This window comes from Paenibacillus sp. FSL E2-0177 (genome assembly GCF_037992975.1).
GTDB classification, from domain to species: Bacteria; Bacillota; Bacilli; order Paenibacillales; family Paenibacillaceae; genus Paenibacillus_AQ; species Paenibacillus_AQ odorifer.
The window spans coordinates 4,498,378-4,556,048 of sequence record NZ_CP150307.1 but is presented as its reverse complement, the minus strand read 5'-3'; the positions used below and the strand labels follow the sequence as shown (position 1 = coordinate 4,556,048).

Here is a 57,671-nt window from a genome sequence, read left to right as displayed (position 1 = left end):
ATTTGCTGCAAGAGGATGCTGGAAATAGAGATGTGCAATGTTTAATTCTGGAATGTAAGATTGCATGTTCTCAAATTGAGGAAGCTCTTACACAAACGGAGACTAATGAGCCTAAAAAGGACGAGTTCATTCATTTTCGTTACCTTGCGAATAAGTTCATGTTGAAGAACAAAAAAATGTATCCACAACGTCTTCGTATCTCTTCGCTCGTAAGCATTGGAAAGAGCATTATAGGGTCTATATTATTCTATCTATTGGTTTTCCTGAAATTAAGCTGGTTCTATATTTTGGTATATACCATATATTATTTTTCAGTATCTGAGCTTCCCCCGCTTGTCAATGCGGTGTTCATTCTTATTTTTCTATGGAAAATCAGGAAGATTTGCAAAACAGCATACCTATTCTCGAACTAATATCAGGAGGCTCTACATGCTGAAGGAATACAATGTTAAGCAAAGAAAACGATTGGAAATGTATTTCCGCTGTCTTTCCTCTACCTGCATACGTGGTCTCTTAGGGAGATACTATGTGGTTTATGAGTTTGATTTCAGTAATGTCTTCTTCAAAAGAGGGTTAATCAAAAATGCTTGTGAAAGATGGAATATCGAGGATGCTAACTCCTTTCATCGCCAGATTCGCTGGCTTCTAGAAGATGGCAACCGTGCAGAATATAGATCTTTACATGCTCGATTAGCCACACTTTCCGAAACCTCACGCAGTAAATATCTTGAGGCACATAAGGATCATGAGGATTTTGTTAATCTGAAGGTTGTTGCACAAGGTATACATCAGTTGCCTTCTGGTGACATTTCAGCTTTTGGATTAGCTTGGGTAATTTATCTGAGCCGGATTGGTTATGTTGAGGATTATTTGAAGAAGGAAGAAGCCTGGGAATACAAAATAGAAGCCGCAAGGCAGCTACAAGAACGCTATAGTAGTTGGGCGGATTATTATATAGCCTATTCCTTGGGCAGCAAATTTTCATTAGTACAATCCGGCGGATTAGATAATCTATTTGAGACGGGATTGCAGAAGCTCATGCGAAATAGCAGCATTCTATACAGGGAAGCCGTTTGGGGGCAAAATCTCCAGCCGGAAGCCACTTAGTCCGAACTTAGGTAATTAATACCTATTGATTACCTATTGATTACCTATTGAATCCCTATCCCGTGTTGCTTAAGGACCCAGAGGACGCTATTTGCAAATTTATAGCCCTTTGAGCCGGTTTTCGGACTCCAGTGCAGCTATTCCTTGAGGAAGCGGTCTTTTGTGGTGTTTTTGATGCCAATAGGTGCTATGCGGTCCGTTAGGAATCCAAATGGGGGATAATGCAGCGTATAAGGTCAGCTGTGTCCGATAAGCTGCGTCGTAAGTGCAAATGTGATCCAAGCAAACGAAGTTTAGTAGTTTAGTGTTACAACGCGAGCAAAGGTATCTCCATGGATCAGATCAAAGAGCAAGCTAAAAGTAAAACGCAGCAGTAAGTCCAAACAGTAAACAATAAGACCAAACAGTAAACGATAAGACTAAACAGTAAATAGTAAGACTAAAACTCAACAGCAAGACCAAACAGTAAACAGTAAGAATAAAACCCAGCAGTTAAACCCAACAGTATATCCCAAAACGAGGGAGTTCCAGCTGCTATAACGTAGCTTTTGGAATTCTCTCTTTTTGTGATGCCGGATTAATCTTGACAGGATCTAATGTTTGTATATAATTGGAATAGACCGACGGTCGGTCGATAGAATGGAGGACGTTTCAGATGAGAATTTCCAAAGAAGCGGAAGAACGTAGAAATGAAATATTGGATACAGCAGAAATGCTGTTTTTTACGAAAGGGTATACCAAAACGACAGTGAATGATGTCTTGCAGGCTATAGGTATTGCGAAGGGAACCTTTTACTATTATTTTAAATCGAAGGAAGAGGTCATGGATGCTGTTGTGCTGCGATTTATTGATGCTGGTGTAGCAGCTGCTAAGCAAATTGCTGCAGATCCTAAGCTGACCGTTCATGAAAAGCTGCTGCAAATCATTATGGCACAAAAGCCGGATACGGACAGAAAAAGCCAAATGATTGAGCAGTTCCATCAGGCTGATAATGCACAGCTGCACCAGAAAAGCTTGGTGGAAACCATTTTGCGGCTAACTCCTGTTTTGACGGAGGTCATTGAGCAGGGTATAGAGGAGGGACTGTTTCACAATCCGTATCCCCGGGAGACGATGGAATTTCTATTGATCACCTCTCAATTTCTTTTTGATGAAGGGATATTCAAGTGGCAGCCTGAGGAAATCATCCAGAAGATAAGAGCTTTTATCTATACGATGGAAATTACGCTAGGGGCGGAGAAAGGTAGCTTCGACTATGTGTTTCAAATGTTTGAGTAGGGGAGAGGGAATATTCTGAACAACAAATCCTTCGGAAATTTTATGATCATTTGGATGGGGGAGTGGATATCCAGTATTGGCAGCGGGTTGACGGCTTTCACCTTAGGGGTCTATGTGTTCCAGATGACGCAGACCGCCTCTAGTGTGGCACTTTTAACCTTATGTGCTTTTCTCCCTTCCATTGTGCTCAGTCCTTTTGGCGGCGTGTTAGCGGATCGGTTTGATCGGCGATTGATGATGATAGCAGGGGATTTGTTGTCTGCTTTTGGACTTATATATGTTCTCATCATCATGCTGCTGGGTGAACCTCATTTATGGCAGATTTGTCTGGGCGTGACGTTTAGTTCGATTTTTGTATCCTTGCTTGAACCTGCCTACAAGGCTACCATTACAGATTTATTAACAGAGGAGCAATTTGCCAAGGCTAGTGGTTTAGTTCAGCTTGCTGCGTCCTCAAAATATCTTCTTTCCCCTATCCTTGCCGGGATTTTGCTTAGCTTTATGGATATAAAAACTATCCTGCTTATAGATATCTCAACCTTTCTAGTTACAGTTCTTGCAGTGATAGCTGTTCGCAGGAATCTACAGACTGAACACAGAGTTCCAACGAATCAGTCGTTTGTAAAAGATTTGAAGGAGGGCTGGGATGCTCTTATTTACACGAAAGGTGTACTGCAGCTTACGATCATTTTGTCTGTCGTTACTTTTTATGTGGGTTTTCTCCAAACCTTATATACGCCTATGCTTTTACCCTTTACGGATACGAAAACTCTAGGCACGGTATTATCTGTAAGTGCTATAGGGATGTTGCTCGGCAGTCTGATTATTGGAGTTTTTAGCATCGATCGTAAATATATCAAAGTATTAGCGCTCGGCCTAGGATTCGCCGGACTGTTTTTTTCTTTGGTGGGTCTGACCACGAATGTTGCTTTTATTACAGCTGCTGGCTTTTTATTTTTTGCAACGTTGCCTTTTGTTAATACCAGTGCTGACGTTATGATTCGCAACCATATCCCAAATGACACACAGGGGCGGGCATGGGGGATCATTGGCATTTTATCACAACTTGGTTATGTGGCTGCGTATGCTTTTGCTGGCATATTGGCTGATCAAGTGTTTAATCCTCTTTTACGAGAGGGAGGTCTGCTTGCTTCATCAGTAGGTAAGGTGATAGGCACAGGGGAAGGACGGGGAATCGGCTTATTATTTATCATCTCTGGTTTGCTCATCATTATTATGGCATTTGTGATCCCCAGAATGAAATCAATTCGCTGCCTTGAACGTGAATAATTGAATGAATTAGAGAGGAGAAGGCCCGTCAATGCTGCTACGAATTGTAAAAAGAGACCTTCAACGCAATAAAATCATTACCTTCGGATTATTTGTGTTTATCATGTTATCGGCTTTGCTTGTTGCTTCAGCGTCGCAAGTGATTATAGAATTGTCGGGGTCCTTGAATCAGCTATTGATTAAATCCAAAGCCCCTCATTTCGTGCAGATGCACGCAGGACAAATCGACAGCTCAGCAATCGAGAGCTTTACAGCCGCTAATCCACTGGTGAAAGATCAACAAACCGTAGAGATGCTTAACTTGGATGGATCTAACGTTTACCTAGGCAGTAACCAAGGCTCGGAAGCAAACAGCGTGATGGATATCGGCTTTGTAGAGCAGAACCCTTCGTTTGATTTGCTGCTGAATTTAGAGAACAAGGTGATTGAGGTATCGGCAGGAGAAATCGCTGTCCCCATTTATTATATGAAGCAAAAGAATCTGAAAATCGGCGACGTAGTTAGCGTTCTAGGTGAACAGTTCGATAAAAAGTTTGTGATTACTGATTTTGTAAGGGATGTCCAAATGAATCCAGCCATGGTCAGCTCCAAACGTTTTGTCGTAAATGCTGCTGACTTTACAGCGCTTAAACAAAAGCTCGGCGAACCTGAATACCTGATTGAATTTCAGCTTACAGATCTATCTAAGCTCAATGATTTCCGCAATGAGTATCAATCCTCAAATCTGCCCAATAAAGGCCCCTCCATTGACTATCCTTTATTTAAAACGCTGAATGCACTGACGGACGGGATTATCGCAGTTGTTATTATTTTGGTAAGTGTTCTGCTGATGCTGATTGCTATTTTATGTCTCAGATTTACGATGATCGCTACCTTGGAAGAGGATTACAGAGAGATAGGTGTCATGAAAGCGATTGGGATCACGCAGCAAGATATTCGCAGCATTTATTTAGCAAAATATATCGTGATGGCAGCAGTCTCCTCTGTATGTGGATATTTACTGTCTTTAGGTGTGGTGCGTTTGTTTACAGCCAATATTACTTTGTATTTGGGCGTTGCTCCTGCCAGTATCCTTCAATATTTTGTTCCTGTCCTGGCGGTAGGTTTAATCTTTGGAGTTGTTGTATTCTTTTGCCGGATGATTCTTAGACGCTTTAATCGCATCACGGTTGTAGAAGCTTTACGGTCAGGTACGAGGGGTGAAGCAAGGATGAACACAAGCGGATTTTCACTTAGCAAGCGTAAATTTGTTAACGTGAATGCTTTTCTCGGGGTAAAAGATGTTTACGGGCGCTTCACCATGTACGGATTATTGTTCTTCGTATTTGTGATCAGTTTGTTTATCGTTCTAGTGCCAGTGAATATATTGAATACCCTTCAGTCTCCCCGGTTTGTTTCTTATATGGGCGTCGGTCAGAGCGATATTCGCATTGATTTGCAGCAATCGAGCCAAATAGAGAAGCGTTTTAATGAGATGATAACCAAGCTTGAAAATGACCCGGACATCTCTAAATTTTCTCCACTGATTACTTCTAGATTTAAGGTATTAGGTAGTGATGGTGTATGGGAATCGCTAAATGTTGAAACCGGTGACTTTACTATTTTTCCGCTCTCGTATGTTCATGGAGGAACTCCTAGAAGTGCAAGTGAGATCGCTCTTTCTGACCTGAACGCCAAGGAACTGAATAAAAAGGTGGGGGATATCGTTCATTTAGAGGTTGCTGGGGTGGCAATAAAATTGACCGTTAGCGGGATCTATCAGGATATAACTAATGGTGGCCGAACCGCAAAAGCGCAATTGCCATATGATTCGAAGACGGTTCTCTGGTATGTAGTAGCTTTGGATGTGAATCCGGGAATTTCCGTCCAGGCAAAAATGGATCAGTACACCAAATTATTTTATCCAGCAAAAATCACTCATCTGCAAAGCTATTTAGCTCAGACATTAGGAAATACAATTCGCCAATTGAAGCTGGTTACAGGCTTATCAATCGTTATCGCATTTTCGATTTCGATATTGATTACCTCTTTATTTCTGAAAATGCTGCTTGCCAAGGATTCTTCGCAAACCGCTATTTTGAGAAGTGTTGGCTTTACGTTAGGAGATATTCGTAGGCAATACCTGGTAAGGATGCTGATAATATCAGGGCTGGGCGTCATTCTTGGTACTTTTGCGGCTAACACTCTTGGGCAAAAAATTGCTCAAATGCTAGGCTCTTTCATGGGGGCTTCTAAGATACAGTTTGTAGTCAATCCGGCGGTAGCCTATCTTATTCTTCCTCTACTTTTCATGCTGATTGTAGCGCTCACCACCGTAACAAGCACGATCTCAATCAGAAAATCCAGTATAGCCAAACTAATTGCCGAATGATAGGAGGTGGCAGAATGTTCATATTAGAGACGAAAGGGTTAAAAAAAAGTTATTCAACAGGGCAAGGAACTCCGCAGTCGATATTAAAGGATGTTCAGCTTCAGGTGTCTCAGGGGGAATTCATAGCTGTCATGGGACCTTCTGGTTCAGGAAAATCAACATTGCTGTATACGATCAGCGGGATGGATAAGTTGACAGAGGGAAGTGTTATTTTTAAAGGGCAGGAGATCAGCGGAGTTTCAGAGAACGAATTAGCCGGTCTGCGCTTAAAGCATATGGGCTTTATTTTTCAGCAAATGCATCTGTTAAAAAACTTGAATATCCGCGACAATATCATCCTGTCTGCTTATCGGGCGAGAACCAGCAGCCGTAGAACTATCAATAAAAGAGCAGCTGAGTTAATGAACAAAACAGGAATATCTGCGCTGGCTGAACGTGATATTACACAGGTGTCAGGAGGACAATTACAAAGAGCAGCAATCTGCAGAGCACTCATTAATCAGCCAGATATATTATTTGGCGATGAGCCAACCGGGGCGCTTAACTCAAAAGCAGCTAGTGAAATCATGGACATATTAGCAGATATTAATCAATCAGGAACAACGCTTATAATCGCCACACATGATGCTAAAGTCGCTGCTCAAGCTGAGCGTGTCTTGTATATGCTAGATGGCAGCATTGCAGCTGAGCAACGGCTTGGAAAATATAATCGCGTAGATGGGGAATTGAAAAGGCGGGAGGAGAAGCTTGCGGCCTGGCTATTAAAGCTGGGGTTCTGATTGGGGATCTAGCGCTGTACGAATGTCAAACAACGTTTTGCAGTTTAATATCTGCCCAGCACTAAAACCTATCCTATATGCAATAATAACCACTCAATGCGAAGGCATTAAACAATTAAAAAAACTATTAACGCACCTCGATCATTGCTGATGCTGGTATAAACCGAACAAAAAAGCAGTTGCCCCGGCACATCCGGATAACAGCAATTGCTTTTTTGTTCACTTACTGATTCTTTAGAAAGCTTACGGCACTACGTATATATTGGGTTTAGACACAGTGGCCATACCGTTGCCTAGGAAAAATCCTGTGTGCGGAGGTTGATTGTAAGCTGTATTCTGCCAGGCAATGCTTAACCGATATACTGGATCATGCATTAAGGTATATATTTTATTGGTGGTGATGTTCGTAGTTGTATAGATTCGTAGAGCCGAGTTATCGGACTTTCTCCAGATAGCCTCTTCGCGCCAGTCTCCAAGCAGGTCGGCCTGTAGGCTTGGCGTTGCTTTGGTACTATTGTTGGATGCTACGCTCGCTCCGGTTAATAAATTGGTAACGGAGTTGCTTGCAGGGTTCCATTTATCAATCTTGACACCATCCAGCAGTTCGCGGGACAAGTCGCCATCCCACCAGATCCCAAAATTCACAGAAGGCATTGAGCTGCTTATTTTGGTGCCTGTAATGGAGTATAGGCCAACGCCGTGAGCCCATACCTCTTCCCCGGGATAATTGGGATCAATATCGGCAGCCATCCCCCGGCCGGTATCTTTTCCCGTGTATACACCCCATAAGACCGTCCCGTTTGCGGCATCCCATACCGCAGCGCCATAGGGAGAACTAGTGTTTTCCATGACTTTAAAAACTTCGAGACCGGGGCGGTTCGGATTTAAATCGCCTACATGCAGCGCGTCTCCATGACCCAGCCCTGTATTGTATAAGGTCGCACCGTTATTATCAATGGTTAAGGCACCATAAATGATCTCATCCTTACCATCGTTATCCACATCGGCTACACTTAAGCTATGATTACCTTGACCGGCGGTTCCAGCATTGGTGGAGCTATTGCTATCAAAGGTCCATTTACGGGTCAAAGCACTGCCATTCCAGTCAAAAGCTACAACGACTGTGCGCGTATAATAACCACGTGCCATAATGATGCTTGGATGTACTCCATCCAGATAGGCTACACCTGCTAAAAAGCGGTCTACTCGATTGCCGTAATTGTCACCCCAACTGGATACGGTTCCTCTGGCAGGAACATAATCAATCGTGGTTAAGGCTTTCCCCGTTTGTCCGGAAAATACACTCAGATATTCAGGCCCGGTCAGGATATATCCACTGGAGTTGCGATAATCTGCACTTGTGTTTCCAAGGGTTACGCCAACTCCGTCAACTGTACCGTCTGCTGTTTTGCAGACTACTTCGGCTTTACCATCACCATTGAAATCATAGACTAGAAATTGAGTATAATGTGCGCCAGCCCGAATATTTTTACCCAGATCAATTCGCCATAGCCGAGTTCCATTCAGCTTATAGGCATCCAGATAGACGTTGCCTGTATAGCCACTTTGCGAGTTGTCTTTGGAATTGGAAGGATCCCACTTCAACACGATTTCATATTCCCCGTCACCGTCTAAGTCGCCCACGCTGGCATCATTGGCACTATAGGTATAACTTACGCCATCTGGCGTAGTGCCGCCAGCCGGAATTTGAATTGGAACGTCCAAATAGTTGTTGGCCCATACATTTGCTGCTGGGGAATCTGATTGCTCAATACCGCCGACGATTGCTCGAACTGTATAGCTAGACGAAGTTATGCCAGCGTTATCCTGATAATTCGTGCTGTCCGTGATTGGGGTAACGTTTACTTTTGTACCATTGCGGTATAAATTAAAAGAAACCGACAGTTCTTCTGTTCCGAGTAGCCGCCAGCTCACAAATACACCGCTGGATACCTTCACTGCTACTAGTCCCCGATTTAGCTTTTCCGCTTGCCGGGCAGATGCTGCCGACACAGAGGAAAGAGAGCCAAAAGCTGCCGTCCCTAAGGTAAAGACTAAAAACCAAATGATTACAAGATACCCTGATTGATGTAACCGCTTACTCATTAACGAAGCCTCCTTTTCATTTTTGGTTCACGAGGGTTACACAGGATGTCATAGTGAACAGTACATAATATTTCATAAAGATAAAAATATGTTTTAAATTTACTTGAACCATTTTAAATGAGTACGACTTTACTCACACAGAAAGGAATACATAACATGGAAAATATAAGCTATAATTTAAAATTCGCTACACTTTGTGCCAAATATAATCTGGGTCTGTTGATGAATGAACCTGAACCGATAACAGGCGGACTCTTGCACAGAATGTATCGCCTGCAAACGGATAAAGCGCAATACGCAGTAAAGGCCTTAAATCCTCAAATTATGCAACGAGATACAGCAATGTCCAATTATATTTTTTCTGAAATGGTTGCGAATCTGGCTTATCAAAAGGGAATCCATGCTGTTCCGGCAATCGTATCTAATGGCAGTAGTATGCATGAGGTTGAAGGGCAATTTTATTTATTGTTTCCATGGGTTCAGGGGAAGGCATTACCTTTAGATGAAATAGATTTAGATTGTTGTAAAAAGATTGGGGCAATTCTTGCGCAGCTCCACATCATCGATTTCTCACAGGGAACGGATGATCATCACTTTGAAACGCTTAAAGCGTCTAATGCTGCAGTTGCCAATTGGAAGGAGCTTGCTATCAAAGGAGAGCAGCAGGGTGCAGAATGGTCAAGCTTGCTAGCAGATCACCTGCATAAGATAGAGAATTGGGAGTCATTGATTCATTCTTCAGCGAGTCTATTGACGAATCATTATGTTATCAGCCATCGGGATTTAGACCCCAAAAATGTCTTGTGGGATGAGAAGAAAGTTCCGATAATAATCGATTGGGAAGCAGCAGGACCTATTCATCCTACGTTAGAGCTGATAGATGTAGCTTTATATTGGTCAGGTTCTGAATCGGGAGATTTAAGCAAAAAGGCATTCTCAAATTTGATTAACAGCTATCTGGAGCATGGCGGAGAGATTTATGCGGATTGGCAGGTTGTGCTCAACTATGGCTTTTTGGGAAAATTAGAATGGTTAGCTTACAATATCAGACGTTCACTAGGACTGGAGAGCTCGGATGATGCAGAACGGGAGCTGGGTACTCGTGAGGTAATCCGTACGATTAATGCATTACACGACTACGCTGATTTTATTCCACAATGTTTATTATGGTTGGGAGATTTAGAGGAAGGAAGTGCCTAATCTATTAAAGGAGAACTTATTTATGAATGTTGTTAACGCTACGATGGCAGATATAAATGGATGAGTGTGTTCCGATGGACTGGAAGGGGGTTCACGCCAAAAGTTTAAACTGACTGTACGTTAAAAAGGAGGACTTATGAAGAAGTTTATAGTTATATCTGGCGTCTCGCTATTTTTGTTGGCGATTTCTTTTAACCCATTGTTCAACTATATACGTGAGTACATAATCTCTGATCAAATTAATCAGCGTTATGAGATAAAGCATGCTGAAAAAGAATATAACCCAATAAACGTACAAGAGATAACGGTTGATGATAAGAATATTAAAATCAGGGAAGAAAAAACAGGCAGGAAAGCAGATTTGACCCCATGGGATGAAGAGGAGAAGGTCCCGCCTGGTGATATTGTCAAAGTTCAGTTCTTATTAAATGATCAAAAAATCTCCACCCCTGATGAAATATGGCTATCCAATCGGGACAGAGGCAGCCGGTATTTTTCGTGGATAGATATTCTCACAGTAAAGGACCGAAAGACTGGTGAGAAACAAATAAGTATAGTCCAAAGACTGACCGATGATAGTCAACCCATGGAAACAAGAAAATGGAAAATCATTACGATTGCCCAAGACGGAGAAGTAGACGAAGAGGTTCTCAGCTATGCGCAAAGAAGCAACAATCATTTAGGCGTCAGGCTAATCGAGTTCTCCGGTACCTCCCTTATGGGTATGGGCTATTATTCAGATGTTACTAAGGCCTATCCTAGTATTTTCTTCCCACTCCTTTTTCCGTTTCTAACTGGAATAGCGGGTCTCCTGTTATTGATTTTTCTGGTTGTTTTATTACTGTTTGAGCTTCATCTTAGACGCGTTATTAGAAAAAGAGGGCGATAAAGAACACAGGATACGTTCTGGAATTACTTGTAGTTTCGAATTACCTTTAATTTAGTGATAGTTGATAAGGCAAACAGCAGCAGTAAGACCCCGATTGAACCCATGACAGGACCAGGGCTGAAGAGATCAGACAAGGATGAGACAGCAGTAAGACCAATGGATGGGGCTACACTCATGATAGAACCTAATACACCGAACACCCTACCCTGGATGTCTTCTGAAACTTCCAGCCTAAGGATTGTATTAATCAGCAAAGTGCAGAATGAGAACATGAAGCCAATCACAAGAATGATAGGAATGGCAATCGCAGCGGAAGTGACGAATGATAACAGGAGGTACAGGGGACCGAGACATAGCAGTCCAGTCATAATAAGGAAACCTCTGTTTTTCAATTTGGAGCCGAGCAGTAAGATCAGACCGGATCCGATCATATAACCAAGTGGAATACAGGCTTCAATAAGTCCAAACTGAAAGGGAGTGGAATCCCACACGTTGACAGCCATAACCTGGGTCAACATCAGGGAGGGGACAAAAAATAAGGTTAAGGTAGGAAGCATAATCATAACGGCGCGTGCAAAAGGGTACCTCCAAATATAGCGAATTCCATCGATCAAATCCTGTGTGAATTTCCGTTCTTTCTTGGGCACGTTATTTAATTGAGTTGGCAAAGGAAGGGAACGGACCGCTAACACGAGCAGAAAGGAGAGGAAGAATGTAGCTCCATCAAATAAAATAGCGTCGGCTGCTCCAAAACTCGCTACGAAAATCCCACCGGCGGAATAACCAATAGTTCGGCAGATGTTTTCAGACAAGTTCAACAGTCCTACCGCTTTTTGTAGATGTTCTTTACCAACAACAGTAGTGATAGAAGCTTGGTATGCCGGGGACTGGAATAAAGCTGAAATGGTCGTAAGACCCGTCAGTATGACGACGATAATGAACGAAGTAGAGGGCAGGGAAATGGCTAAAGCTAGCGTCACTACGAGTCCGCAACTTATCAGATCTGTGATCAGCATGAGGGTTCGACGATTGACCCTATCCGCAAAAGTTCCCCCTATCGATCCGAGCAAAGAACTAAGCAATAAATTGATTATCGTGATGATGGCAATCATTTTGGCGCTGCCGGTCGTTTGCAGTACCCATAAACTTAAAGCAATACTATGAAAAGTGTTACCGAACAAGGAAATGGAGTACGAACTGAGTAGCAGCAGGAATCTCCGATTTCCCCAAAGAGAGGGATGAGCTTGAACAGCAGAGGGAACTTGTTTCACTAATACAGGACCAGGCATAAGTTATGCTCCTTTCAACTTAAACGCTTAAGTGAATAGCCAAAAAAATTATTCTACAAAATAACAATTATTTTCTTGTGCGGAGTAGTCAGAATGATGCAATAATTTGTCCATGAGTTCAAATGCAGTAGCCGCTTTATCCCCTGTGAAAATGAATTTATGAACGTCATCTCCTAATATTTCCGGACAATTGCAGGTGCAAAGAACAGAGAGTTGTTCGAACCTCCCGTTTTTTTCAACGTAACTTCCAATAAACTCATTAATGACAATGGCCTCTTTATAGCCCCCCTCCTGTAAGAATGTATTTAATTCCTCCAAATTGACAACGGTGAATATCGCTTCTTCAGGTAATGGAAGACTGTCCTGAATAAAGCGGGTGAGGAAAGAGTTATTGAAGCTCTCCATAATTAAACATACCTGTGAAAGGTCCTGTGGTTTTACCTTTTGCAGAGCTGCTCGATAGTTGAAAAAGACTTGCTTAAAGAGTTTATCTTCTATCATGCTGTCGATCAGAATCAAAGGAATTCCTTCTACAAAATGCTTGGAGATCGAATAAAAGGCTTCCTCGCGCACATCGATCAGAAATACAGCCTCCAGCTTTCTTTCTACGATAATATCCAAAGAAGGCTGGTCAACATCAAGTGAATATAGCAGCGTATGGTAACCAGCATTTGTTAACCGTTGTTCCAAGGCATGTATAAATGAGAACTGGGCATGGAGCTTCCAGTGTGGGGTATGGGCTGCTGTGTTAACAAGCACACCGACCAATCCTGTTTTCTGATTCGCAAGTGAACGTGCTGCCAGATTCGGTATGTAATGCAGTTCCTCGGCAAGCTGAAGAATCTGCTGGCGCGTTTTCTCAGGAATGGTTTGGTTGCCGACACGATTCAGAACATAGCTCACTGTTGCGACGGAGACATTGGCACGAAGTGCGATGTCCTTCATGGTTGTCTTTTTCACCAGTAAATAGCTCCCTTATCCTTGTGATATTTTCTAAAGATTAACATTCTGATTCTAAAGCGTCAATGGGGGGGAGTGAGCAGTCAGATGACCCTGTTAAGTTGCTAGAAATGGAAGAATGTAGCCCTTGAGATTCAACTCTGGGAAGATCTGCTTGATAATCGTCTTAAGCTAAATTATACGAAACAAGCTTTATGCAAAAGCTGAAAAAATGCTTATTAACCCAATGGTCATCCTTCCGCTGTATTATTTTTATGCTGGAGTTTTGCATAAACCTAACATTAAAAAAGTAAGTGTAGAGTATGATGGTTCCATATCTTTTTCAAGAGAATATCTAATCTAAAGATTTATAGTAATAAAGATTATGAGGATACTTCCGCAGTTATTGGGAGTGTCCTTTTTGTATGGAATTAAGCACCTTTGTGACCTTTCTTAAAATTTGGGTAAATAAGTATTAAGATCTATGAACTTAAAACGGGCAGCGAGATGAGGTGTTACTTATGGATACGATTCCGGATGGAGATTAGTGATCTTTGTGAAACCGCTTCAGATAACGACACAATATTGTGAAAATTTTCACCTGTTTATTAAAAATTTTAATATATAATTAATTTATAATCAAAAACAAGGGGGATTTAAAATGAAGTTATTTAAAATGATGTTAGTAGCAGGCGTCTCGGTTGCAGTCTTGTCTGGTTGTGGTGCGAATAATAATAATGCGACTAATTCGGCGGCTACTACGGCTCCAACTACAGAGCAAACGGATGCAGTTACTACAGCTTCAATCGTAAATCAAGCAGATGCGTTTACCAAGGCTGTAAGTAAAGATGGAAATTGGATTATTGCCATTCTAAATGATGTGACGATTGCCCAAGATGTTGTTGTTGAAGGCGAATTCCATGATAAAGGGGCCGCAGACGGCGACATCTACCGTAAGATTGCTCTTTATGCCCAAGACGCTGATCACAAAGTTACTGCCAATTACACACTCACTGTACCTAAGTTAACTGTACAAAGTGAAAATTTACGAGTTCAAGGCGGAACCATTAAAGGTGATGTTTATGTAGAAGCGAACGGATTTAATCTGCATGAAACCTCGACTATTGATGGAAATCTTTACTTCGCAAACGAAGATGTGAAAGCAACTGCAGGGATTGAAGGTAAAGTAACTGGGGCAACTGAAGTTAAATAAGTTAGTGATGTTTTCGATTAGTTAGATGTAGAAGTTGAAGGACTAAATAGATAGAATTATTCGGATAGGTTCAGGAAAAAGGAATCAGTATGAATGGGCAAACTCATAATGGACTACACCCCATCTAGTTACCATATGAGAGCCGACGGAAGCCTTGAAGTAACAAGTAATGGAGTATTGAAGTGTACAGTAGATGGGTTTAACTGTATTTTGTACAACTAAAATGCTCAAAACGCCCAGCCAATAAAAATAGCTGTATTTAGTACATCTATTTTCTTGATTTAATACTCTACAGGCTATTTCTCTAGTTTTTAATTGTATAGAATACACTTAAAGTTAGAATTAGCCCTTGTGGATATGGAATAAGTGTATAGAATGCAGTTATCTTACAAATTTCAACAAGATAGTGCGTTACAACGGAGTGGGTATCCGAAAGCTACGAATGATTAAGCTTAGCTCGTAACCTACTCAAGCAAACCACCGCAGACCCAAAACACCAGGCAGTGAACCTCCAACGGAGAATCGCTGCCTGGTTGTTTTTTGTGGATGAATATATGAACTATTGTTGATTTTCTTCATATTGACTTATAATATTACTACCACTACTAGGAGGAACACATATGTCTAAGGAGTATTCGCGCACATATATTGAGAGCGTAAAGCTTGAAATGTTAAATAGGTTGGGATTAAAGCAGGTGTTCTTCAAGGAGCAAATAGGGGATAGCCTAATTTTTGAAGCTGTGGGCTTTGATAAAGGGGCAAAACATCGCTTTTGCGTTAGACCAAAGACGAAAACGATTGATGAATTCATTTCAGGCAAATGGATGAAGGTCCGCAGTTTTATAATCAAAAGTGTGGATATTTAATGTTGAACCCTATAAAGGTAGCCCCGTTAATCGGAGTTACCTTTTTATTTTTTGACCCATAGTCATTGATAATGTGAAGTATCTCCATACAGATCGATGGTTGTATTGTTATCAGTTAGGGTTACTTTACATAATGCTGTAGAGAGAATATCCGGTAACTCTCCAATTTCCTGCAATGATTTATTGAGAAAATAAGCCATAATGACTTTTAAAGTCATCCGATGTGTGACGATGAGCACTTCTAGCCCTACGTTATCGTTTATGATACGCTCCATTGTCGGCACTACTCTTTGTTCAAGCTGCTTGTAAGTTTCACCTGAGGTTAGAGGAATATATAGATCCGGTCTGGTGAAAAAATGGGAATATTGTAAAGGGGATTCTAGTTGTATCTGATCCGTATTCATTCCTTCCCAGCTCCCCATGTTAATTTCCATTAAAGAAACTTGCTGATAAATAGGTAAACTCCGCTTTCCCCGTAAAATCTGCGCAGTATGCAATGCTCTTGGACTAGTACTAGAATAAATTGCGCCTAAGTTTTCTACTTCCAAACGATCTCTTAACCATTCCGCCTGCTGTTCGCCCAAGGCTGTAAGCGCAGAATTTTGATGCCCTTGCATTCGTTTTTGTAAATTCCATTCTGTTTGCCCGTGGCGGGTTAAGTATAATACTGTTTTTGTCATTAACGAGACCTCCCTTATGAATAGTTGTAAGTATAAGATAAATAAATATAAATAAACAATATATAATAGTTAACATCCATAATGTATAGTTATAGTAAAATGGCTGAGGATAAGCGGCGAATACAGATATTATTTTATGAAGTGAGGAAGAGTTGACGATGAACTATCATGTATTAAAATTGTTTTATTACGTTGCGATCACAGGTAGTGTGACCAAAGCCTCTGAACGTTTGCATATCAGTCAACCCGCTATATCAGCGCAAATCCGTAAGTTTGAACGGGAGAATCATATTTTATTATTTGAAATTAAAGGAAAGAGGATGGTGCTCACCCCTTTAGGAAAAAGGTTAATCGAACCTCTTGAGAAGTTTTTTGCCATGGGTGATCAAGTCCAGCAAATCATTGAAGACTATCACAAATTTCCTGAGGGGAATCTGCGGATTGCAGGTAATTATTTAGCGACAAGCATCCTCATTCCCCGGTGGGCGTCATTATTCAAACAATCTTTTCCGGAAGTTAACATTCAGATCACTACTACTAATTCTCATGGTGTCATGGAAAAATTAAATGATTTTGAAGCAGACGTGGCGATTTACAGTGATATGGAGTTTCCTTCGCATAATACAGGAGTGTTCGAACATCGGGAGTTATATAGGGACGAGTATGTATTCGTGGTTTCTTCCCATCACCCTATTGCCAATCAGCAGGTTAGTTTTGAAGAAGTGATGTCTGAAGCATTTATTATGAGGGAAGAGGGCAGTGCAGCCAGAGAGCAGCTTGTCCGGTTGTGTGAAGAAAGAAGTGTACAGCAGCCAACGATTGGGCTTCAATTTAATGGAGTGAATGAAGTTATTCAAGCTGTCATTGCCGGTTATGGAATTAGTTATGTATCCGCTTTGTTGGCGAAACCTTATCTTGATCAGGGAACATTAGCTAAAATAGCAGTAGAAAATGTAGTCTCCAAGCATTCGATATGGATGGGCTACAGAAAGAAGGAACTTCAAGAAAGTTATATGCAGTCGTTTATTACGCTCGTTATGAAACAATTAAGTATAAAATAATTTTAGGAAATTAAAGATAATCTCATGGTAAACTATGGATAAAAATATTAGGAGGGGTCATAATGGATCAAATTGTATTCAAACAAATTAAGTTTGTGCGAAGTGTTACTGTGCGTGCTGTCGAGGGACTATCTGAGGGAACTTTGAATAGCATTCCAGAAGGGTTTAATAACAATATCCGATGGAATTTGGGACATATTTATTTGGTGCAAGAGAAGTTTGCCTTTCATTCTGCTCGGGAGCTTATGCAATTGCCGGCAAGCTTTGAACGCTTATTTGCGAAAGGGACTAAACCAGCCGAGTGGAATGAGGAACCGCCAACGCTTGAAGTTTTACTTGAGATGCTTACGGAGCAACCCAAACGGATCCAGGAAGCTTTTCACAATCGCTTAAGTGAGCAAGTAACCCCTCTTACAACAGGAAGTGGATTAACCCTAAATTCAATCGGTGAATTCATAAATTTCACACTTTACCATGAAGGTATGCATTTCAATACAATAAAATTATTAAATCGCTTTGCAGATAAATAAATTCAAATAACAAAAGATATCGATATATAGTTGGTATCTTTTGTTAGCTTTATGTTCGAAAAAAAGATTTGTAAATGAAAAGGTTATGTGATAATCTAATTTATGTAATACATGTAACCGGTTACACATTGGGGGATGAATGAAAGAATGATGACGATCAAAGATGTCGCAAAAATAGCTGGAGTTTCGGTAGCAACAGTCTCACGGGTTATAAATGAATCTGGATATGTGAATATCGATACTCGCAAAAAGGTTGAGGCAGCGATCAAAGAAATGAATTATACCCCTAATGAGGTTGCAAGATCATTATACAAGCGGAAATCTAAATTAATCGGGCTGCTCTTGCCTGATATTACCAACCCGTTCTTCCCGCAGTTAGCGCGGGGGATAGAGGATCGGATGCAGGAGCAAGGTTATCGGATCATCTTTGGCAATAGTGATGAGAACGAGGACAAAGAGATGGATTATATTCAAACCTTTATCCAAAACAATGTCATTGGCATGATATCGTCAACCAATTTCCCTGAGAGTGACGTTTATTCTAACTTGAAGATTCCGGTTGTATTTCTGGACCGTACTTCTAATGATAGCCCTTCCGTATACGCAGATGGCAAAAAGGGCGGACGTCTTGCAGCACAGGAGATTATCGCACGGGGAAGCAAAAAAATTACAGTGATACAAGGACCGGCGCATATCAAACCTGCACAAGATCGATTTCTTGGGGCGATTGAAGTCCTTAATGAAATGGGAATCAGCTATAATGTGATCGAAACTTCATCCTTCTCCCATACAGTAGCAGAACAATGGGCAGTGGAGTTATTTGATAAATATATAGATACGGATGGCGTAATTGCCAGTAATGATATTGTGGCGACGGCAGTCATTCATGAAGCGCATCGTTTAGGTAAAAGAGTGCCGCAGGATCTGCAAATCATCGGATTTGATGATATCCCGCTCAGCAGCTTGTTGTCACCTGCTTTATCCACCATTCGCCAGCCGGCACATGATATGGGTAGAGAAGCAGCGGGTTTACTTATTAAGCTAATTGAGCAAGATAAGGTGGAAGAGAAGATTATTCAACTACCCGTTAGCTTTGTGGAGCGGGAAACTACAAGAAGTAAAGAATAGATGACAACATGAGAAAGGTTGATGAATATGGCTAAGATATGTGTAATTGGCAGCTGTTCAATGGATTTAGTAGTGACTTCGAATAAGCGGCCTCACGCGGGTGAGACTGTGCTTGGAGAACAATTCTCCACCGTTCCGGGCGGTAAGGGTGCGAACCAAGCCGTCGCTGCTGCCCGTCTAGGAGCAGAAGTTACGATGGTTGGTTGTGTAGGTGATGATTTCTATGGTACCGCTATCATGGATAATCTGAAAAAGAATCGCGTTTTTACCGCCAATGTGGAACCGGTTACACATGTCGAAAGTGGAACAGCTCACATCATTTTAGCGGAAGGCGATAACAGCATTATCGTTGTAAAAGGAGCCAATGATTTAGTTACTCCTGCATTGGTTGAACGGGCACTTGAGAATATTAAAGGCTCTGACATGGTATTAATCCAACAAGAAATTCCGGAAGAAACGGTGTCTTATGTAAGTGAGATTTGCTATAAATTCAATGTGCCTATGTTGCTTAACCCAGCACCTGCTCGGCCTATCAGTGAAACGATTATAAACAATGCCACCTATTTAACTCCCAATGAACATGAATGTGCAATATTATTTCCTGAGATGAGTACTGCTGAAGCTTTACGCAAATATCCCAATAAGTTATTTATAACCGAGGGCAGCAATGGTGTACGTTATTACGATGGTAAACAGGAAGTTTTAGTTCCCACCTATAAAGTGAATGCTATAGATACCACTGGAGCAGGAGATACTTTTAATGCGGCATTTGCTGTTGCTCTAGCTGAAGGCAAGTCTATTCCAACTAGTGTAAAGTTTGCCAATCGCGCCGCTTCTTTATCCGTCACAAAATTTGGTGCCCAAGGTGGCATGCCAACAAGAGTAGAGGTGGAGGTGAGTCTTTAATTATGAAAAAACAAGGAATCTTAAACAGTCATATTTCCAAAGTGCTTACTGACTTAGGCCACACCGATACGATTGTCATTGCTGATATTGGATTACCCGTTCCATCTGGTGTTCCAAAGATTGATTTAGCGCTTAAATTGGGAGTTCCCAGCTTTCAAGAGATTGTCGAAATCATATCAGAGGATATGGTCATAGAGAAAGTTATCGTGGCAGAGGAATTAGCAGCAAAAAATAAAGACACTTCTGAATACTTGAATGACAAATTTAAGGAAATACCTATAGAGGCGATTTCACATGAACAATTTAAATTGTTAACCCAGCATGCGAAGGTCATCATTCGTACGGGGGAAGCTAAGCCGTATGCAAATTGTATTTTACAAGCCGGGGTCTATTTTTGATAAAAAGGGGGTTCAAAGCGTATGCACATTACGATGAAAGATATTTATAAATCTTTTGGGGCTAACCGTGTGTTGACGGGTGTGGATTTTGAGCTGAAGGATGGTGAAGTTCATGCCCTAATGGGAGAGAATGGTGCAGGAAAGTCTACTCTGATGAACATTTTGATTGGACTGCATCAGCGTGATCAAGGAACCATTAGTATAGATGGTCAGGAAACATACTTTAACAATCCCAAAGAGGCTGAACGTTATGGGATCGCTTTTATCCATCAGGAGTTGAATGTGTGGCCGGATATGACAGTTCTAGATAATCTGTTTATTGGTAAGGAACGAACCTCCAAACTAGGGATCTTAAATATGAAAGAAATGAAAGCGTTAGCAAATGAACAGTTTCGTAAGCTCTCCGTAACGATTCCCTTAAATCAAGAGGCGGGGGAATGTTCGGTAGGGGAGAAACAGATGATTGAGATTGCAAAAGCGCTTATGACTCATGCAAAAGTTATCGTCATGGACGAACCGACAGCGGCATTAACCGAACGGGAAATCCAGAAATTGTTCGAAGTCATAACTTCCCTTAAAAAGGAAGGCGTCTCCATCGTGTATATTTCGCACCGGATGGAAGAGATTTTTACGATATGTGACCGAATAACGGTCATGCGAGATGGGAAAACAGTAGACACGAAGCCCATTCCAGAGACTAACTTCGATGATGTAGTTCGGAAGATGGTAGGGCGTGAATTAACCGACCGGTTTCCTGAGCGTACCTCCAAACCCGGAGAGGTTGTTCTTGAAGTTAAAAATGCCACGAAAAAAGGGCAATTTAAAGATGTTAATTTCTCCGTTCGTTCGGGTGAGATCTTAGGTTTCTCAGGATTAATGGGATCTGGACGAACAGAAATGATGAGAACCTTATTCGGATTGGAATCGTTAGACCGTGGTGAGATTATGGTGCGGGGAGAAAAGGTCACGATTCGAAATCCCAATGATGCGATGAAGGCGGGGATAGGATTCGTTACGGAGGACCGTAAAGATGAAGGGTTAGTGCTTGATTTCTCTATTCGAGACAATATGGTGCTTACAAATTTATATAGCTTCGCTCCTAAGGGTGTAATCATTGATAAAAAAGAACAAGAATTTGTAGACATACTTATCAAGCGGCTGCACATCAAGACACAGTCTTCCTCCACTTTAGTCCGGAATTTATCCGGGGGGAATCAACAAAAGGTGGTCATCGCCAAATGGATTGGGATCGGCTTAAGTGTGCTTATCCTCGATGAACCTACCCGTGGAGTGGACGTAGGAGCTAAACGGGAGATCTATCAGCTCATGAACGAATTAACGGAACGTGGAGTCGCCATAATCATGGTATCGTCAGAGCTTCCTGAAGTCTTAGGAATGAGCGACCGGATCGTAGTGGTTCATGAAGGGGAAATTAGTGGAGAGCTATCACAACAAGAAGCTACGCAAGAAAAAATCATGACGTTAGCTACAGGGGGGCAATAGTAATGACAACTATCAAAGGTGAGAGAGAAAATAAAGGTTTTCAAATCGGGCAAATTACACAGAAGCTAGGTCCATTACTAGGGCTGATTATTCTAATTGTTATCGTTACGGTGTTGAACCCAAGCTTTATGGAGCCCCTTAATATCCTGAACTTGCTTAGACAAGTTGCCATAAATGCGCTTATCGCTTTTGGGATGACCTTTGTTATTCTAACGGGTGGTATCGATTTATCGGTGGGTTCTATTCTAGCCCTATCCAGTGCCTTCACCGCTAACCTGATGTTGTCTGGTTGGGATCCTGTCTTAGCCATTATTGTAGGTTGTTTAGCGGGTGGCGTGATGGGGATGGTTAACGGACTGATGATTACAAAAGGTAAAATGGCGCCATTTATCGCTACGTTGGCGACCATGACGATTTTCCGGGGATTAACACTTGTATACACAGACGGAAATCCGATCACAGGTCTCGGAGACAGCATGACCTTCCAATTGTTTGGCCGTGGATATTTACTGGGAATACCTGTACCTGCTATAACAATGATCATCGTCTTCGCAGTCTTATGGGTTGTATTGCACAAAACTCCATTTGGCCGTAAAACCTATGCCATTGGTGGTAATGAAAAAGCATCTATTATTTCAGGGATTAAAGTCGACCGCATTAAAATAATGATCTATTCATTGACCGGTATGTTGTCCGCATTGGCAGGAGCGATCCTGACTTCCAGATTGAACTCAGCGCAACCCACAGCAGGCACATCTTATGAGTTGGATGCTATCGCAGCTGTAGTATTAGGCGGTACGAGCTTAACTGGTGGTCGTGGACGTATCGTGGGCACATTGATTGGTGCATTGATTATCGGGATTTTGAACAATGGATTGAACTTGCTCGGCGTATCCTCTTTTTACCAAATGGTGGTCAAAGGGATCGTTATTGCCATTGCCGTACTCATAGACCGTAAGAAAGCCGTATAAGGGGGATTCCAACATGAAAAAGTTAACTTTGATTCTTACTTCCTTACTATTAATTCTCATGACAGGTTGTTCCTTGGAGCCTCCAGAGTGGGCTAAGCCTCGCAGTGGTGGAAGCATGGAGAATATGAAGATTGGATTATCCATATCTACTTTAAATAACCCCTTCTTTGTATCCGTTAAAGATGGTGTTTTGGCCGAGGCTAAGAAGCAAGGCTTGGAAGTCCTTGTCATTGATGCCCAAAATGATTCTGCTAAACAAAGTAATGACGTCGAAGATTTGATGCAAAAAGGTGTGAATGCGTTATTGATCAATCCAGTGGATTCATCAGCGATCTCGACAGTAGTGCAAACAGCTAACAGTTTAAATATTCCCGTCGTTACGTTGGACCGTTCCGCAGATCAAGGGGATATCAAAGCTCTTGTTGCCTCTGATAATGTAAAGGGTGGCTCTATGGCGGCACAATATATTGTAGAGCAGCTTGGGAAAGGTGCAAAGGTCATCGAGCTAGAAGGATCCCCAGGAGCTTCAGCGACTCGGGAACGCGGTAAGGGATTCCATGAGATTGCGGACAGCCAGCTAGAGGTCATTGCTAAGCAAACAGCTGATTTCGACCGCACGAAAGGCCTGACCGTTATGGAGAACCTTCTACAAGGAAATCCTGGCGTACAAGCAGTTTTCGCTCATAATGATGAAATGGCGCTAGGTGCTATTGAAGCCATTCAAAGTTCAGGCAAGAATATCCCTGTGATTGGTTTTGATGGAAATGAAGATGCACTTAAATCCATCGAAGCTGGTAAATTAACAGGAACCGTTGCGCAGCAGCCTGAATTAATTGGCCAACTAGCCATTCAAGCCGCTAAGGATGTATTAGAAGGCAAAACCGTAGAGAAGCTGATTGCGGCACCGCTTAAACTAGTTGTTAAAGAGTCAAAATAATAACCATTATAGAAAAAGACTGCGCTCACCGATTTGGTGAGCACAGTCTTTTTTGCTATACATTGCAGCTTATTCTTCAATAACTCTATCCGGTAGCTGTGTAACATAGCTGTCTGACAAATGGAGCAGCTGTAAGGCACGCTCGAATTCGTCTTCTGTGGATTGCAGAGGTTGGTTGCCGTTACCAGATAAAGTATAATGCTGGCCATCCTCGAAGCCACTGCCGGATAAGAAGAGCTCTTCGTTATTTACGAAAGATCCTGTAGGCAAGTAATACCGTTGTGGTAGTAAGTTATAAGTTGATTGATTCAAGAGATCTTGTCCGAAATGAATATGATCTGCAAGAGAGACACCCAATAAATTAGATACGGTAGGTAAAATATCCACTTGCCCGCCTAGTTGTTCTTTTACACTAGGAGTTGTAATCCCTGTCGCTGACATGATCAACGGAATATTAATCAATTCACGTTCCGAATATTCATGGCCGAGAATCTCTTCCAGTAGGAGATGATCATCCTCTTTTAGAGAGAAGATAGGCAGTCCACGATGATCCCCGTACAATACGATCAAGCTGTTATCCCACACACCGTTTTGTTTGAGCTCATCGATAAAAAGTCCCAGCGCATAATCAGCATAATTCTGAGCCCGAATATAATCGCCAACAAGCGTTCCTTCGAATCGCTCTGGAAGTGTCATTTTGTATTTATCCTCTGGGATGGAGAACGGATTATGAGATGACATCGAAATTACATGGGAGTAGAAAGGTTGCTCATTCTGATCCATTCTTGCCAGCTCTGCAGCTGTTTTTTCATACAAAACTTCATCAGAAGCGCCATAGAATACAGTGTCTTCTTCCCCGAAGTAAGTTTTATCATAATAACGATTGAATCCCAAAGCACTATAAAGCTCACCACGGTTCCAAAAGTCGACTTCGTTCGTATGGAATGTTGCCGTATCGTAACCTTGTGCTTGCAACAGCTTGGGTAAGCTTGGTAGCTCTTTAGGAGCGTACATTTGGGTAGCTGGACCATCAGGGGGTACATAAAAAGAAGTGTTCACAATAAACTCTGCATCTGAAGTGTTGCCTTGTCCAACCTGCTGGTAGAAACGCGGGAAGTAGAAGCTGCTGGCGGCAAGCTTGTTCATATTTGGTGTGATTTCTTGTCCATCAATCTTTAGATTGATTAAGAAGTTCTGGAAAGACTCCATTTGCAGAATGATTAGATTTTTTCCTTTGGCGGCTCCAAATAAAACCGGATTAGAGCTAGCTTGAATTCCTTTAGTTTTATCAATAGTGGATTGCGTAATCTCAGAAACGTCAATTTGTTCTTCCTCTTGATCAGCTAGCAGAGAGTAGGCTTCATAATTAAGAATGCCCATTTGTTCCGCTTTAATCGTTTCGTTCATACTGGCACGGTTTGGAAAAATATTCATTGCACAAATGATGATGGAAATACAGAACAGGACTGCCACCGCTTTACGGTTACTTTTGCGCGACATAGCTTTTTTCCAATCCAGCGCTTTCTGTTTTCTAAACATCACCAAGCTGATGACAATGATATCCACAAAGATAAGCATATATTGAGGACGAAGGACCGAAAATATACTTTTCTTTACGGCTCCCACTTGTTTGACCTGATCTAATACTTGCGAAGTAGCAATGATGCCAAAATGATTATGATATACAATTAATGAGAAAAATAGAGTAGTAATCAATACATTGACAAGCATGTAAATTGCAATTTTTCGTTTCGTAGCGAACCATTCAATCAAGCAAAAGACTAGAAGTACAAAAGGGATTTCTTTAAGCCAAGTGGTCCAAGTAGGGCCATCTTCAAATAGAAAGTACCAGGCAAAATAGCTTTTTACAAGCATAATGAGAGAGAAGAATAGCAGAGATCTTTTACTAAGTGTACGAGGTTCTTTAAACGGCATTGCTTATGCCCATCCTTTTCTTTTTAGATTAGTTCATTCTATTACATTGAAGCGTTTAAAATCAACTAGATTTGGGTATGTCTGAGTGAAATTTTCCTGAATATTACAGTTTAGGTGGATTGAATAGTTCACGATATATAAAAATTTTTTATGAAGATGAACTTTTTACAGTGCTCCTGACTCATATAGGGGAGAGAGGTGAAGGCATGGATGTTGTTCGATTGGTGAAAAAAGCTAAAAAGGGAAATAAAGAAGTTTTGCTGCAATTAATCATGTATGAAAAAGATATTTTTTATAGGCTTGCGTACAGCTATATGGGAAATGCGCATGATGCTATGGATGCCATGGAGGAAATGATAGTTACGTTATACGAGAAGATTGACCGACTTAAGAAAGAGGAGTCTTTTTACAGCTGGAGTAAGACGATTTTGGTAAACGGCTGTAAAAGGCAACTTCATAAGCGAAGCAAGCTGGTGTTATTAGAGGACTGGAGCATCACTGACGAGAAGGAAAAAGCCGATGTTACATCAGGCGATCCTTATCATAAAAGTGAACAGCAAATGGATATGCAGGCGTTATTGTTACATGTGAACGAGCAGCAAAGAGAAGCAATTCAATTGAAATATTTTCATGATCTCGATTATCAAACGATAGCTGAGATCACACAGGTCTCGATCGGAACTGTTAAATCAAGGATCTACAATGGATTACAAACGCTGAAAAATCATTACAGAGGTGATGTTGATGAACAATAACGTCGAACAACGATTAGTGGATGAGAAGAGGAACTTAGAGTCCATAACTGCACCTGAGGGTTTAGAAATGAGATTAAGAAATGCTTTAGACTCGGCACCTCCAAAAAGAATAAAAAGAAAAAGCTCGCCCCTCTGGAAGATTGCAGCCGTCATTATATTAGTGATAGTAGTTTCTGGAAACAGCTATAATGCCTTCGCTTATTATGGAAAAAAGTTATTTGGTTTTGATGAGGTGTTAGAGGGAACTTTACAACAACTCAATGAACAAGGAATGGGACAAAGCATAGACAAAAAGACGACGTTAGCAGATGGAACAGAACTTACGATTAACGGAATTATGGCAGATGCCAATCAATTTATTGTGTATTACACGTTAAACAATCCTAAGGGAATAGAGGAGACGGGAGATCATTTTAGTCCTTCAAAAATAGAAGGGTTTCTCACGAATTCCAACATAAGAAGCGGCGTATCTTTAATCAACGACGAACATACAGAAATAAAAGGCACGATGACATTTGATAGCGTAAGCCCATTCTCGAAAAAACTAACACTTCATTACTGGGGACCTCCACAGAAAGGGCAGATGAGTGAAGGGAGCATAACGTTTTCTTATAATCCAAATCAAGCGATGGTGACTCAGATCAAACAGTCGATTAATAAAAAGGTCAAAGCCGACAAAGGATCAATTACCTTCAAGTCGATCACGGCCACACCCACCATGACTGTGATTAAAGGGAGTATGAATGTCGAGAATTTCGATCGAATAAGATTAGGGTTAGAAGGCATTCAATTAATTGCCAATGGAAAGCCTGTAGAAATATTAGGTAGTAGCAATAAAACCTCGCTGGGTGGGAGATCATTTGATATTCGTTATGACACCTTGCCAAAAGAATTACATTCATTGCAGCTGGTTGTTAAAGAGTTTGTTGGATATCAGAAGCTGGAAGAGAAGTATCCTCTAAATGCTGATAGTAATGAGCCGATTCTACTAGGGGATAAAGAATTATGGATTAAAGATGTGACCAAGACCGCTCAAGGGATTGAAGTAACTATTGCTACAGATGAGGATGTAATGCTGGATGGTGTGTCTATAGAAAATGCTAACGAAAACACGGCTTTAAAAACAACAATTAATCAAAAAGAGTCAGAACAAACGAACGGTAAACTCATGAAGGAACGCACCTTATTATTTGATACACAAACGAAACCTGAAAGTATTCTGATAGAAGGAATACATTATATGAAGGAATATAACAAGGTCATTGAGATTCCTGTGGATTAAAAAGAAGTGCCATATCCATAATTTATGAAATATAGTAAGCTATAATAGTCTGAGAAAGTGAGGGGGTTATGGAAAATATAGGTGCTTATAAGGTGAGTCGTCCGTCGTTAATGTCGCTTCTGTTTTCTATGATTTTTTCAAGTGGCATACTAATGTTAAATACCAGAAATAATATGGAGTATAAAGTATTACTTTATTTTGGTTATATATGGTCGGCTTTCTGTCTGATTGTTGTAATCATATTGCTCTATAGGATCATTACGATTAGAAAGTTCATTGAGGTTCGAATTCATCCGGACGCTATAATAGTAGAAAACAAAGAAATTCAAGCGAATCAAATTGATAATATTTATGTAAAGGGCTATTTCATACCCGTAATAGGCATTAAACCTGTAGATCACAAATTTCCTCCCTATAAATTATGTTTTAGTTTTCTTGACGAAGAATACAAGGGAATGAAAGAACTAACCGCATGGGCCGAAAGTAATCAGATTAAACTATCTAAAAAAAGATTTATGAGATGGCTTTAACCGGGCTCTTACCAGTCCACCATACTGCGCTTTATGCGCACAGCGGAAAGGATGGGTGTCCTAAAAGCCGAAAATGGCTGCTGGGGCACCTCATTTTTTTTGCTCCATCATCGTCCCCCAAACGTCGCTCGTTTTCTCCATCCGCGAATCCTGAAACTTCGTTTGCTTCCTCCATCATCAAGAACCCTCTACTTTTGTCACCTCCGCTATCCCCCAAAAAAAACTACACTTTCTTCGATCACATTTGCACACCCGGAAGCATCTATCGGACTCAGATGACCCTTAGACGCGTCATATCCCACTTTTGGAACCCTAACGGACCGCATAGTCGTTATTGGTCTAAAAAACACCCCGAAAGCAGCCTTTTCAGGGGAATGACTTCACTGGAGTCCGAAACCTTGCTCCAAAGCCGAAATATTCGCATATAACGTCATCTGGGTCCGAAAGTAACCGCCATCCATCATCGAATCCCCAAACCACACTTTCTTCGATCACGTTTGCGCGCCCGGAAGCATCTAACGGACTCAGATGCCCCTTAGACGCGTCATATCTCACTTTTGGAATCCTAACGGACCGCATAGTCGCTATTGGCCTGAAAAACACCCCGAAAGCAGCCTTTTCAGGGGAATAACTGCACTGGAGTCCGAAACCTTGCTCCAAAGCCGAAATCTTCGCAAATAACGTCATCTGGGTCCGAAAGTAACCATCTTCCATCATCGAATTCCCAAGCCACACTTTCTTCGATCACGTTTGCGCGCCCGGAAGCATCTAACGGACTCAGATGACCCTTAGACGCGTCATATCTCTCACTATTGGAATCCTAACGGACCGCATAGCCGTTATTGGTCTAAAAAACACCCCGAAAGCAGCCTTTTCGAGGGAATAGCTGCACTGGGGTCCGAAACCTTGCTTCAAAACCGAAATATTCGCAAATAACATCAACTGGGTCCGAAAGTAACCATCTTCCATCATCGAATCCCCAAGCCACACATTCTTGGATCACATTTGCGCGCCCGGAAGCATCTAACGGACTCAGATGCCCCTTAGACGCGTCATATCTCACTTTTGGAATCCTAACGGACCGCATAGCCGTTATTAGCCTGAAAAACACCCCGAAAGCAGCCTTTTCGGGGGAATAACTGCACTGGGGTCCGAAACCTTGCTTCAAAACCGAAATATTCGCAAATAACATCAACTGGGTCCGAAAGTAACCGTCATCCATCATCGAATCCCCAAAACCTCGTTCGCTTCCCCTTTTGGAGTTCTGACTGCCGTATAGAGACTGATTACCCCAATACGCTAATAGGTAGAATGAATGGTAAATCCTTAGTTTTTTTGTTGCAAATACAACAATTATGGTATACTATTTTCCTGTCACATCTGCATAACACCATATAATTAGAGCTCGAAATAAGAGTTTATTTGTAAATTGATATTTTAAAAGGAGAAAACAATATGGCTATCAATATAAAAAAGTGCACGGTCGAAGATCTAGGTTCACTTCAAGGAATTAGTGTTGAAACATTTAATGAGACATTTAGTAATCAAAATTCACCTGAAAATATGAAGGCCTACCTGGATAGAGCATTTAACTTAAAACAATTAGAAAAAGAATTGTCGGATAGCTCATCAGAATTCTATTTTATTTATTTTAATGAAGAAATCGCTGGGTATTTAAAGGTTAACACCGAGGATGCTCAATCTGAAGTAATGGGTAACGATTCACTTGAAGTCGAGAGGATCTATATTAGAAAAAAATTTCATAAACAGGGGCTTGGGAAATATCTAATAAATAAAGCTATAGAAATAGCGGTACAATGTAATAAAGAGAAGATTTGGTTAGGGGTTTGGGAAAAAAATAAAAACGCTATTAGCTTTTATGAAAAAATGAAGTTTGTTCATACAGGAACTCATTCTTTTTATATGGGTGAAGAAGAACAAATAGATTTTATTATGACAAAACAACTATAACATTTGTCTAAAATGATGTTAACTAAGAGGAACGATAGGAGGCTTAGAATGAAGCAACTTTATATAAAACAAAAGGTATTCAGTCTAAGTGGTAAATTCACGGTAAAGAATCAGCAGGAGCAAGATGTCTATTACGTAGAGGGCAGTTTTATGCAAATTCCCAAGACATTCTCCATCATGAATACAACAAGAGATGAAGTCGCACTTATTACGAAAAAAGTGTTCAGTTTTTTACCAAAGTTTTTTGTAGAAGTAGATGGTCGAGAGGTGTTGACGATTAAGAAGGAGTTTTCTTTCTTTAAAGCACGTTATACGATTGATGCGGCTGACATTGAGGTACATGGTAACTGGTGGGACATGGATTTTCAGGTTTTACAGCATGGTGTAGTCATCGGTAAAGTGAACAAGGAATGGTTCACTTGGGGGGATAGCTATAAGGTTCAAATATTGAAGGATGAGATGGAGACGCTCATGATTGCATTCGTTGTCGCTATTGATTGTGTGAAGGCTGACCAGGCATCTACATCACATCAGTGAAGATTCAATATTAAAGTTAAGAACTTAGTAAAGTGATGTGGACGGAATAAATTCTGCAGGTAAAGCTGAGTGTAATTGGTCAGTTTATCTAATGCGCTGAACGTACCATAAGTAGAGGCAAGTTAGGTTTCTGATAGTGCCTATGTTAGATCTTATTGTTGATTTTCATTTTTTGAAAAAACGCCTATTGCGCCCAAACGCTCTCTCCGCGAATGCATATGATGATTATGCCTACTCATTGAAAGGAGCGATCACATATGGGATTTTTTCCAACACCGGGTGCCGGCGGAGGATTTCCAGGATTCCCAGGCGGACCAGGCGGACCAGGCGGACCTGGCGTGCCAGGAGGACCAGGGTTTCCGGGTGGAACCCCCGGACAATTTCCGGGGGGTGCACCGGGAGGCGTTCAAGCGCCGACGGCTCCTCCACCGCAATTCGTGCCACAAATGTCGTCTACCACATTTGCCATTGATCCCGGCGGGATCAGACGCTGCCTGTTCCGCAACACATACATTTGGCTGAACAACGGCGAGCAATTCTGGTTCTTTCCGGTATTCGTCGGACGTAATTCTATTGCAGGGTTCAGATGGAACGGTTTTTTCTGGTCGTACTTCGGCATTGATTTGAATCGGATTAGCTCGTTCACGTGCTTCTAAGGCAGACAGCGATAGAGAACAGCCAGCAGGCTGTTCTCTATGTTGTGCAAATTATCGTGTCCCGGGAGTTGTGAATTTCTCAAAAGATACATAGTGAAGAATCGTTTCCCCTGACGCTAACGTTAATGCTGGATCAAAAAAGGGACTACTCTGCGAAGGATAGCCTTAAAGCTTGCCGTTACAGACAGCGCGTTGAGCCATCTCATAAATCACGGTAATGCGGAGGGATGGGCACGTTGGTGATCCATTGTGTTATGAATTCAATTAGTTTTTTTGCCGCTGGAGAGGCATTTTTAATGGAGGCGGCTGCAATACCAATAGAACGATAATACTCGCCTTCCAATGGGCGATAACATACATTGTCGGGGAGATGGGACAAAATCATTTTTGGGAGAATACTTAACCCTAAACCATTTTGTACCATGGCTATTATGGCATGATCATCTTCTAATTCATATTTGATCGTGGGTGTGAGTTTATTTTGCGAGAAAATTCGCTTTACATCGGTGTCACAACCCGCAATGGGCATGATAAAAGGTTCATCAATCAATTGCTCAAGGCGGATGGTTGATTGGCGCTCGAGAGGATGATTCTGCCACATAATGCAGACCATCCTATCTTTTTGAAGAGGGACCACATGAAAAGCATCTCGAGTAGGCAGATTAACAAATCCCAAGTCAGCGGTTCCATCGGCAATCCATTCTTCTATTTCAGAGTAGTTACCATCAAGTAGTTTTATTTCAATATGTGGAAACTGATTTTGAAATTGTTTAATGATTTGGGGCATCCATTGGATCGATACACTAGAGAAAGTACCTATTTTCACAGTTCCGATTTCGACACCCTTTAATGCAGCTACTTCTTGATTGAGTTTTTCATTAAGTTGCAGGATTTCTCTGATATGTGGGATTAAACGTTCGCCATCGTTGGTTAACCGGATACCCGATCTGTTTCTTATGAGAAGACACAGTCCGAATTCAGCTTCTAAGCTAGAAAGCGCATGACTGATGGCTGATTGTGTTAAATTTAATATCTCTCCTGTTTTGGTAATGCTGCCGATCTCAACTACCTTACTGAAAATTTGATATTTTAAAAGATTCATAATGATTTCTCTCCTCAATAATGTATGAAAAAAATTCATTAAACTAACAATTAATATTCATTATTTTTATCTTAATTATAATAGTATAATCTGTTTTATATAAAAACATCTACGATTAAAGGGGAGTTTGAGCGGAATGGTTCATGAATCAAATGGATCTTATTATGCAGTCATATTTTCAAGTCAACGTACGGACGGGGATAACGGATATAACCTTATGGCTGAAAAAATGGAGCAGCTTGCGTCCGGGCAACCTGGGTTTTTAGGAGTGGAAAGTGTCAGGGATTCTTCAGGAGCGGGTATTACGATTTCTTATTGGGAGAGCTTGGACGCGATTAGGAACTGGAAACAGCATCAATCTCACAAAGTTGCTCAGGAGAAAGGTAAGAAAGAATGGTACCAAAATTACAAAGTGAAAATTTGTAAAGTTGAAAGAGAGTATTCTTGAGTGGTAAAATATTACTGCAAAGTAATTGGGAATCAATCCATTGAAGCGTACAACAACAATCATTTTATTTCAAAAGGATGCGAAGAAACTTATCCGAGAAAATAGAAGAGTCCGTTACTAATTAGATAAAATATAGATATGGGATGGTTTTTAGATGAACTATCAAATTAAAAGGGCGACCCTTGAAGAAAAAGAAATCCTCAACAACCTAATGCAATTTTATATGTATGATTTCTCCGAGTATATGGATTTACACCTTGAAGAAAACGGAAAATTTAATGATTATCCTCTCAATGATTACTGGACAGAGGACTCGAATTTCCCATATCTGTTAACTCTGAATGGGAAAAATGCTGGATTCGTTTTAGTCAAATTAAAAAATAGAGATGATGATTTATACTTTTCCATTGCAGAGTTTTTTATTATAAAAAAGTATCGGAGAGTAGGATTAGGTAGACTAGTTGCAAAAGATATTTTTAATATACATAAGGGGCAATGGGAAGTTTACCAAATAGATAATAACGAGCCCGCACAACGCTTTTGGAAAAAGGTGATAGAGGAATACACTGGCGGAAAATTCACTGAACGAATTGAAGCAGGGAGAAAGACACAGGTGTTTGTTAATCGAGTTGAATCTTAAGCTAGGGTACAATAGATCAATAAAAAGCGGCAGTCGTGGACTTTATTTTCTAGTCCAGGGTTGCCGTTGTTTTTTTAGGATCTCCAGAAGTGATGTTATAGGCCAGTTGTCCGGGTATTTTTGAGTAGTACAAAATCACTTCTAATGTTAAAATTACCCAAAAAGTATTTTAGGAGGCTAAGACGGGAATTATGCTAAATATACAGCAGATTGTAGAACTTATTCCTCATCGGTATCCGTTTATTTTAGTGGACAGAATTATAGAGCTGGAGGAGAACAAAAGAGCAGTAGGTATTAAAAATGTATCCATTAATGAACCGTTTTTTAGCGGCCATTTTCCTGAGCATCCTGTTATGCCGGGTGTTTTAATTGTGGAGGCATTAGCCCAGGTAGGCGGAATCACAATGTGCAAAAACGAGAAGCTGATGGGCAAGATAGGGTTATTAGTTGGCATTGATAATGCCCGTTTTAAGCGCCAAGTAACGCCTGGGGATCAGCTTCTTCTTGAATTCGAAGTCAATCGGATGAAAGGTGAAATTGTAAAAGGCAAAGGCACCGCAACAGTAAATAGTGAGCTTGTATGTGAAGCTGAGATTTCTTTTGCATTTGTGCAAAAAGGAGGTTCAAAATGAAAAGGATGCCGTTTGTACGACCAACCGAACATTACGATCTGCAAATTAAGGATATTGACGAGCAAATATGTGCATTGATCAAGCAACGAAAGGAAATCTCGAATAATAATCCAGGATTCCCACCGTTTGAATCTATCTCTAAATGGGCAGAAAATTATGAGCTCTATGAGGATTTTTTGAAAGCGGTATTTGGGATGTTGCTAAGTGAAGATCATTTTAAACCGATGGTTGAGCCAATTGATTTTAGAAAACATATTGCAGTTCTTAAATCAATTGAGAAAGATGGATTTTTTTATACACTGACCTCTATACGCCAATATAGTAATGCTAGTGTGGTCACCCTTAATATAGATTGGGACATGACAACTGAGCTTCCAACAAATTCTCATAACCATAGCTTTTTCGAGCTGTTTATAGGAGAAGAATATGATAGTCGAATGATGAATGGCGGAAGTTCAACCGGACAAGCTTCTTATAATTACGTAATTTCTCCACCGCTTTCTGACGATCCTTCAGGTGTTATATTAGAGTTCAGGGAACATGGTAAACCCTTCAAGAACAATGAGACAGGAAATCAAATTGTTTTTAGGCTGTAGTACTTATTTCTTCTCCGGAAAATATTGCTTATAGCTGTCTCCATTGCTATTATCAAAAGTGGAGATCCGAGCGAAGTTAGTTTGACTCCGCTCTATATCACAGTTAACGGATTTTTAGTGAAATAAAAACTGGCCATCCTGAGGGGATGGCTGTTTTCTGTGAAAGACAACTTAATGATTCATTTCCGAATGCGTTCCTTCCTCAGGAGATTTGCCTTCTGGTGGGATCCAAACGGGACGAATCGCAAAGGATAAAAGCAAAAGTAATGTTAATATAGAGGCTACGATTAAACCGAGTTTTCTAATCCTCGTAGGTGAAACTAATACTATAACAAAAATGACAAGGACAAACCCAACCGACGTTACAATTTCGATTACGGTTATGGGATGCAATGAAATCCTCTCCTTCTCTCAGATACAGAAAGGTGGCAGCTCTAGATTTATGAGCCCTTAAAAACTACGAAGGTACAGTTTACAATTTAGATATTCAGGAATACGAAAATTGATGACCCCACACAGACTTCACATGTCTGTATTTTTTTGCTAATTGTGGTTCTATAGTATGATTTTTTGGGATTATTTGAAAAATGGTTGAGAAATACATAGTGTATAGTCAATACTGTGACTTATAATGTTAGCTTAGGTAATGATCTAAAACTCTTAATATAACCTTGAATATATTCATTTACGCAGTAAAAGGCTGAAAGGAAGTCATCTCTTGTTTGAAACCCTACTTTTAAATTTTTTGTTTTTGCTTTTTCCAGTATTAACATTTCTAATATTCTTTGAGAATCGGGCCTATTCCTACAATAGATTGATTCTCGTTTTTATGTCTGCAGTGACCATGAGTCTCTGTATTGCAAAACCTATCAGACTTGAAATTGGCTATATTTTTGATTTGAGGTACATTCCGTTTATTATTGTGGCACTGTTTGGAGGATATAGGAACGTTCTTCCTCTATATATTATTTTGAATGCTTACAGATTCTATGTGGGTGGAGGTGGAGTATTTTATTCGTTTCTATTTGCGACAGCGATTCTGATTTTGGTGCCGTTATATAAAAATAGATTTTTAAAATTACCATCGAAGGGCCGTGTGATTGCGGCAAGTCTGATTGCTTTGCTAATTATGGGGGTTTATCTGTTAATTTTAGGTTTTGTTCAGGATTCTTTAGACAGGCAATTTTGGATTCTTTCATTAAATGCGTTGACAACTCATGTTGGGGTGATGAGTGTCATTATGATTTTGATTGAGAAAATTATCTCCAATATTAAAAATCGGGAACGGATTGTCCAATCGGAAAGATTAAATGTCGTCAGCGAGCTAGCGGCAAGTGTATCCCATGAAATCAGAAATCCACTTACAGTGACTAGTGGTTTTTTGCAGCTATTAAATAAATCTAAAACGATGACGCCAGAGGAAAAGGGCTTTGTAGAGTTATCTCTACAAGAGCTACAGCGAGCAGAAAAAATTGTAAGTGATTATCTCTCCTTTGCCAAGCCACAATCTGAAAACATGGTTTACTCCAATATGAAGGCAGAATCAGAATATACTAAAAATATCATAATGCCTTATGCCACTATGCACAAAGTAGATGTCCAATTTAGTTTTAATAATTCGTTAAATAAAAACTATGACCGAAACCAGATTCAGCAGTGTCTAATTAATTTATATAAAAACGGTATAGAAGCGATGAAGGAAACCGATGGCGGTACGCTATTTATCGATATATTTGAAAAAAAACAAAATATTATGATCAGTATCAAAGATAACGGAGTCGGCATGACTAAAGATGAAATATCGCGACTCGGTAAGCCGTATTATTCCACTAAAGCAGAAGGAACGGGGCTGGGTATGCTTATGGTCTACAGTACCGTCGATAAAGTGAAAGGAACTATTGAAGTCGATAGTGAAAAAGGCAAAGGGACAACGTTCCTTATAAATATCCCAACATAGGCAAGTTGCAGAGAGTATCCTTTGCTGTTTATACCCCACTAGGAGTGTGTAATACCTCTCATGAATGGATTTCGTGTAAAAAGGGTAACGAGCCTGTGCGAGTCCCATCTGGAGGTGCAGCAATGGAGATATTTGTATCTATAGGCGTCAAATTGGTCATCAGCTTTTTTGGTTTGTGGATCATTACCTTTATTACCGGCCGCAAGACGCTTAGTCAATTGACACCACTCGATTTTCTGTCTTCATTGATTTTAAGTGAAATTGTCGGCAATACGATATATGATGATGAGGTGAAGATCTGGCATCTGCTGTTTGCTCTTTTTATTTGGACCGCATTATCTTATCTGTTCGAAAAGGTGACCACCTATTTTGTGAAATTCGGGAACATGGCGGAAGGCCGGACAGTGCTGCTAATTGACGATGGCAAAGTGAATCAGGATTTGTTGGAGAAATACGATATTGAGTATACCCAACTGCTGTTCATGCTGAGGCAACAAAATATCTTTTCCCTAAGTGAAGTACGGTATGCTCTGCTTGAAACGAACGGCTCTCTATCGGTTATGCGCAAGTCTGAAGCTGAGCAGTCTTCTGCTTTTTCCATAACAGTTATTGATAAAGGCAGGGTACTGGAAGAGTCCATGCGGGGCAGATCGATGAACAAGGAGCAGATTCAGGAACGCGTCAGAGAGCAGGGTTATAATTGCATTGAGGATATTGCCTATGCTGAATATAAAGAAGACGGAACGCTCTATATCCTTCCCAAAAACAAACCATAAATCAACATGATGAGACGCTGGAGCCGGGAGGCTCAAGTGTCTTTATTTGAAATCAGGAGTGCCTAGTGAATAATAAATTTTAATGGAGGTAAGGATGATTAGTTTAGGATTATGGATCTTAACCGCTCTAATTGTGCTAGTTGTTGTAATGTTTCACGCAGGAGCATTATTAGATTTTATCCGGCCTAGTGTGCTACAAACTCAAATTTTTGGTCTTCACATTACATTGTTTGGAGTAGTTGTGATATTGGCCTATGAGGTCGTCGCGGGATAGGCGTTTTTATTGGATTAATTGGACTGTTTACGGGGATCTTGGGCTCTTTTAGAGATTTCTCTAAACCGGAGGATAAAAAGAATATCTGACAGCTTATATATTTACTAACTTTCGGAGGGGTATAACTTTATGGAGATTTCTTTATGTAAAGCAGACGCGAGCGACGCAGAGTTTATTCATGAAATGCAAGTAAAAGCCTTTATGCCATTGCTGGAGAAATATAAAGATTATGAAACCAGCCCAGCCAATGAATCTGTGGAACAAATCAGGGATCGAATTAATCAGTCTTTTGCAGATTATTATATGATTAAGTATTTTGATATTGCTGTGGGCGGTGTCCGTATCGTTAAAAAGGATAATAAAGCTTATCGGGTCAGCATCATCTTTATATTGCCAGAACATCATGGGAAGGGGATTGCCCAGCAGGTTTTTGCAATGATTGAACAGAGATATAAAGATGCAAAGAAATGGGAGCTGGATAGTATTATACAGGAGCAAAGGAATTGCTATTTATATGAAAAGTTAGGGTATAGAAGCACGGGGGAAACCAAAAAAATAAATGACAACTTAACATTAGTTTTTTATGAAAAACATATGAGTTAAAGCCTTAGGGTTATACTTAAAAAAAAGACAGCGGGCAGTTCATGTCCACTGTCTTTTTCACATACAAATCAATACACTCGAATACGCTTCACAAATAACGATATAATCAATCCAATACCTGCAATTGCTGCGATAAATAAGTAAGCATGTGTAATTCCAGCGGTTAATATTTCAGGCTGTGCAGCGGTTGGATGTGTGTTTGCGAATCGTGTTTGTCCGCTAGACATTAGCGTAACAGCGAACGTTGTACCAAGAGCACCTGCAATTTGCTGAAGTGTACTCATAACAGCAGCCCCATCCGGATAGTATTTCACGGGTAATTGATTTAACCCATTGGTTTGAGCGGGCATAATGACCATAGCTAATCCGATAAACATTGCGCAGTGTATTAAAATAAAGGTTAGGCTACTGGTTTCAGTAGAGTTTCTTGTAAATAGAAAACCAGCAATGGTTGCGATAAAAAATCCAAGCGGCAGCAATAATTTCGGACCGTATTTATCGAATACTCTACCCGTAACTGGAGCCATAGCCCCGTTAATAACACTGCCTGGAAGAAGTAGAGTACCAGCCATTGTGGCCGATAACAATAAACCTCCTTTTAAATATAAAGGTAATAAAATTGCAGAAGATAAAATGATCATCATTCCTAAAAAGAGCATTATAAGACCTATCGTAAACATGGGATATTTAAATACCCGTAAATTCAGCATTGGGGTTTCCAATTTAAATTGCCGTAATACAAACAAGATTAAGCTGATGAAACCAACAATAAGAGGCAGCAAAACAATGATTTCACTCAAAGAATGATCAGCAAAGTTACTAAAACCAAAGACGATTCCACCAAATCCAAAAGTAGAAAGCAAGATGGATAAAATATCTATTTTAGGTTTTGTGATGTTGGCTACATTTTTAATGAATGTTAATCCGAAACCTGATGTAAATAACAATAAAGGTAAGCTTATCCAAAAGATATACTCCCACCCAAAATGATCTACAATTAAACCAGATAGAGTAGGCCCAAGTGCCGGTGCACACATAATAACGAGCCCCATCATTCCCATGACAGTTCCGCGTTTATGTGCAGGAAAAATAATAAGAATAATATTGGTCATTAATGGAAGCAATAAGCCTGTCCCTAAGGCTTGCACTAATCGTGCAATTAATAATGAGGTGAAATTAGGCGAGAGGGCAGCAATTAATGTACCGACGATAGATAATAGCAAGGAAGCTGTGAATAATTGTCTAGTGGTAAACCATTGCATTAATAGGGCGGATATTGGAACGAGGATACCTAATACAAGTAAATATCCTGTGGTTAGCCACTGAACCGTTGAGGCGTTGATTGAAAATTCATCCATTAAATTTGTAAAAGCCATGTTTAAGGCGGTTTCACTAAATAGCCCGACGAATGCACCTAACATAAGCGAGAAGGCCATGAGGGCTGGACGTTTAACTTGAACAGTTGATGATGATTCCATAATAATGATGAACCTCTTTTCAGAATTTTGATTCGTATTATTTTTGCATGATAGATGATATATCAACTATATGGGGGAGAGAAATGCTTTAAGCACTTCTTACATTATTCAGCACATGTGTTAGCAAAGTCTTTAACGTTGAGTAATCTGAAGCAGATAATCCTGACTCGATAATTTCGTTTAAATTGACCGTCACCTCATTTATAGTATTCTCTAATTTCCGTCCTTCTTCTGTTACATATACATTTACCGCTCGGCGATCTTGCGCACTTGTTACTTTGTGTATGTAACCTTTGCTCTCTAAGCTGGCGATCATTCGGGCAACACTGGCTTTGTCCTTACCAAGATTAGCAGCAATCTCGTTCTGAGATAGACCTTCTTTCTCAAGCATCAGAGCCATAAGTAGATGCTGTTCAGGTGCAAGTCGAAAAGGAGCAAGTAACTTTGTTAAATAATTTGCTATTTCTAAATGCAAATCTCGAATGACCAAACCTAAAGGTTCTCTTGAATCCATATGATCTCTCCTAATTGAAGAATAGATGATATATCAACGTTATTGATTTGTCTATATTAGCATAAAGTTATGTATGCTTGTCAAGTTAAAGAAAATGAATTGAATCATAGACTTAGATACAAGCGGCAAAGTTGTTTAATGCCCAATCACTTGATGATACATAGTCATATGCTGTTGTGAAATTTGAAAAAATTAATTAGGGAGGGATTTAAATGGGGTATAACTGTGTTGGGGGCGTTCAAGAACAAAAAAAGGCTCCAGTTTGTATTAATCCTTGGACATCAACGGGTACGATTCTTGTGCTTTACATTCTTCTCGTCATTATCCTTAAAACTTGTTGGATCTAGAATTCATGTAAATTGATGCCCCAAAGTTTTTTTCTTCGGGGCGTTTCTTTGTTTTCTTTAGTTAGATAATAGACACGTTAAGGATTCAGGATAGACTTAACGGGAATAATCGGGTTGTGTCATAGAAATAGGCTGAGGATTGGCAAGTACCCATTGCACCGCCAGCTCGCATAATCTGGCTGGTTGCTCATTGCCAGCGATGTTGCGGAACCGTTTGGCGAGTGATGTTGCCTCTTGAAGAAGGACGGGCTCTAAAGGCGTTCCCGTGCTAAAATGCCGTATCAGTGCATCCAGCATTTTACGGTAATCGGCATCCCAGTTTCCTCCGCCATTATTAAGGATTTCATGAGACACCCGCCCTGTGATGCGGATAACCTCACCCTGCACCGTTGTCGCGTGTCCTGAAGCAGGGACGAGAAAATCCCACAGCTCTTGGTGCTGTGCGGGCCATGCGGTTGCCGTTACCTCGATAGGAGAGATTCCATCATGTCTCTGCAGTTTCGCTATAGGCTCGACATCAAATTGCCGGTACAGCTCCAGGAGAGCATTTGCAGTTTCATCCAGTCGATCTTTATTGTAATTTGTTCTGACGAATTCAAAATCCTTGCCGATACGCCGCACGGATTCCTTCATCTCCGGCGTGATTACTGCTCCTGCATCCAGCATAATTCGCGAGATTTCTGCCATGTGAACTATATCGATATTCCGGCATTGTAATAATCCTTTGGCGAGAGGTGTGTTTTTCCGGTTATTTTCTGCATGGACATTTGCGCCGCGTACCACCAGATCACGCACTACTTTTGTTTTGTAAGAAGCAGCTGCTGAGTGCAGCGGTGTCTCATTCTGGTAATCCAGAGCTTCCATATCTGCACCTAGTTCAAGGAGTAAGGGGACATTTCCGGACCAGGTTGCAGCCTGAGCATGAAGAGGGGTACGCTTATAGTTGTCGGCAGCGTTGATGTCAGCACCCTGCTCCACAAGCCAGGAAACCATCTCATCCGGTATTTGCCGGAAGCTGAGGGCGGTACCTTTGCTGTAACCCCCACGGGCATCCCATTCGCATAGCTCAAATACCTCTTTTAAGGCAGATATATCATTCGTTTTAACCAGCTCGGCAAAATTGGCGGGTAATGTTTTTTTCTTTTTGCCCATCTCATTTTTCCGCTCCTTTATTAATAGATAAATAGCAGATAACTTCTTGCAAGTTTATCATATAGTAGAATTGAACACTAATTCATGCAGGACGAAAAGGTTGAAGATATAAACGTAACTTTATTGGAAAAGAGTGGGATATCGTTTATATGGCGTTCCCGAAATCATAGACTATTAGAAAATGAAAACATTAAGCTTGTGTCTTGGAAATATATTCGAGATTTACGAAGGGCATCGAAATTACGCTAACACAAGGCAGTCAGACAAAGCGATCGACTCTGCTTTTGTTGTTTTTTAAGTTCGTTCATTTCTAATTTTTCTGAACTCCTTAGGAGTTATGTTTAAGTGTTTTTTAAAAGACTGGATAAAGTGATTTGCGTTATTGAAACCAACTCGCTGTGCGATTTCAGTTATCGTGTAGTCAGTTGCTATTAACAAATCACAGCTTTTATTAATGCGATATTTAATTAAGTAGAAATACGGAGTCATATGGATACTTTTCTTAAAACCTCGAGTGCACTCCGATACACTTAGATGTGCTGTATCTGCTATTTCCTTCAATGTCAAATTATTAGAATAGTTTTTGTGAATAAAACTAAGCATTAATTGTAGTCTCTCTTGCTGGAGTCTGTTATATTTAGACGATTCCTCAGAGGATAGAGAAAAATTTGATATAAGGATTAACCATAACTGGACTGTTTTGATAGAAACTTCGTACTCCCATCCCCATTTTTTTTTCGATTCAAATTCTTTTTTCATAGCCCAAAGAATTTGTAGGATTTGATTATGCCAGTCCTTATCTCCTTTGATTTCTAAACTTAACAAGAATGAATTGGTATACGGAAGTACATACTTTTTTTCCATTGCACTATCAGAATAAAAAGCAAGTAACTTCTCTGGGAAGTTAAAACTAACATATTCACCCTCTTGGTTAAGGTATGTAACAATATGAAGTACGCTCTTATTAATAAAGATGGCCTGACCTGCTTCTAAATCATAATTGATTCCGTTGACTTGTATGGTTAGTTTCCCTTTGGTCACTAAAGTAATTTGTAGTTCTTGGTGCCAATGTAGATCGTTAACCCCTCTGCCATTAGGAATAGATTCATAATTGGTATGAGTGTACATGATGTATGGAAATGCATCATTAGGAAATTGAATGGCTTCGTGTAATTGCTTTTTCAAAGTGCTTATTCTCCTTATTTGACGATATTTCAATATAAATTAAAGATATAGTTGCACAATATTGATCTTGGCGGTGATATTATTATATCCAGCCTAGACTTATCATACAATTCTGTGCACAGGGATTGTCACACATTTTGGAGGAACTATGGCTAGTTCAAATAAACCGCCTATACTATTGCATCCGTTTATTCTGTTATTTATCAGTATTTTGTCCGTTTCTATCTCTTCAATCATGATTAAACTTTCAGATACACCTACTTCAGTGGCCGGGATGTATAGATTGTTTATTTCTGTAATCATCATGCTCTGTTTTACATCTGGGAAAATGGCTCGTTCTACTGAGATGAATAAAAAAGATTGGGTCATCGTTATTTTATCCGGCCTATTTCTAGGGTTACACTTTTTATTCTGGATGGAATCATTGGTCTATACTTCAGTTGCAAGCTCCATGGTGATCTTATCGTTACAGCCGCTATTTGTTATGATGGGGTCTTACTTTTTATTCAAAGAACATGTTAACCTGCTAAGCGTTTTTTGCCTGATTGTTGCTCTTTTAGGTTCGATTGTTATTGCATGGGGAGACATATGGGTTTCGAAAGATGCATTAATTGGCGATGGTTTATCGTTAATTGGCACATTCTTTGCTTCAGTCTATCTGTTGGCCGGGCAAAAAGTAAGCGGCAAAATCAATGCAAGTATATACAGCATTTTCGTTTTTTTTATTGGTGGTACTGTTATGCTCGTGTACAATTTGATAAATAATGTCTCATTAATTAATTATGCTTCATCAGATTGGATTTATTTTTTGCTTCTTGCAATAATTCCAACTATTTTTGGTCAATACATCTTTAACCTTTTGTTAAAGTCGATTGGAGCAACTACTGTCTCGGTTGGGATTATTGGTGAGCCTGTTCTTGCTATAGTCCTTGCATATCTATTATTAGGGGAAACTATATCATTATTCCAGTTTTTAGGTGGCATAATAACCTTACTCGGTATGGGAATGTATTTTTGGTCGAAATCTTTAAAGTACAACATTCAAAATAAGTGAATGAGTAGTTGGAAAATGTTTTAGCTAAATAGGGGGATGGCAAATGGTAACTATTGATGATTTTTTAAAACTTGATGTTCGTGTTGGAACAATTATTAAAGCGGAGTTTTTTGCAAAAGCAAAAATACCTGCGATTAAACTCCTAATTGATTTTGGACCAGATATCGGAAGCAAAACATCAAGTGCACAGATTACTAAACGATATAAGGCCGAAGAGATTGTAGGGCAACAAATCATTGGGGTAGTTAACTTTCCTGCTCGAAATATTGCGGGTTTCCAATCAGAAGTATTAGTTCTTGGAGGAATACCGGATAAAGGGGATGTGGTTCTCTTGAAGCCAGATATTAAATTACCTAATGGGACACCTATTGGGTAATATAGGGTAATTGTAGTATACAAAAATTGATAGTAATCGGAGAGAAGACAATGGAAGAATTAACAAGCTTAGCATCTGAAAGTATTGAGGCAAGTAAAACGGCGCTAGTCGTGATCGACTTGCAGCAGGGAATTGTCCACAGTCCAAAGCAGGGGCCGCATACAAGTGCTCAGGTGGTTGAGAATGCCAGCAAATTAGCCCAATCCTTTACGGAGAAAGGAGGATTTGTTGTTCTGGTGAGGGTGTCATGGCTAGATGGGCAAGATATGCTTAAACCTAAAACTGATTTGAAAATGAATTCCGTGACCTATCCAGAAGGTTGGGACGACATCGTACCAGAATTAGCGAATATCAAAAATGCACATCTGATTACCAAACGGCAGTGGGGGGCATTTTTCGGTACAGATCTTGATTTGCAGTTACGACGCCGCGGTATAGACACGATCGTATTATGTGGTATTTCTACCTCGATTGGTGTGGATACTACTGCTAGAGAAGCTTATCAGCTTGGTTATCATCAAGTTTTTGTAGAAGATGCTATGACCGCAATGGCTAAAGAAGAGCATGATTATGTATGCAAAACTATCTTCCCTCGCATAGGTAAGATCCGGTCGAGCGATGAAGTAATATCCATGTTGAAATAATATTAAAAAACCTCATGCTCTCTCTGTGATCTCAGAGATTGTCATGAGGTTTTTTAATTGAAATTATGACTTACATAAAGATGAGGAGAAGTATCCCAGCTAAGAAGCAGTAATAAGAGAAATACTTCAAATTACCTTTAGCCATAATCCCCATAAACCAGCGCATGGAGAAATAAGTGACGATAAGTGTAGTAATAAATGCAATCAAGTATGGAATGGCTAGCTGCGAGCGGTTAGGGTCGTGGGCAATATCAGATGCGCCCATAACGAGTCCGCCCAAACTGACAGGAATATAAAGCATAAAAGAAAAGCGTAAAGCAGTTTCTTGCTTCATTCCCACAGCGATGGAAGAGATGACAGTTGCACCAGAGCGGCTTATCCCAGGAATAAGGGCGACTGCTTGGGCAAGTCCGACTATAACTGCATCCTTCGCTTTTAAGTCACCATCTTGTTTACGTCCGCGAAGGTTACGGATCAACCATAGAGCTACCCCTGTAACCAGCAAGGCGATGGATACGGTATGAACCGACGAGAAGATATCCTCAATCTGATCCTTGAAGAGTAAGGCAACAATTACCGCAGGCAAGGTACCGATGATGATGTACAAAGAGAAGAGGAAATCCGACTTATATTCCTCTTTGCGGGTCAGAATAAATTGAACGAATCCAGTGATCAATCTTCCGATATCTTTGCGGAAAATAAAACAAATCGCAATTAGTGAAGCCGTATTTGTTAAGATTTCAAATGATAGCCCATTTTGTTTTAAGCCTAGCAATTTCTGTGCGATGATCAAATGGCCGCTCGAAGAGACGGGGATTGGCTCAGTTGCCCCTTGAACAAACCCTAGAAACAAGTATTTAAGCCACAGTATAATATCTTCCATTTTACCTCCCAGTATTTTTGTAATCTTTTCAATCATATCGTATTCAATAAAGAAATGACAATAGAACCATCGTGCCATATTCAATTGGACGAGTTATACTAATTCGTAAGACTATTAAATGAGGTGGAACTATTTGTAGTACATTACTAAAAATTCAGCAGCATGATATTCCAAGAGCAGCCAGTGTTCTGGCCGAAGCATTTGCCAAAAATGATCCGTTATATCAGCATATCTTGCCTGATGAATCAACCCGATTACGCGTGTTGAATATTTTTTTTCATCGTTACATTGAGATGTTGTATCCATATTCGGATTTACTAACGACTTCTACTAACTTTGAAGCAGTGGCTTTAGTGTTCCATTCGGAGCGTCAGACAGGGACAGTGATTTCGAACGTCAGGTATATGAAACAGATAGTCCTTGCGATAATTAAGTCATTGCCGATTTGCCGAATCATTGGGGTGCGAGGATTTATACGTGGTTTATCTATTTTGTGTAGTATGAGTTCCTTGTGGTTATCAATGTTTGGGGATCAGAAGTATAAACATTTGGATATGCTTGCAGTGCAGGATCAATATCAAGGTCAAGGATATGTATCAAAAATCATGACACCGCTACTCGCGGAATGTCGTATGAGCAATACGTTATGTACGTTAGAGACACAGACACCGAGCAATTTGCCCATTTATGAGCATTATCAGTTCCTTACGGTTAAGGTCATTCCTCTACCTAATAGCACACTTGAGCAGTATTGTATGGCGTTTACGCCAGGAGTTGCCGAGTAGTTAATAAAAAAGGGCGGTCCCATTCAGCCATTTCATGGTTTTTGGGGCTGTCTTTTTTTGCGGATTCTATAAGGGTTAATGAAGCTTCAACAGAAAAATCAGGGAATTTCTCCCTGTAATTCTGCGATCTTTTGTCATCCGGCTAATAATTAGGGAAAACCTCCCTATTATTTAGCTGATTTGGTGGAAAATGAAGAGATTTCCCTGATTTTTAGGGAGCAATTCCCTAATTCAGATCATTTAGAGCCAATATCGACTGTTTTCAGGGAGTTTTTCCCTAATTATGTTCTAGCGATACCTAACACTGTAAATAGTCTATGTGTTAAAGTGAAAATCCGTAGTATAACCTCTTTTTTGATAGGAAAGTGTAAACAATAGAATCTATTATTTTGTTTAACAAAAATAGCATAACCTTTGAAGGATTGTTATAATAGAAACATATATTCCCGTGCTTCAGAACCCTATACAGGATGTATAGGGGTTTTATTTCTTTTAGTGAGGGTGATGAATTGAGAGTAATTATAATTAATTTGTTGGAGAATAAGTACGGAACTGTGCGTACAGGGAGAAGAAAAATAAATCTTGACAGCATTGAACAAGAAGTCATTAGTTCTGCTTATAAAACACAGGAAGAATATCTATGGGCCGGAGGATTTCGTGTTTTGGCGGATAGTATAAACGAGCTTGTTGCTGAAGGTTTCTTAGAACCGGTGAAGTCCAGTCCGATGAGTTCTAAACAGCCTTATATGTATACATATTTTTGGTTAAATAAGAGTGTTTCAACTCAAGTGGGGTGGGATCCTTCAGCCGTGTTAAGCGTACAGAATCTACTGGATCTTCATTATTACTTGATTCGTCCTGAAACTCAGACACAAGAGGTTTGGGATCAGATTGTGCAGGTATCTAATTTTTTGCGTACGGCGAAGGATCGCGAAATCATTACAACAGAAGAAAGGTCACTGGAACTGTTTGGTAAGGAGAAGTGGCTCTCCGAAACTGAAGGTAAACAATTTCTTACTAGACTTAAACTTACGCTGGAAAGTTTAAAAAGTGTAAACGCAAGGGAGCCATTTATTTACTTCAGTTCATTAGTTCCCGTTCGGAATATTCTTATTGTGGAGAATAAGTCATTTTTCCATTCAGCCAAACGATTAATGCTTAGTGAAAAGAAGATCTGTGGTCTGTTTCCAGACATGCTAATTTACGGTGAAGGTTGGAAGATTGATAGTAGCCTACTCTTTCTTGAAGAATTGGATATTGACCCCCTTCAAACCACCTTGTTATATGTCGGGGATATGGATAAAGCAGGTTTGGACATATACGGTAAACTAAAGGTTAGTTATCCGGGTTTAAACCTTGGACTGGCGCTCCCTATTTATGAGCAGATGATGAAACTGACTGAGGAACCGTATATGTATAATGTTCCCCAGAGTTGTAACCCAGATCATCTACACAATGTACTTCAAGAATTCTCTAATTATCCCGAACTAAAGTCATATATGGAACGATTGCTGGAAGAGGATCGGAGAGTTCCGCAGGAAATTTTAAATTATGAAGTGATGGCGAGGTTAGCAGAAAGATGAATTGGTCGGATTTTGGCGAACGAAACAAACGATTGAATCCCCTGTGGAATTTGGGGGCTGGCATGAACCTTGGCGAAATCCAACCTTACAAAGAAATGGTATCTTTAAGCGTTCTGCTGCAAGTCTATTATCTGGAGCTAGAATCGAATGAGAGAAGATCCAAAGAGGATATTATTGAGCTTACTTGGACTGCGCTGGAACGTTTTAATATCGCCAATCTTGGGACTACCGAATCCGTAGAGCGTCTCGTGGACGGTTTATTGTGGAGCGGGAATGGTGGGGATTTCGAATCCTTTTTCTATGATGATGTGACCCGGCAAATGTCCGTGCAGAAATATAAGTATTTCACGGTGGACGAGGATGCGACTCGCAGCAGTTGGGAAGAGAACGGCAGAACCATCTATCGTCTCTCTGAATATGCAATGGAGCTCATTTTTATGAGCCATGAGATTATTGATGAATTTCAGATCAGCATCAAACTGCTCGAGATTCAAATGCATATAAAGCATGGGCGCGTAACTCGGGCTCTTCAGGATGTTAATGAACTGATCTCCCGTGTCCGCAAGATGACCCAGCAACAGCAAGAATACCGCAATGCGTTACGCCGCAATCCGAAGCATATTTTTAGTGAATTCGGAGTAGCTCGGCATCAGCGACTCGAAGAGATTCATCATCAGTTCGAGGAGGAACGCAAACATTTTGACAGTATTCACCGTTCTCTGGCCCGGCTGGCCAATGATGAGAAAGACGTGATCGACTTCAATGAGATCCGTATTCTCTCTGAACGAGTCGAGCTTTCTAGGCGTGTACACGATGAGCTGGCTGAGGTAGTATTGAATATTTTTGAGATGGAGACCAATTTAAGGTTGAACTTCCCTGAATTATTCTGGGGAGCAGCCGGGTTTAACTTCCGTACACATGTATGGGAGGAATGGGTGAAAGAAGAGGGTCTGCCAAGCGGTGACAGTCTTGAACTGCTGCTCAGCGGATTATTCGCTCCGAATCAGGACTTCGTTTATCCGCTTCCTTGGGCTTGGGAGGAACAAGAGGTAGGGTTTATCCCCGACTTAGTGATGGATGATTTCGAAGATGAGGTAGACACAGAGCCTGTTCAATATATTCCTAAAGGTATTCCATGGGCAAAAGTAGTAGAGCTGTGGCAGCCGGTTTTTGCTGCCTTGGCTGAGCAGGGAAGCTTTACCTTTACTGCAGACGCTTTTTCCGCCGAAGAACTAACAGGGTGGGCAAACACACCGGATGCTGTTGATCTGTGGGTGCAGTTTTTTCATACAGATATTTTAGTGCAGGAACAGGCACCAGAAGGTGGTAGCGGCGTTTCTGATGAATGCCAACAGCTAATCCAATATGTACTTGCAGAAGATCTTCTGTTGGAGAGTTTACGCGGCAAAACGCTGCGGACGAGCATTGCTCCAGAACCAGCCTCAAGGGTACGGTGTCCTGGTCTGGATATGAGTCCATATATGATTACGATCGTGGAGAGGTGAGAAGTTACTAACATGAGTTATACATTAGAACAGGTACAGCAAGCTTCGCGGCTATTTTTTGAATTGCTCCGTAAAAAAGTAATTCCTCTCGATGACCCTGCAGCGGCAGAATGCCTTCAGGATGCAGGAACTTATGATGCACTTCAGTACGTTGCTAAAGAAGGGGGCTGTCGGGTGATGAATTCCGGGCACCGTCTCCATCTGCTAGTTAATCCGCTGGGATCAGTGTTTGCAACCAACTTCACCCAGTTGAAGAACAAATATTCACGTGTTGAGCGTAAAACTCACTTACATATTATCAATATTATTATTCTGGTTTTTCTGGCCGAAATGGATCAGGATGAGACTCATTTTAAGTCTGGGCAGGACAGTATGTCCTATATTCAAATTGCTGATCAAGTGTCCTCTCTCTTTCAGACGTGGATTCAGATGGATGAGGAAGGACGATTCAGCCAGCAGTGGCAGCTTGATATCCAAGCGATGTTTAAGGTATGGACCAGTCTTTACATGCAGACTAAGAGTCAGGAAGAGAGTGATCTTCTGACCAGAGGCGCAGGCTCACGAATTGGGCTGATTCATGAAGGCATGAAACTTCTGGAGGAGGAGAAGCTCGTATTCATCTCTGAGACAGAGAAGCGTATCTTTCCTCGGGAAGAGCTTTATGAGAGAATGCGTTATTTATATCATGATGTCGATCGATACCAGGAATTAAAGAGCCTCATTGGAAGAACTTTAGCTGAGAAAGACGGTGCTACCTATGCCGCGGATTGAACGCATACGAATTACAGGACTTAAATACGAGAAGATGCTCAAGAAATACGACGACATGATTCTGGACCTCTGTAACGAAGAGGGACCCGCTAATACGCTTATTACGCTCATGAATGGCGGTGGAAAGGGCGTACTGCTGCAATCCATTTTCCAGCTATTGATGCCCAAAACACCATGGGGCAAAGACAGTGAGAACCAGGTTGAGGCTTTTTTTCATAATCATAAAAAACAACTTAAACCGTACACTTTTCACGTAGCTATCGAATGGCATCTCGACAACAATGAGCGCAATGAGTATATGACCACGGGAATCGCTATGACGGCACATAATTCGCTTGATCAGCAGGATATCAAAGTGGATTACTTGCTGTACGCACTTACAGATTACGGTGAAGCGGCTGAACTTACGCTATCAACGTTGCCGTTATTTGACGAGGTGACTGCTGAACCTACGAGTTTTGAAACGATCCAGCAATTTGTGCGCGATCGGCGGGGAGAGATTGTACCTTTTGGCAGCCATAGCTCGGATTTGAAAAGATATTATGACTTCCTGGCTACCCGGGATATCCATATCGCCGAGTGGCGTAATATGCGGCGGATCAATGGTGAAGAGGGCGGTATCAAAGGTTATTTTAAAAAGAATGATGCCTTCACCAATCATAACTTGTTCGAAAAGCTGATTATTCCTGAAATCGGATCTAGTCTGAATGAAGGATTAAAGGAAGACGACAATACGCTGCAGCGGATGTTTATCGATACAGCAACAGTGGCTCAGCGCTTGCCGATGCTTGAACAGCGGGAGCAGGTCTATACAGAGTTTCTTAGTATGGCTGCACCACTTTATGAGCTGGTAAAACTAGGCGTGGAAGCAGAAAACGTAGTTCAAGAAACGGAATTACGTGGACGCCAAATCTATACGGTTATCTATGAAGAGCAGAGAAATGCAGAAGTTGAGCGAAGTAAGATTGCTGATGAACTGGCTGGACGTTATCAGGATGCGAAGCAATTGCGCTTTGAGACAGACAATCTTAAATACTTACGCAGCAAGGAAGAAACGGAACTGAAGCAAGAAGAGTTTAAGAAGCTCAGTGATGATCAGAGCCGTGCGCGTGGTCGGCTGGAGGATTCCAAAGCGCAAGAGAAGAAGCTTGAAGTAGCTTATTTTCTGGCTAAACGGTTGCTCCATACCCGGCAAATTGAGCAGTGGCAAAAAGAAATTCAAGCTATCGAAGGTTCTCTGGAGATGAAAGAACGGCAAGAGGTCATTCAGGCAGCCAAGGAACAGCTGCGGAAACAGTGGGATGTGGTGTTTAATCTCTGGCAGCAAACGATCAGAGAGTTTGGGACAGCACAGCAAGACCTAACGGCGGAAGAGAGAAGATTGCGCAAGGAAAGGGAAAGTTTCTTGGTAGAGCTGGCCGGGCTGGATAATCAGATCAATGATTTGACCTTATCTATTCGGCAATACACGGAAGAACTCGGAGCATTCGCAGCCCAATATGGGCAGGATGCCGCCCATTCTCCGGCAGCTGCCCTGCAGCGTACGATCTCAGCGGCCAAAACGATTCTTGAAGACATTGGAGACTTGGAAGAACAGCACAAGCAGGAAGAGATTCGGAAGCTGGCACTGCATAAGAGTCATGCTGAGCTGAGTGAGAAACGGCGTTCTTATGAGCGTGAAGCGGACGAGCTTGGGGTTCTGCTTGAGTCACAGACTCAGAAAGAATCCCAATTATGGTCACAGCTCGTTGTACTGCTGGAAATGTATGAAGAGCATAATCGTTTAGGAGCTACTGGCCTTTTTGAAGAACAAGATGTTATCCCGGCACGTTTTATCCGAAAAATAGATGAAGTAGAGCAACAGACTAAACGTTCCAGAAGGGATTACTATAATCAGCTCATGGATGTGGAACTTCAGAACCAATCCTACTGGCTACCCAATTCAGATATTCTGACGGTCAAAGATACACTCGATTCGTTAAAGATTCAATCAACGCTAGGTAGTTCCTACTTAAATGACCGTCCGTATCTTGAACGTGAGGAAGAACTGGAGCAATATCCGTTACTTCCATATAGTTTGATTATGACCCGGCGCGAAGCTGATAAAATTCAGCCGGAACTGATGAAGGACACCTTGCTTAAATCAGCGGTGCCGATCTTTATCCGTGAAGAGATGGCAGCTTCGCATCAAGCATCCTTCATGCTTTTTGCGAATCAAGGGCCGCAAATGGTCTTGCAGCCGGATCGTTTCCAGGATTGGAAGAGCAGTATTCAGGGGAAGCTCAAAGAACAGGAGCAGATCCTTCAGGACTTTGAAGCTTATTTATCTAAGTTAAAATCGGTGCGTCAAGAATATGACCGTTTATTCCAAACTGAGAATACCATGACGCTTACAGCCAAGCATGATGCCCTTATTAAACTGCAGGCTGAACTTCAGCAGAGCATTAACAATCTGAGCCATGAGATGGATGAGAACGAAGGGACGCTTACCCGGATCGGACGGGAGCTCGCTGAGAACAAAGTTCTAAGTGTGGAGCATGAGCAGAGAGCGGGGGTTCTGCAAGCTTGGATTGAACGGACGAAGAAACAGGAACAAGATTATAAGGAAAAACAAAAAATAATCGAACGAAAGAATCTGGTGAGCAAAGAGTTAGCAGGTAAAGATCAGCAGCTTGAACACCTAAAGGTGCAAATGGAAAGCTTGAGTGGACAACGCAATAAATGGACGAGAGAAACCGAATATGCGATGTTCCCTAGACTGCAACGATGGTTTCCTGAGATTGTTTTCCCAACAGATCACCAGCTTTCTGATGAAGGAGAAGTCATACCTGTAGATCCTGTAGAGCAGAATCTTCTATTGCAGCAGCTTAGTACCGTGGAAAGTCTACAGCAATCATTAACTGAAAATGAACTGGAAGTTCGGACAAGAGCTGCACAGATTAAAGCAGCAAGCGAGAATCTGGCTGAGCTTGAATCCAGCCTGAATCAAGTGGATGTGAATTGGCGGAAGGCGACTGAACCTACGGAAACGTCCGAGACCATTATGGCTGCAAGAAATCGCCAAAAGACGGATACTACTTCGTTGGAGGAAGACTATCAGATTGTTCACGACGGTTACATCCGCTGCCAGACTGAATTGGAGAACTTGCAGAAAGAGTTGCGCAAAGTAGAGAAGGGGATCAAAGAGAAACATGAACGTGCCGTGGAGCTTTGGAATGAGGCGCTAGGGGTTAAGGAGACAGAAATTCAGGAGCGCTGCCAAGCGAATGAGCTTATGCTTAATCAGTGTAAAAGATCCTTGGACCGAATCGATGTCCTCCTTCAGACTTTATCCAATCAAATCAAAATAATGAACGCGCATGTTGAGGATCGCGTCAACCTACGGAGTGTGCCAGAAGAAATAACGCTGAGGGTTAGAGAAAGCTGCGAGCCTCTAGTAGCCGACTGGCTTCTCCGCATTAAGGATAGCCGGATTAGACAGGATGAGATCTCCAAAAAGGTGAAGGAAGAGAAAAATTCCTTAACCGAAAAACTTGCGAAAAATGAACGGAATTCCGAACTGGAGACCAAGATTCTAGATCGATTGAATACGGTCCATTGGGATAATTTCGCCATTGCACTGCAAGTCCTAGATTCCATGCTACGCAGTTCGCGCGATCAGATCGAGAGCATTCAAAGCGATAAGGAAGGCATGGATCTCTCCCGCAAGATGTGGGTTGGCCGGGCATCTCTACGAGTGGTACAAATCATTGATATTATGAAGCGAATGGAACGCCGGATGATTATTCATAACGAGAATAATTATGCCTTCCCGCTGGTACGTCTGAATTACAAGAATATCAATGTGCCAAGAACAAGCGATGAGGTAGAGCCGATGGTGAGTGACTACTTCAATCAATGCATCAATGAATTGCTCAAAAAGTATCCAAAGATAGAACAAGTGCCGGCGCTGGTAATCAAAGAGGTTATTAATGACGGACGAATTGTCTATGCGGCGCTGCAGAACCGCTTTCCGATACTTCAAGTGTATAAACCGGTAACGGAGAATTATTTCCTCTACGCCGCACCGGAAGATTATCATTATTCGGACTGGGAGATTATTAATCGCGGCGCACTGGATGAAGCAGTCGGCAGTGGTGGGCAACGTCAATCTGTACAGCTGCTGGTCGCAATGATGATCATGACGCATAAACGGGTGAATCGTGAGAATAAAGGCTGGACGGTCTTTTTATATGACAATCCTTTCGGAGAAATGGTCTCCAATAACGTGCTTGACCCCGTCTTCGAAATTTCCAAGGCGCTCAAATTCCAATGGCTGATTGTTACGCCGCCGGAGCTGGTGAAGAATGATGTCAGCGTGCGTTTTGGCGTGTATTGGCAGCTTTATTTTGGAGGCGTCAAAGGGGACATGCTGGAATCGACCCTGATTAAGGGAGGAAGAAAGCTTATTCCTGTCTCGTTGTTCTGAGTATGGAATGAAACTTAAAGAAGCTCCAGTAAGCATCACGCTGCTGGGGCTTCTTTTTATTAAATGTTAAAGATGGTGTGGTTATTTAGGTTTGCGTTCGGAAATATATGAACCGGTGAGCGTTAAAAAAGTTCCCGTCAGGATTGCCCAGGTGATCTTTTCATTCAGAACAAGGGCGGAAGCTGCCACTGTAATTACAGGCACAATATAGATGTATACACTTGTTTTTACAGCCCCTAGAATCCCTACAGCTTTATTCCAAGTCAAAAAACACAGTGCCGAGGCACCCAGACCTAAGAAAAGCAGGTGAGCTACATTTGAAATCTCTTTGAATCTACTCAGACCCAGCTGGAAATCAAACAGAAACAGAGGAGGCAGCATAAACAGCAGACCATAGAAAAATACTCTGCGGGTAGCCCCTATAGTATGAACCTTTAGTAGGCTTATTTTTCGCATCAACACTGAATATATTGCCCAAACCACAGGTGCCAGCAATGCCAGCAAGTCGCCGATGGGGTTCAGTTGCAGAAGATAACTCCCGTTCAGCCCAATTAATATAATTCCTGTCAAGGCTATCAAAAATCCTATAAAAAACTGCCTATGAAATTTCTCTTCTTCTAAAAAGAAGTGAGCGATAACCGCCGTGAAAAATGGAGCGATGGAGACAATCACACCTACATTGGATGCAAGGGTATAGACTAGGGCAATATTTTCTATAAGAAAATATAACGTGACTCCACAAAGACCTGCTGAGATAAAGAGTAATTCCTCTTTAAAGGATGTAGTTCGGATTGGACGTGAATAGATCAGTAACAGTACAAAGTACCCAATAAGAAAACGGAAGAACAGAATTTCCACAGGCGTAAAGTCTTTTAACAGTATTTTTGTGGAGATAAAGGTGGTTCCCCAGATTAAAATCGTAAGTAATGCCAGCAGATGTCCTGTGTTAATCTTGCGTTGATCTATCATTTCGTAAGTTCCATTGATGACTTTACTCCCGTTTGCTGAACAAATATACGCATATATTGCTTAGGGGTTAAGCCTATGAGTCTTTTGAAAAAATTTGTGAAATGGCTCTGATCACTGAATCCGGTTAGAGAGGCCACTTCTATTGGCAATATTCCTTGTTCTAAAAGCCTTTTGGCGTGGTTGATGCGAATAGTTTCCAAGTAACGGTAAGGTGATATTCCTTTCTGTCTGGTAAATAAACGCAGCAAGTGATATTTACTTAAGCCGCTCAATTCACTTAGCTGGTTCAGCGTAATGTTCTGCGCATAATGTAACTCTATGTATTCGCAAATGATTTTAATTTCAGAAGTAGGCTCTTGAGCGGGACAGAGGGTTTCTGTCTCCGTGTATTCTCTCAGAAGCTGCTCCAAGAGAAATAGAAACAATTCTTCTTTTTGAAAATCGGATTGATCCTCTAATATCATTTGGTGCAGATCGTGTAAAGGGCTCGACAGTTCACTTTGGTAGAGAACATTGTGTGTGAACCGCGGTAAGTAGTCTATGCCGGTAATTTCTAGCACATACTCACGCATGACTTCCGGCTGAATATTGATGCAGCGATAGTCAAGCGTTCTCCCGTCTATCTGTTCACAGGCATGGGGATCCGCCGGATTAAAGATGACCACATCTCCGCTGTTAAGAATATGCTCTTCTTGGTTACATAGCAGATGTCTCTTTCCTTGTTCAATAAAACCTATGACATAATAGTCATGAAAATGGTTGGGAAACTTCTGCATAATACCTTCGAATCGATAGGCCTCAAATTTTAAGTCACGATCGAAAACTACTGTTCGAACTTCACGAGTCATTGCTGCACCTTCTTTTCCAATTATGTATAACCATTATAATGTGAAAATTAGGGGCATTCTTGCATGATGTTGCGATACCTCATCTTCTACATGATAGGTTCCTCAGGTGTAATGATCGTTGGAATACTCACAGTAAAAGTTGTTCCTTGCTCCAGAATACTTTCTATAGAGATCGCTCCGCCATGATTATGTATAATATTTTGTGTGATCATATAACCTAAGCCTGTTCCTGTTTCTTTGGTCGTATAAAATGGTTTGCCGAGGGCATTGATCTGTTCCTCTGTCATCCCACAGCCTTCATCCTGCACACTGATTCGGGCTTCTCTGTCATAGGTTTGCACATGAATATAGATGTTTCCCCCATGATTCATTGCTTCCATCGCATTTTTAAGTAAGTTAATAAATACCTGCTTCATCTGATAAGCCTCACCATTGATCCAAATGGATTGATCAGTACAGACAGGGAGGATCTTGAGATTTTTTAGGGCAGCTTGTCCATTCATTAGTGTGGTGACTTGTTCCAGCAAAGACAATAAATCCACTGGTTTACTAATATGAGTGGTTTGGGGTTTAGATAAGACAAGCAGTTCGTTGACGATGAACTCGATGCGTTTCAATTCTGACTCAATAATGGAAATATATTTATCATTCATCCGCTCGGAAGAGCGCAGTAGCTTCATAAAGCCATTAATGGCTGTAAGAGGATTCCGTATTTCATGAGCGATTCCAGCTGCTAACTGTCCTGCTGTGGATAATTTCTCGGACTGTATCAGTCGTTCATCTTCCAATACTTGCTCGGATATATCTTTGAATATGCCAATGTAGGCTTCGTTTCCCTCATAAATGATCGGCAATGTAATCCCATCTACATATTTCTGCTGGTTATTTAAACAATTAATCAGGTAGCAGACAGAACCTGTTGTTCTATCAGTGTTGAATTTCTTTCTTCGTTCTGAGAGAATTTCATAATTAG

At 41.0% G+C, this 57,671-nt stretch carries 56 protein-coding genes (2 of these 56 only partly in view); 41 read left to right on the top strand and 15 right to left on the bottom strand.

The window, feature by feature from the left end; all coding sequences use genetic code 11:
• The 6 genes from MHI25_RS20360 to MHI25_RS20335 form a co-directional block, all read left to right on the top strand.
• Positions 1-413, top strand: the 3' end of a protein-coding gene (locus MHI25_RS20360) for a J domain-containing protein (RefSeq protein ID WP_340394104.1). Its footprint begins 1,072 nt before the window's first position; only the last 413 of its 1,485 coding nucleotides appear in the window; its start codon lies off the left edge, out of view; it ends in the stop codon at positions 411-413.
• A gap of 16 nt (positions 414-429) precedes the next feature.
• A complete protein-coding gene (locus MHI25_RS20355) occupies positions 430-1,107 on the top strand; it encodes a DUF1266 domain-containing protein (protein ID WP_051491590.1) in 678 nt (225 codons plus the stop codon).
• Positions 1,108-1,762: 655 nt separating this feature from the next.
• Complete coding sequence (locus MHI25_RS20350) at positions 1,763-2,386, top strand: TetR/AcrR family transcriptional regulator (protein ID WP_076129871.1); 624 nt, start codon at positions 1,763-1,765, stop codon at positions 2,384-2,386.
• Between the two features lie 42 nt (positions 2,387-2,428).
• Entirely contained in the window at positions 2,429-3,676 is a 1,248-nt protein-coding gene (locus tag MHI25_RS20345) for an MFS transporter (RefSeq protein ID WP_340394102.1), read from the top strand.
• Positions 3,677-3,707: 31 nt separating this feature from the next.
• Positions 3,708-6,047 (top strand): ABC transporter permease, encoded by a 2,340-nt coding sequence (locus tag MHI25_RS20340; RefSeq protein ID WP_340394101.1) that lies wholly within the window; start codon positions 3,708-3,710, stop codon positions 6,045-6,047.
• A 14-nt stretch (positions 6,048-6,061) separates the two neighbouring features.
• Complete coding sequence (locus tag MHI25_RS20335; RefSeq protein WP_076129868.1) at positions 6,062-6,826, top strand: ABC transporter ATP-binding protein; 765 nt, start codon at positions 6,062-6,064, stop codon at positions 6,824-6,826.
• A 243-nt stretch (positions 6,827-7,069) separates the two neighbouring features.
• Here the strand turns inward: MHI25_RS20335 and MHI25_RS20330 are convergent, their stop codons facing one another.
• Positions 7,070-8,932, bottom strand: a complete 1,863-nt coding sequence (locus MHI25_RS20330) for a rhamnogalacturonan lyase (RefSeq protein WP_179086269.1) — start codon at positions 8,930-8,932, stop codon at positions 7,070-7,072.
• 156 nt (positions 8,933-9,088) lie between these two features.
• Here MHI25_RS20330 and MHI25_RS20325 point away from each other — a divergent pair, with 156 nt between their 5' ends.
• Together MHI25_RS20325 and MHI25_RS20320 are read left to right on the top strand one after the other, a co-directional pair.
• Complete coding sequence (locus tag MHI25_RS20325; RefSeq protein ID WP_340394098.1) at positions 9,089-10,132, top strand: phosphotransferase; 1,044 nt, start codon at positions 9,089-9,091, stop codon at positions 10,130-10,132.
• A 136-nt stretch (positions 10,133-10,268) separates the two neighbouring features.
• Positions 10,269-11,021 (top strand): hypothetical protein, encoded by a 753-nt coding sequence (locus tag MHI25_RS20320; RefSeq protein ID WP_076129866.1) that lies wholly within the window; start codon positions 10,269-10,271, stop codon positions 11,019-11,021.
• A 23-nt stretch (positions 11,022-11,044) separates the two neighbouring features.
• Here the strand turns inward: MHI25_RS20320 and MHI25_RS20315 are convergent, their stop codons facing one another.
• Positions 11,045-12,310, bottom strand: a complete 1,266-nt coding sequence (locus MHI25_RS20315) for an MFS transporter (RefSeq protein WP_340394096.1) — start codon at positions 12,308-12,310, stop codon at positions 11,045-11,047.
• A 48-nt stretch (positions 12,311-12,358) separates the two neighbouring features.
• On the bottom strand, positions 12,359-13,270 hold the full coding sequence (locus tag MHI25_RS20310) for a LacI family DNA-binding transcriptional regulator (protein ID WP_076129864.1): 912 nt from the start codon (positions 13,268-13,270) through the stop codon (positions 12,359-12,361).
• Between the two features lie 640 nt (positions 13,271-13,910).
• On the opposite strand from MHI25_RS20310, the gene MHI25_RS20305 reads away from it, so the two are divergent.
• Both MHI25_RS20305 and MHI25_RS20300 read left to right on the top strand, forming a co-directional pair.
• Positions 13,911-14,462 carry a polymer-forming cytoskeletal protein gene (locus tag MHI25_RS20305; protein ID WP_076183054.1) on the top strand — a complete coding sequence of 184 codons (552 nt, stop codon included), beginning with the start codon at positions 13,911-13,913 and terminating at the stop codon, positions 14,460-14,462.
• Between the two features lie 620 nt (positions 14,463-15,082).
• A complete protein-coding gene (locus tag MHI25_RS20300) occupies positions 15,083-15,328 on the top strand; it encodes a hypothetical protein (protein ID WP_036688955.1) in 246 nt (81 codons plus the stop codon).
• A gap of 62 nt (positions 15,329-15,390) precedes the next feature.
• On the opposite strand, the gene MHI25_RS20295 is transcribed toward MHI25_RS20300, so the two are convergent.
• On the bottom strand, positions 15,391-16,008 hold the full coding sequence (locus tag MHI25_RS20295; RefSeq protein ID WP_340394094.1) for a histidine phosphatase family protein: 618 nt from the start codon (positions 16,006-16,008) through the stop codon (positions 15,391-15,393).
• Positions 16,009-16,166: 158 nt separating this feature from the next.
• Between MHI25_RS20295 and MHI25_RS20290 the strand changes: the two genes are divergently transcribed.
• The 8 genes from MHI25_RS20290 (at position 16,167) to rbsB (ending at position 23,442) form a co-directional block, all read left to right on the top strand.
• Entirely contained in the window at positions 16,167-17,069 is a 903-nt protein-coding gene (locus MHI25_RS20290) for a LysR family transcriptional regulator (protein WP_076127372.1), read from the top strand.
• Positions 17,070-17,131: 62 nt separating this feature from the next.
• Positions 17,132-17,599, top strand: a complete 468-nt coding sequence (locus MHI25_RS20285; RefSeq protein ID WP_076127369.1) for a DinB family protein — start codon at positions 17,132-17,134, stop codon at positions 17,597-17,599.
• Between the two features lie 147 nt (positions 17,600-17,746).
• On the top strand, positions 17,747-18,727 hold the full coding sequence (locus tag MHI25_RS20280) for a LacI family DNA-binding transcriptional regulator (RefSeq protein ID WP_076127368.1): 981 nt from the start codon (positions 17,747-17,749) through the stop codon (positions 18,725-18,727).
• 27 nt (positions 18,728-18,754) lie between these two features.
• Complete coding sequence (rbsK, locus tag MHI25_RS20275) at positions 18,755-19,633, top strand: ribokinase (RefSeq protein WP_340394093.1); 879 nt, start codon at positions 18,755-18,757, stop codon at positions 19,631-19,633.
• Between the two features lie 2 nt (positions 19,634-19,635).
• A complete protein-coding gene (rbsD, locus tag MHI25_RS20270; RefSeq protein ID WP_076304873.1) occupies positions 19,636-20,031 on the top strand; it encodes a D-ribose pyranase in 396 nt (131 codons plus the stop codon).
• Between the two features lie 21 nt (positions 20,032-20,052).
• Positions 20,053-21,534, top strand: coding sequence for a sugar ABC transporter ATP-binding protein (locus MHI25_RS20265; RefSeq protein WP_076218180.1), 1,482 nt, complete (start codon positions 20,053-20,055; stop codon positions 21,532-21,534).
• A 2-nt stretch (positions 21,535-21,536) separates the two neighbouring features.
• Entirely contained in the window at positions 21,537-22,505 is a 969-nt protein-coding gene (gene rbsC, locus MHI25_RS20260) for a ribose ABC transporter permease (protein WP_076127362.1), read from the top strand.
• Positions 22,506-22,518: 13 nt separating this feature from the next.
• On the top strand, positions 22,519-23,442 hold the full coding sequence (gene rbsB, locus MHI25_RS20255) for a ribose ABC transporter substrate-binding protein RbsB (protein WP_076304874.1): 924 nt from the start codon (positions 22,519-22,521) through the stop codon (positions 23,440-23,442).
• 69 nt (positions 23,443-23,511) lie between these two features.
• Here the strand turns inward: rbsB and MHI25_RS20250 are convergent, their stop codons facing one another.
• The gene (locus MHI25_RS20250; protein WP_076218177.1) at positions 23,512-25,377 is read right to left on the bottom strand and encodes an LTA synthase family protein; all 1,866 of its coding nucleotides are present in this window, start codon (positions 25,375-25,377) and stop codon (positions 23,512-23,514) included.
• A 206-nt stretch (positions 25,378-25,583) separates the two neighbouring features.
• Between MHI25_RS20250 and MHI25_RS20245 the strand changes: the two genes are divergently transcribed.
• The 6 genes from MHI25_RS20245 (at position 25,584) to MHI25_RS20220 (ending at position 31,108) form a co-directional block, all read left to right on the top strand.
• Positions 25,584-26,132, top strand: coding sequence for a sigma-70 family RNA polymerase sigma factor (locus MHI25_RS20245; RefSeq protein ID WP_076307649.1), 549 nt, complete (start codon positions 25,584-25,586; stop codon positions 26,130-26,132).
• Positions 26,122-27,414: a DUF4179 domain-containing protein gene (locus tag MHI25_RS20240; RefSeq protein ID WP_340394091.1), complete on the top strand. Its 1,293-nt coding sequence runs from the start codon at positions 26,122-26,124 to the stop codon at positions 27,412-27,414. The genes MHI25_RS20245 and MHI25_RS20240 overlap by 11 nt, the downstream gene beginning before the upstream one ends.
• 68 nt (positions 27,415-27,482) lie before the next feature.
• Positions 27,483-27,944 carry a hypothetical protein gene (locus tag MHI25_RS20235; protein WP_076127354.1) on the top strand — a complete coding sequence of 154 codons (462 nt, stop codon included), beginning with the start codon at positions 27,483-27,485 and terminating at the stop codon, positions 27,942-27,944.
• Between the two features lie 1,455 nt (positions 27,945-29,399).
• On the top strand, positions 29,400-29,915 hold the full coding sequence (locus MHI25_RS20230) for a GNAT family N-acetyltransferase (RefSeq protein ID WP_076127348.1): 516 nt from the start codon (positions 29,400-29,402) through the stop codon (positions 29,913-29,915).
• Between the two features lie 48 nt (positions 29,916-29,963).
• Positions 29,964-30,452 carry an LURP-one-related family protein gene (locus tag MHI25_RS20225; RefSeq protein ID WP_076183031.1) on the top strand — a complete coding sequence of 163 codons (489 nt, stop codon included), beginning with the start codon at positions 29,964-29,966 and terminating at the stop codon, positions 30,450-30,452.
• 257 nt (positions 30,453-30,709) lie between these two features.
• Positions 30,710-31,108, top strand: a complete 399-nt coding sequence (locus MHI25_RS20220; RefSeq protein WP_340394089.1) for a collagen-like protein — start codon at positions 30,710-30,712, stop codon at positions 31,106-31,108.
• Positions 31,109-31,310: 202 nt separating this feature from the next.
• Here the strand turns inward: MHI25_RS20220 and MHI25_RS20215 are convergent, their stop codons facing one another.
• Positions 31,311-32,210, bottom strand: a complete 900-nt coding sequence (locus tag MHI25_RS20215) for a LysR substrate-binding domain-containing protein (RefSeq protein WP_340394087.1) — start codon at positions 32,208-32,210, stop codon at positions 31,311-31,313.
• A gap of 136 nt (positions 32,211-32,346) precedes the next feature.
• On the opposite strand from MHI25_RS20215, the gene MHI25_RS20210 reads away from it, so the two are divergent.
• From MHI25_RS20210 to MHI25_RS20175, 8 genes are all read left to right on the top strand, one after another.
• Positions 32,347-32,658, top strand: coding sequence for an antibiotic biosynthesis monooxygenase (locus tag MHI25_RS20210; protein ID WP_339168626.1), 312 nt, complete (start codon positions 32,347-32,349; stop codon positions 32,656-32,658).
• Positions 32,659-32,812: 154 nt separating this feature from the next.
• Positions 32,813-33,298 carry a GNAT family N-acetyltransferase gene (locus MHI25_RS20205; RefSeq protein ID WP_339168624.1) on the top strand — a complete coding sequence of 162 codons (486 nt, stop codon included), beginning with the start codon at positions 32,813-32,815 and terminating at the stop codon, positions 33,296-33,298.
• Positions 33,299-33,489: 191 nt separating this feature from the next.
• Positions 33,490-33,930: a 3-hydroxyacyl-ACP dehydratase FabZ gene (fabZ, locus tag MHI25_RS20200; protein WP_076127337.1), complete on the top strand. Its 441-nt coding sequence runs from the start codon at positions 33,490-33,492 to the stop codon at positions 33,928-33,930.
• Positions 33,927-34,526: a chorismate mutase gene (locus tag MHI25_RS20195; protein ID WP_076190619.1), complete on the top strand. Its 600-nt coding sequence runs from the start codon at positions 33,927-33,929 to the stop codon at positions 34,524-34,526. Before fabZ ends, MHI25_RS20195 begins: the two co-directional genes overlap by 4 nt.
• 718 nt (positions 34,527-35,244) lie before the next feature.
• The gene (locus MHI25_RS20190; protein WP_339168621.1) at positions 35,245-36,483 is read left to right on the top strand and encodes an ATP-binding protein; all 1,239 of its coding nucleotides are present in this window, start codon (positions 35,245-35,247) and stop codon (positions 36,481-36,483) included.
• A 122-nt stretch (positions 36,484-36,605) separates the two neighbouring features.
• A complete protein-coding gene (locus MHI25_RS20185; protein WP_339168619.1) occupies positions 36,606-37,259 on the top strand; it encodes a DUF421 domain-containing protein in 654 nt (217 codons plus the stop codon).
• A gap of 94 nt (positions 37,260-37,353) precedes the next feature.
• On the top strand, positions 37,354-37,533 hold the full coding sequence (locus tag MHI25_RS20180) for a hypothetical protein (RefSeq protein ID WP_339168617.1): 180 nt from the start codon (positions 37,354-37,356) through the stop codon (positions 37,531-37,533).
• 129 nt (positions 37,534-37,662) lie between these two features.
• Positions 37,663-38,136: a GNAT family N-acetyltransferase gene (locus MHI25_RS20175; RefSeq protein WP_339244114.1), complete on the top strand. Its 474-nt coding sequence runs from the start codon at positions 37,663-37,665 to the stop codon at positions 38,134-38,136.
• 68 nt (positions 38,137-38,204) lie between these two features.
• Here MHI25_RS20175 and MHI25_RS20170 read toward each other — a convergent pair whose 3' ends face one another.
• Together MHI25_RS20170 and MHI25_RS20165 are read right to left on the bottom strand one after the other, a co-directional pair.
• Positions 38,205-39,614 carry an MDR family MFS transporter gene (locus MHI25_RS20170; RefSeq protein WP_339168612.1) on the bottom strand — a complete coding sequence of 470 codons (1,410 nt, stop codon included), beginning with the start codon at positions 39,612-39,614 and terminating at the stop codon, positions 38,205-38,207.
• Positions 39,615-39,702: 88 nt separating this feature from the next.
• Positions 39,703-40,128: a MarR family transcriptional regulator gene (locus MHI25_RS20165; RefSeq protein WP_076183004.1), complete on the bottom strand. Its 426-nt coding sequence runs from the start codon at positions 40,126-40,128 to the stop codon at positions 39,703-39,705.
• A 266-nt stretch (positions 40,129-40,394) separates the two neighbouring features.
• Between MHI25_RS20165 and MHI25_RS20160 the strand changes: the two genes are divergently transcribed.
• Positions 40,395-40,475, top strand: coding sequence for a YjcZ family sporulation protein (locus tag MHI25_RS20160; RefSeq protein WP_232061537.1), 81 nt, complete (start codon positions 40,395-40,397; stop codon positions 40,473-40,475).
• 96 nt (positions 40,476-40,571) lie between these two features.
• Here the strand turns inward: MHI25_RS20160 and MHI25_RS20155 are convergent, their stop codons facing one another.
• Both MHI25_RS20155 and MHI25_RS20150 read right to left on the bottom strand, forming a co-directional pair.
• Positions 40,572-41,627, bottom strand: a complete 1,056-nt coding sequence (locus tag MHI25_RS20155; RefSeq protein WP_076190631.1) for an ankyrin repeat domain-containing protein — start codon at positions 41,625-41,627, stop codon at positions 40,572-40,574.
• 294 nt (positions 41,628-41,921) lie between these two features.
• Positions 41,922-42,812 carry an AraC family transcriptional regulator gene (locus tag MHI25_RS20150; protein WP_076190634.1) on the bottom strand — a complete coding sequence of 297 codons (891 nt, stop codon included), beginning with the start codon at positions 42,810-42,812 and terminating at the stop codon, positions 41,922-41,924.
• A gap of 148 nt (positions 42,813-42,960) precedes the next feature.
• Here MHI25_RS20150 and MHI25_RS20145 point away from each other — a divergent pair, with 148 nt between their 5' ends.
• Genes MHI25_RS20145 through MHI25_RS20135 form a run of 3 tightly spaced genes read left to right on the top strand, consistent with a single transcriptional unit; the run spans position 42,961 to position 44,886 of the window.
• Positions 42,961-43,866, top strand: a complete 906-nt coding sequence (locus tag MHI25_RS20145; protein WP_076190636.1) for a DMT family transporter — start codon at positions 42,961-42,963, stop codon at positions 43,864-43,866.
• A 43-nt stretch (positions 43,867-43,909) separates the two neighbouring features.
• Positions 43,910-44,242 carry a chaperone CsaA gene (csaA, locus tag MHI25_RS20140; RefSeq protein WP_340394081.1) on the top strand — a complete coding sequence of 111 codons (333 nt, stop codon included), beginning with the start codon at positions 43,910-43,912 and terminating at the stop codon, positions 44,240-44,242.
• A gap of 50 nt (positions 44,243-44,292) precedes the next feature.
• A complete protein-coding gene (locus MHI25_RS20135) occupies positions 44,293-44,886 on the top strand; it encodes a hydrolase (RefSeq protein WP_076127313.1) in 594 nt (197 codons plus the stop codon).
• A gap of 70 nt (positions 44,887-44,956) precedes the next feature.
• Here the strand turns inward: MHI25_RS20135 and MHI25_RS20130 are convergent, their stop codons facing one another.
• A complete protein-coding gene (locus MHI25_RS20130; protein WP_036688882.1) occupies positions 44,957-45,769 on the bottom strand; it encodes an undecaprenyl-diphosphate phosphatase in 813 nt (270 codons plus the stop codon).
• 129 nt (positions 45,770-45,898) lie between these two features.
• The gene (locus tag MHI25_RS20125) at positions 45,899-46,075 is read right to left on the bottom strand and encodes a hypothetical protein (protein WP_256717547.1); all 177 of its coding nucleotides are present in this window, start codon (positions 46,073-46,075) and stop codon (positions 45,899-45,901) included.
• A gap of 194 nt (positions 46,076-46,269) precedes the next feature.
• On the opposite strand from MHI25_RS20125, the gene MHI25_RS20120 reads away from it, so the two are divergent.
• The 5 genes from MHI25_RS20120 (at position 46,270) to MHI25_RS20100 (ending at position 54,881) form a co-directional block, all read left to right on the top strand.
• Positions 46,270-46,554 carry a GNAT family N-acetyltransferase gene (locus tag MHI25_RS20120; RefSeq protein WP_340394079.1) on the top strand — a complete coding sequence of 95 codons (285 nt, stop codon included), beginning with the start codon at positions 46,270-46,272 and terminating at the stop codon, positions 46,552-46,554.
• 509 nt (positions 46,555-47,063) lie between these two features.
• Positions 47,064-48,137: a Wadjet anti-phage system protein JetD domain-containing protein gene (locus MHI25_RS20115; RefSeq protein ID WP_312148357.1), complete on the top strand. Its 1,074-nt coding sequence runs from the start codon at positions 47,064-47,066 to the stop codon at positions 48,135-48,137.
• Complete coding sequence (locus MHI25_RS20110; RefSeq protein ID WP_340394077.1) at positions 48,134-49,642, top strand: hypothetical protein; 1,509 nt, start codon at positions 48,134-48,136, stop codon at positions 49,640-49,642. Before MHI25_RS20115 ends, MHI25_RS20110 begins: the two co-directional genes overlap by 4 nt.
• A 12-nt stretch (positions 49,643-49,654) precedes the next feature.
• Positions 49,655-50,413, top strand: a complete 759-nt coding sequence (locus MHI25_RS20105; protein WP_076190642.1) for a DUF6063 family protein — start codon at positions 49,655-49,657, stop codon at positions 50,411-50,413.
• Complete coding sequence (locus tag MHI25_RS20100; protein ID WP_340394076.1) at positions 50,400-54,881, top strand: hypothetical protein; 4,482 nt, start codon at positions 50,400-50,402, stop codon at positions 54,879-54,881. Before MHI25_RS20105 ends, MHI25_RS20100 begins: the two co-directional genes overlap by 14 nt.
• Before the next feature lie 81 nt (positions 54,882-54,962).
• Here the strand turns inward: MHI25_RS20100 and MHI25_RS20095 are convergent, their stop codons facing one another.
• The 3 genes from MHI25_RS20095 to MHI25_RS20085 all read right to left on the bottom strand — a co-directional run.
• Positions 54,963-55,847: a DMT family transporter gene (locus tag MHI25_RS20095; RefSeq protein ID WP_254847694.1), complete on the bottom strand. Its 885-nt coding sequence runs from the start codon at positions 55,845-55,847 to the stop codon at positions 54,963-54,965.
• Positions 55,847-56,698 (bottom strand): AraC family transcriptional regulator, encoded by an 852-nt coding sequence (locus MHI25_RS20090; RefSeq protein ID WP_076190650.1) that lies wholly within the window; start codon positions 56,696-56,698, stop codon positions 55,847-55,849. The genes MHI25_RS20095 and MHI25_RS20090 overlap by 1 nt, the downstream gene beginning before the upstream one ends.
• 86 nt (positions 56,699-56,784) lie before the next feature.
• Positions 56,785-57,671, bottom strand: partial view of an ATP-binding protein gene (locus tag MHI25_RS20085; RefSeq protein ID WP_248548557.1) — the 3' portion only. The gene runs 577 nt beyond the window's last position; 887 of the gene's 1,464 nt are visible here — the last part of the coding sequence; the start codon falls outside the window, past its right edge — the gene reads right to left on this strand; the stop codon is at positions 56,785-56,787.

What these genes read in the sequence shown, in the direction of transcription:
- MHI25_RS20345 (WP_340394102.1), top strand. Translation starts at nt 2,429, where the DNA reads ATGATCATTTGGATGGGGGAGTGGATATCCAGTATTGGCAGCGGGTTG.
- MHI25_RS20105 (WP_076190642.1), top strand. Translation starts at nt 49,655, where the DNA reads ATGAGTTATACATTAGAACAGGTACAGCAAGCTTCGCGGCTATTTTTT.
- MHI25_RS20315 (WP_340394096.1), bottom strand. Translation starts at nt 12,310, where the DNA reads ATGCCTGGTCCTGTATTAGTGAAACAAGTTCCCTCTGCTGTTCAAGCT.
- MHI25_RS20305 (WP_076183054.1), top strand. Translation starts at nt 13,911, where the DNA reads ATGAAGTTATTTAAAATGATGTTAGTAGCAGGCGTCTCGGTTGCAGTC.
- MHI25_RS20355 (WP_051491590.1), top strand. Translation starts at nt 430, where the DNA reads ATGCTGAAGGAATACAATGTTAAGCAAAGAAAACGATTGGAAATGTAT.
- MHI25_RS20285 (WP_076127369.1), top strand. Translation starts at nt 17,132, where the DNA reads ATGGATCAAATTGTATTCAAACAAATTAAGTTTGTGCGAAGTGTTACT.
- MHI25_RS20235 (WP_076127354.1), top strand. Translation starts at nt 27,483, where the DNA reads ATGGAAAATATAGGTGCTTATAAGGTGAGTCGTCCGTCGTTAATGTCG.
- csaA (WP_340394081.1), top strand. Translation starts at nt 43,910, where the DNA reads ATGGTAACTATTGATGATTTTTTAAAACTTGATGTTCGTGTTGGAACA.
- MHI25_RS20280 (WP_076127368.1), top strand. Translation starts at nt 17,747, where the DNA reads ATGATGACGATCAAAGATGTCGCAAAAATAGCTGGAGTTTCGGTAGCA.
- MHI25_RS20290 (WP_076127372.1), top strand. Translation starts at nt 16,167, where the DNA reads ATGAACTATCATGTATTAAAATTGTTTTATTACGTTGCGATCACAGGT.
- MHI25_RS20110 (WP_340394077.1), top strand. Translation starts at nt 48,134, where the DNA reads ATGAATTGGTCGGATTTTGGCGAACGAAACAAACGATTGAATCCCCTG.
- MHI25_RS20180 (WP_339168617.1), top strand. Translation starts at nt 37,354, where the DNA reads ATGATTAGTTTAGGATTATGGATCTTAACCGCTCTAATTGTGCTAGTT.
- MHI25_RS20090 (WP_076190650.1), bottom strand. Translation starts at nt 56,698, where the DNA reads ATGACTCGTGAAGTTCGAACAGTAGTTTTCGATCGTGACTTAAAATTT.
- MHI25_RS20350 (WP_076129871.1), top strand. Translation starts at nt 1,763, where the DNA reads ATGAGAATTTCCAAAGAAGCGGAAGAACGTAGAAATGAAATATTGGAT.
- MHI25_RS20215 (WP_340394087.1), bottom strand. Translation starts at nt 32,210, where the DNA reads ATGAATCTTTTAAAATATCAAATTTTCAGTAAGGTAGTTGAGATCGGC.
- MHI25_RS20175 (WP_339244114.1), top strand. Translation starts at nt 37,663, where the DNA reads ATGGAGATTTCTTTATGTAAAGCAGACGCGAGCGACGCAGAGTTTATT.
- MHI25_RS20155 (WP_076190631.1), bottom strand. Translation starts at nt 41,627, where the DNA reads ATGGGCAAAAAGAAAAAAACATTACCCGCCAATTTTGCCGAGCTGGTT.
- rbsB (WP_076304874.1), top strand. Translation starts at nt 22,519, where the DNA reads ATGAAAAAGTTAACTTTGATTCTTACTTCCTTACTATTAATTCTCATG.
- MHI25_RS20130 (WP_036688882.1), bottom strand. Translation starts at nt 45,769, where the DNA reads ATGGAAGATATTATACTGTGGCTTAAATACTTGTTTCTAGGGTTTGTT.
- MHI25_RS20165 (WP_076183004.1), bottom strand. Translation starts at nt 40,128, where the DNA reads ATGGATTCAAGAGAACCTTTAGGTTTGGTCATTCGAGATTTGCATTTA.
- MHI25_RS20240 (WP_340394091.1), top strand. Translation starts at nt 26,122, where the DNA reads ATGAACAATAACGTCGAACAACGATTAGTGGATGAGAAGAGGAACTTA.
- MHI25_RS20245 (WP_076307649.1), top strand. Translation starts at nt 25,584, where the DNA reads ATGGATGTTGTTCGATTGGTGAAAAAAGCTAAAAAGGGAAATAAAGAA.
- MHI25_RS20120 (WP_340394079.1), top strand. Translation starts at nt 46,270, where the DNA reads ATGAGTTCCTTGTGGTTATCAATGTTTGGGGATCAGAAGTATAAACAT.
- MHI25_RS20125 (WP_256717547.1), bottom strand. Translation starts at nt 46,075, where the DNA reads ATGGATACAACATCTCAATGTAACGATGAAAAAAAATATTCAACACGC.
- MHI25_RS20300 (WP_036688955.1), top strand. Translation starts at nt 15,083, where the DNA reads ATGTCTAAGGAGTATTCGCGCACATATATTGAGAGCGTAAAGCTTGAA.
- MHI25_RS20295 (WP_340394094.1), bottom strand. Translation starts at nt 16,008, where the DNA reads ATGACAAAAACAGTATTATACTTAACCCGCCACGGGCAAACAGAATGG.
- MHI25_RS20225 (WP_076183031.1), top strand. Translation starts at nt 29,964, where the DNA reads ATGAAGCAACTTTATATAAAACAAAAGGTATTCAGTCTAAGTGGTAAA.
- MHI25_RS20210 (WP_339168626.1), top strand. Translation starts at nt 32,347, where the DNA reads ATGGTTCATGAATCAAATGGATCTTATTATGCAGTCATATTTTCAAGT.
- MHI25_RS20230 (WP_076127348.1), top strand. Translation starts at nt 29,400, where the DNA reads ATGGCTATCAATATAAAAAAGTGCACGGTCGAAGATCTAGGTTCACTT.
- MHI25_RS20325 (WP_340394098.1), top strand. Translation starts at nt 9,089, where the DNA reads ATGGAAAATATAAGCTATAATTTAAAATTCGCTACACTTTGTGCCAAA.
- rbsC (WP_076127362.1), top strand. Translation starts at nt 21,537, where the DNA reads ATGACAACTATCAAAGGTGAGAGAGAAAATAAAGGTTTTCAAATCGGG.
- MHI25_RS20100 (WP_340394076.1), top strand. Translation starts at nt 50,400, where the DNA reads ATGCCGCGGATTGAACGCATACGAATTACAGGACTTAAATACGAGAAG.
- fabZ (WP_076127337.1), top strand. Translation starts at nt 33,490, where the DNA reads ATGCTAAATATACAGCAGATTGTAGAACTTATTCCTCATCGGTATCCG.
- MHI25_RS20205 (WP_339168624.1), top strand. Translation starts at nt 32,813, where the DNA reads ATGAACTATCAAATTAAAAGGGCGACCCTTGAAGAAAAAGAAATCCTC.
- MHI25_RS20145 (WP_076190636.1), top strand. Translation starts at nt 42,961, where the DNA reads ATGGCTAGTTCAAATAAACCGCCTATACTATTGCATCCGTTTATTCTG.
- MHI25_RS20250 (WP_076218177.1), bottom strand. Translation starts at nt 25,377, where the DNA reads ATGCCGTTTAAAGAACCTCGTACACTTAGTAAAAGATCTCTGCTATTC.
- MHI25_RS20195 (WP_076190619.1), top strand. Translation starts at nt 33,927, where the DNA reads ATGAAAAGGATGCCGTTTGTACGACCAACCGAACATTACGATCTGCAA.
- MHI25_RS20220 (WP_340394089.1), top strand. Translation starts at nt 30,710, where the DNA reads ATGGGATTTTTTCCAACACCGGGTGCCGGCGGAGGATTTCCAGGATTC.
- MHI25_RS20170 (WP_339168612.1), bottom strand. Translation starts at nt 39,614, where the DNA reads ATGGAATCATCATCAACTGTTCAAGTTAAACGTCCAGCCCTCATGGCC.
- MHI25_RS20330 (WP_179086269.1), bottom strand. Translation starts at nt 8,932, where the DNA reads ATGAGTAAGCGGTTACATCAATCAGGGTATCTTGTAATCATTTGGTTT.
- MHI25_RS20185 (WP_339168619.1), top strand. Translation starts at nt 36,606, where the DNA reads ATGGAGATATTTGTATCTATAGGCGTCAAATTGGTCATCAGCTTTTTT.
- rbsD (WP_076304873.1), top strand. Translation starts at nt 19,636, where the DNA reads ATGAAAAAACAAGGAATCTTAAACAGTCATATTTCCAAAGTGCTTACT.
- rbsK (WP_340394093.1), top strand. Translation starts at nt 18,755, where the DNA reads ATGGCTAAGATATGTGTAATTGGCAGCTGTTCAATGGATTTAGTAGTG.
- MHI25_RS20340 (WP_340394101.1), top strand. Translation starts at nt 3,708, where the DNA reads ATGCTGCTACGAATTGTAAAAAGAGACCTTCAACGCAATAAAATCATT.
- MHI25_RS20135 (WP_076127313.1), top strand. Translation starts at nt 44,293, where the DNA reads ATGGAAGAATTAACAAGCTTAGCATCTGAAAGTATTGAGGCAAGTAAA.
- MHI25_RS20320 (WP_076129866.1), top strand. Translation starts at nt 10,269, where the DNA reads ATGAAGAAGTTTATAGTTATATCTGGCGTCTCGCTATTTTTGTTGGCG.
- MHI25_RS20335 (WP_076129868.1), top strand. Translation starts at nt 6,062, where the DNA reads ATGTTCATATTAGAGACGAAAGGGTTAAAAAAAAGTTATTCAACAGGG.
- MHI25_RS20265 (WP_076218180.1), top strand. Translation starts at nt 20,053, where the DNA reads ATGCACATTACGATGAAAGATATTTATAAATCTTTTGGGGCTAACCGT.